Annotated in this window: 58 protein-coding genes (2 of these 58 only partly in view); 24 read left to right on the top strand and 34 right to left on the bottom strand. The window is 60.2% G+C overall.

Annotation, left to right across the window (positions count from 1 at the left end; genetic code table 11):
• The 8 genes in view from BM254_RS09430 to BM254_RS09395 are tightly spaced (at most 58 nt apart) and all read right to left on the bottom strand, a layout consistent with a single transcriptional unit that may run on beyond the window.
• Positions 1-789, bottom strand: partial view of a cytochrome D1 domain-containing protein gene (locus BM254_RS09430; RefSeq protein WP_425434488.1) — the 5' portion only. The gene continues 708 nt to the left of window position 1, outside the view; only the first 789 of its 1,497 coding nucleotides appear in the window; its start codon is at positions 787-789; its stop codon lies beyond the left edge, outside the window.
• Between the two features lie 58 nt (positions 790-847).
• Entirely contained in the window at positions 848-1,684 is an 837-nt protein-coding gene (gene cobA / locus BM254_RS09425) for a uroporphyrinogen-III C-methyltransferase (protein WP_092002157.1), read from the bottom strand.
• Positions 1,685-1,695: 11 nt separating this feature from the next.
• A complete protein-coding gene (gene nirJ / locus BM254_RS09420; RefSeq protein ID WP_092002155.1) occupies positions 1,696-2,892 on the bottom strand; it encodes a heme d1 biosynthesis radical SAM protein NirJ in 1,197 nt (398 codons plus the stop codon).
• Positions 2,880-3,428, bottom strand: coding sequence for a siroheme decarboxylase subunit beta (gene ahbB / locus BM254_RS09415; protein WP_092002151.1), 549 nt, complete (start codon positions 3,426-3,428; stop codon positions 2,880-2,882). Before ahbB (BM254_RS09415) ends, nirJ begins: the two co-directional genes overlap by 13 nt.
• A complete protein-coding gene (locus BM254_RS09410) occupies positions 3,403-3,894 on the bottom strand; it encodes an Lrp/AsnC family transcriptional regulator (RefSeq protein ID WP_092002147.1) in 492 nt (163 codons plus the stop codon). The genes ahbB (BM254_RS09415) and BM254_RS09410 overlap by 26 nt, the downstream gene beginning before the upstream one ends.
• A complete protein-coding gene (gene ahbB / locus BM254_RS09405; protein ID WP_245777417.1) occupies positions 3,878-4,360 on the bottom strand; it encodes a siroheme decarboxylase subunit beta in 483 nt (160 codons plus the stop codon). Before ahbB (BM254_RS09405) ends, BM254_RS09410 begins: the two co-directional genes overlap by 17 nt.
• A gap of 53 nt (positions 4,361-4,413) precedes the next feature.
• Positions 4,414-4,878, bottom strand: a complete 465-nt coding sequence (locus BM254_RS09400) for an AsnC family transcriptional regulator (RefSeq protein WP_092002144.1) — start codon at positions 4,876-4,878, stop codon at positions 4,414-4,416.
• Between the two features lie 27 nt (positions 4,879-4,905).
• Complete coding sequence (locus tag BM254_RS09395) at positions 4,906-6,633, bottom strand: nitrite reductase (protein WP_092002141.1); 1,728 nt, start codon at positions 6,631-6,633, stop codon at positions 4,906-4,908.
• 219 nt (positions 6,634-6,852) lie between these two features.
• Between BM254_RS09395 and BM254_RS09390 the strand changes: the two genes are divergently transcribed.
• Genes BM254_RS09390 through BM254_RS09375 form a run of 4 tightly spaced genes read left to right on the top strand, consistent with a single transcriptional unit; the run spans position 6,853 to position 9,604 of the window.
• On the top strand, positions 6,853-7,194 hold the full coding sequence (locus BM254_RS09390) for a c-type cytochrome (protein ID WP_092002138.1): 342 nt from the start codon (positions 6,853-6,855) through the stop codon (positions 7,192-7,194).
• Between the two features lie 24 nt (positions 7,195-7,218).
• On the top strand, positions 7,219-8,436 hold the full coding sequence (locus tag BM254_RS09385) for a cytochrome D1 domain-containing protein (RefSeq protein WP_175497234.1): 1,218 nt from the start codon (positions 7,219-7,221) through the stop codon (positions 8,434-8,436).
• Positions 8,437-8,466: 30 nt separating this feature from the next.
• On the top strand, positions 8,467-9,255 hold the full coding sequence (locus BM254_RS09380; RefSeq protein ID WP_092002134.1) for a CbbQ/NirQ/NorQ/GpvN family protein: 789 nt from the start codon (positions 8,467-8,469) through the stop codon (positions 9,253-9,255).
• Positions 9,221-9,604 carry a hypothetical protein gene (locus BM254_RS09375; protein WP_092002129.1) on the top strand — a complete coding sequence of 128 codons (384 nt, stop codon included), beginning with the start codon at positions 9,221-9,223 and terminating at the stop codon, positions 9,602-9,604. The genes BM254_RS09380 and BM254_RS09375 overlap by 35 nt, the downstream gene beginning before the upstream one ends.
• Before the next feature lie 157 nt (positions 9,605-9,761).
• On the opposite strand, the gene BM254_RS09370 is transcribed toward BM254_RS09375, so the two are convergent.
• The 6 genes from BM254_RS09370 to BM254_RS09345 form a co-directional block, all read right to left on the bottom strand.
• Positions 9,762-10,001 (bottom strand): cytochrome C oxidase subunit IV family protein, encoded by a 240-nt coding sequence (locus BM254_RS09370; protein WP_092002124.1) that lies wholly within the window; start codon positions 9,999-10,001, stop codon positions 9,762-9,764.
• A 12-nt stretch (positions 10,002-10,013) separates the two neighbouring features.
• Entirely contained in the window at positions 10,014-10,589 is a 576-nt protein-coding gene (locus BM254_RS09365; protein ID WP_092002121.1) for a cytochrome c oxidase subunit 3, read from the bottom strand.
• Positions 10,590-10,591: 2 nt separating this feature from the next.
• Positions 10,592-12,415 (bottom strand): nitric oxide reductase activation protein NorD, encoded by a 1,824-nt coding sequence (locus BM254_RS09360; RefSeq protein ID WP_092002118.1) that lies wholly within the window; start codon positions 12,413-12,415, stop codon positions 10,592-10,594.
• A 13-nt stretch (positions 12,416-12,428) separates the two neighbouring features.
• Positions 12,429-13,379, bottom strand: a complete 951-nt coding sequence (locus BM254_RS09355; RefSeq protein WP_092002116.1) for a 4Fe-4S binding protein — start codon at positions 13,377-13,379, stop codon at positions 12,429-12,431.
• Positions 13,380-13,440: 61 nt separating this feature from the next.
• The gene (locus BM254_RS09350; protein WP_092002112.1) at positions 13,441-14,856 is read right to left on the bottom strand and encodes a cbb3-type cytochrome c oxidase subunit I; all 1,416 of its coding nucleotides are present in this window, start codon (positions 14,854-14,856) and stop codon (positions 13,441-13,443) included.
• Positions 14,857-14,871: 15 nt separating this feature from the next.
• Positions 14,872-15,321 carry a c-type cytochrome gene (locus BM254_RS09345; protein WP_092002109.1) on the bottom strand — a complete coding sequence of 150 codons (450 nt, stop codon included), beginning with the start codon at positions 15,319-15,321 and terminating at the stop codon, positions 14,872-14,874.
• 187 nt (positions 15,322-15,508) lie between these two features.
• On the opposite strand from BM254_RS09345, the gene BM254_RS09340 reads away from it, so the two are divergent.
• Positions 15,509-16,426, top strand: a complete 918-nt coding sequence (locus tag BM254_RS09340; protein WP_092002106.1) for an AEC family transporter — start codon at positions 15,509-15,511, stop codon at positions 16,424-16,426.
• On the opposite strand, the gene BM254_RS09335 is transcribed toward BM254_RS09340, so the two are convergent.
• The 5 genes from BM254_RS09335 to BM254_RS09315 all read right to left on the bottom strand — a co-directional run bounded on the left by BM254_RS09335 (position 16,395) and on the right by BM254_RS09315 (position 20,541).
• Positions 16,395-17,069, bottom strand: a complete 675-nt coding sequence (locus BM254_RS09335; protein ID WP_092002102.1) for a cation diffusion facilitator family transporter — start codon at positions 17,067-17,069, stop codon at positions 16,395-16,397. The two genes, BM254_RS09340 and BM254_RS09335, sit on opposite strands and share 32 nt — an antisense overlap.
• Before the next feature lie 86 nt (positions 17,070-17,155).
• A complete protein-coding gene (locus tag BM254_RS09330; RefSeq protein ID WP_092002099.1) occupies positions 17,156-17,614 on the bottom strand; it encodes a Cd(II)/Pb(II)-responsive transcriptional regulator in 459 nt (152 codons plus the stop codon).
• Positions 17,615-17,626: 12 nt separating this feature from the next.
• On the bottom strand, positions 17,627-18,520 hold the full coding sequence (locus tag BM254_RS09325; protein ID WP_092002096.1) for a cation efflux transmembrane domain-containing protein: 894 nt from the start codon (positions 18,518-18,520) through the stop codon (positions 17,627-17,629).
• Positions 18,521-18,551: 31 nt separating this feature from the next.
• A complete protein-coding gene (locus tag BM254_RS09320) occupies positions 18,552-19,889 on the bottom strand; it encodes an ATP-binding protein (protein WP_092002093.1) in 1,338 nt (445 codons plus the stop codon).
• Entirely contained in the window at positions 19,876-20,541 is a 666-nt protein-coding gene (locus BM254_RS09315) for a response regulator (protein ID WP_092002090.1), read from the bottom strand. Before BM254_RS09315 ends, BM254_RS09320 begins: the two co-directional genes overlap by 14 nt.
• A 202-nt stretch (positions 20,542-20,743) precedes the next feature.
• Between BM254_RS09315 and BM254_RS09310 the strand changes: the two genes are divergently transcribed.
• The 8 genes from BM254_RS09310 to BM254_RS09275 all read left to right on the top strand — a co-directional run bounded on the left by BM254_RS09310 (position 20,744) and on the right by BM254_RS09275 (position 28,827).
• A complete protein-coding gene (locus BM254_RS09310; protein WP_092002087.1) occupies positions 20,744-21,301 on the top strand; it encodes a cupredoxin domain-containing protein in 558 nt (185 codons plus the stop codon).
• 76 nt (positions 21,302-21,377) lie between these two features.
• A complete protein-coding gene (locus BM254_RS09305) occupies positions 21,378-23,144 on the top strand; it encodes a copper resistance system multicopper oxidase (protein WP_092002084.1) in 1,767 nt (588 codons plus the stop codon).
• Positions 23,145-23,212: 68 nt separating this feature from the next.
• Positions 23,213-23,884, top strand: coding sequence for a copper resistance protein B (locus BM254_RS09300; RefSeq protein WP_425434487.1), 672 nt, complete (start codon positions 23,213-23,215; stop codon positions 23,882-23,884).
• Between the two features lie 176 nt (positions 23,885-24,060).
• Positions 24,061-24,417, top strand: coding sequence for a hypothetical protein (locus tag BM254_RS09295; protein WP_092002079.1), 357 nt, complete (start codon positions 24,061-24,063; stop codon positions 24,415-24,417).
• Between the two features lie 23 nt (positions 24,418-24,440).
• Positions 24,441-25,796, top strand: coding sequence for an APC family permease (locus BM254_RS09290; protein WP_092002076.1), 1,356 nt, complete (start codon positions 24,441-24,443; stop codon positions 25,794-25,796).
• A gap of 27 nt (positions 25,797-25,823) precedes the next feature.
• Entirely contained in the window at positions 25,824-26,066 is a 243-nt protein-coding gene (locus BM254_RS09285; protein WP_175497233.1) for a hypothetical protein, read from the top strand.
• Entirely contained in the window at positions 26,059-28,416 is a 2,358-nt protein-coding gene (locus BM254_RS09280; RefSeq protein ID WP_092002073.1) for a heavy metal translocating P-type ATPase, read from the top strand. Before BM254_RS09285 ends, BM254_RS09280 begins: the two co-directional genes overlap by 8 nt.
• A 24-nt stretch (positions 28,417-28,440) precedes the next feature.
• A complete protein-coding gene (locus BM254_RS09275; protein ID WP_092002070.1) occupies positions 28,441-28,827 on the top strand; it encodes a DUF302 domain-containing protein in 387 nt (128 codons plus the stop codon).
• A gap of 125 nt (positions 28,828-28,952) precedes the next feature.
• Here the strand turns inward: BM254_RS09275 and BM254_RS17770 are convergent, their stop codons facing one another.
• The 3 genes from BM254_RS17770 to BM254_RS09260 are packed head-to-tail and all read right to left on the bottom strand — an operon-like array spanning position 28,953 to position 30,824.
• Positions 28,953-29,648 carry a hypothetical protein gene (locus BM254_RS17770; protein ID WP_092002067.1) on the bottom strand — a complete coding sequence of 232 codons (696 nt, stop codon included), beginning with the start codon at positions 29,646-29,648 and terminating at the stop codon, positions 28,953-28,955.
• A gap of 15 nt (positions 29,649-29,663) precedes the next feature.
• A complete protein-coding gene (locus BM254_RS09265; protein WP_175497232.1) occupies positions 29,664-30,401 on the bottom strand; it encodes a HupE/UreJ family protein in 738 nt (245 codons plus the stop codon).
• A gap of 48 nt (positions 30,402-30,449) precedes the next feature.
• Positions 30,450-30,824 carry a hypothetical protein gene (locus tag BM254_RS09260; RefSeq protein ID WP_092002064.1) on the bottom strand — a complete coding sequence of 125 codons (375 nt, stop codon included), beginning with the start codon at positions 30,822-30,824 and terminating at the stop codon, positions 30,450-30,452.
• Positions 30,825-31,208: 384 nt separating this feature from the next.
• On the opposite strand from BM254_RS09260, the gene BM254_RS09255 reads away from it, so the two are divergent.
• The 3 genes from BM254_RS09255 to BM254_RS09245 all read left to right on the top strand — a co-directional run bounded on the left by BM254_RS09255 (position 31,209) and on the right by BM254_RS09245 (position 33,846).
• Entirely contained in the window at positions 31,209-31,703 is a 495-nt protein-coding gene (locus BM254_RS09255; protein WP_092002061.1) for a hypothetical protein, read from the top strand.
• An 87-nt stretch (positions 31,704-31,790) separates the two neighbouring features.
• Positions 31,791-33,410 (top strand): BCCT family transporter, encoded by a 1,620-nt coding sequence (locus tag BM254_RS09250; RefSeq protein WP_092002058.1) that lies wholly within the window; start codon positions 31,791-31,793, stop codon positions 33,408-33,410.
• Positions 33,382-33,846 carry a universal stress protein gene (locus BM254_RS09245; protein ID WP_092002055.1) on the top strand — a complete coding sequence of 155 codons (465 nt, stop codon included), beginning with the start codon at positions 33,382-33,384 and terminating at the stop codon, positions 33,844-33,846. Before BM254_RS09250 ends, BM254_RS09245 begins: the two co-directional genes overlap by 29 nt.
• Here BM254_RS09245 and BM254_RS09240 read toward each other — a convergent pair whose 3' ends face one another.
• The 5 genes from BM254_RS09240 to BM254_RS09220 form a co-directional block, all read right to left on the bottom strand.
• Complete coding sequence (locus BM254_RS09240; RefSeq protein WP_092002052.1) at positions 33,847-35,367, bottom strand: FAD-binding domain-containing protein; 1,521 nt, start codon at positions 35,365-35,367, stop codon at positions 33,847-33,849.
• Entirely contained in the window at positions 35,364-35,531 is a 168-nt protein-coding gene (locus BM254_RS09235; protein ID WP_092002049.1) for a DUF2256 domain-containing protein, read from the bottom strand. The genes BM254_RS09240 and BM254_RS09235 overlap by 4 nt, the downstream gene beginning before the upstream one ends.
• A gap of 45 nt (positions 35,532-35,576) precedes the next feature.
• Positions 35,577-36,485, bottom strand: coding sequence for a cation diffusion facilitator family transporter (locus tag BM254_RS09230; protein WP_092002046.1), 909 nt, complete (start codon positions 36,483-36,485; stop codon positions 35,577-35,579).
• 66 nt (positions 36,486-36,551) lie between these two features.
• Positions 36,552-37,151, bottom strand: a complete 600-nt coding sequence (locus BM254_RS09225; protein ID WP_092002043.1) for an SCO family protein — start codon at positions 37,149-37,151, stop codon at positions 36,552-36,554.
• Positions 37,148-37,987, bottom strand: a complete 840-nt coding sequence (locus BM254_RS09220; RefSeq protein WP_092002040.1) for a cytochrome c oxidase assembly protein — start codon at positions 37,985-37,987, stop codon at positions 37,148-37,150. Before BM254_RS09220 ends, BM254_RS09225 begins: the two co-directional genes overlap by 4 nt.
• 122 nt (positions 37,988-38,109) lie before the next feature.
• On the opposite strand from BM254_RS09220, the gene BM254_RS09215 reads away from it, so the two are divergent.
• Positions 38,110-39,798, top strand: a complete 1,689-nt coding sequence (locus BM254_RS09215; RefSeq protein ID WP_092002037.1) for an HAD family hydrolase — start codon at positions 38,110-38,112, stop codon at positions 39,796-39,798.
• A gap of 5 nt (positions 39,799-39,803) precedes the next feature.
• Here the strand turns inward: BM254_RS09215 and BM254_RS09210 are convergent, their stop codons facing one another.
• Both BM254_RS09210 and BM254_RS09205 read right to left on the bottom strand, forming a co-directional pair.
• A complete protein-coding gene (locus tag BM254_RS09210) occupies positions 39,804-41,066 on the bottom strand; it encodes a transporter substrate-binding domain-containing protein (RefSeq protein ID WP_092002034.1) in 1,263 nt (420 codons plus the stop codon).
• Positions 41,067-41,127: 61 nt separating this feature from the next.
• The gene (locus BM254_RS09205; RefSeq protein WP_092002031.1) at positions 41,128-42,660 is read right to left on the bottom strand and encodes a cryptochrome/photolyase family protein; all 1,533 of its coding nucleotides are present in this window, start codon (positions 42,658-42,660) and stop codon (positions 41,128-41,130) included.
• 283 nt (positions 42,661-42,943) lie between these two features.
• Between BM254_RS09205 and hemN the strand changes: the two genes are divergently transcribed.
• The 3 genes from hemN (at position 42,944) to BM254_RS09190 (ending at position 46,508) form a co-directional block, all read left to right on the top strand.
• Complete coding sequence (gene hemN, locus BM254_RS09200; protein ID WP_092002028.1) at positions 42,944-44,359, top strand: oxygen-independent coproporphyrinogen III oxidase; 1,416 nt, start codon at positions 42,944-42,946, stop codon at positions 44,357-44,359.
• A gap of 246 nt (positions 44,360-44,605) precedes the next feature.
• A complete protein-coding gene (ubiU, locus tag BM254_RS09195; RefSeq protein ID WP_092002025.1) occupies positions 44,606-45,601 on the top strand; it encodes a ubiquinone anaerobic biosynthesis protein UbiU in 996 nt (331 codons plus the stop codon).
• A 13-nt stretch (positions 45,602-45,614) separates the two neighbouring features.
• Positions 45,615-46,508: a U32 family peptidase gene (locus tag BM254_RS09190; protein WP_092002022.1), complete on the top strand. Its 894-nt coding sequence runs from the start codon at positions 45,615-45,617 to the stop codon at positions 46,506-46,508.
• 39 nt (positions 46,509-46,547) lie between these two features.
• Here BM254_RS09190 and BM254_RS09185 read toward each other — a convergent pair whose 3' ends face one another.
• From BM254_RS09185 to BM254_RS09175, 3 genes are read right to left on the bottom strand one after another with little or no spacing between them, the layout of a single operon-like run.
• Complete coding sequence (locus BM254_RS09185; RefSeq protein ID WP_092002019.1) at positions 46,548-49,640, bottom strand: efflux RND transporter permease subunit; 3,093 nt, start codon at positions 49,638-49,640, stop codon at positions 46,548-46,550.
• Positions 49,637-51,010 carry an efflux RND transporter periplasmic adaptor subunit gene (locus BM254_RS09180; protein ID WP_092002016.1) on the bottom strand — a complete coding sequence of 458 codons (1,374 nt, stop codon included), beginning with the start codon at positions 51,008-51,010 and terminating at the stop codon, positions 49,637-49,639. Before BM254_RS09180 ends, BM254_RS09185 begins: the two co-directional genes overlap by 4 nt.
• On the bottom strand, positions 50,994-51,632 hold the full coding sequence (locus tag BM254_RS09175; RefSeq protein ID WP_092002013.1) for a TetR/AcrR family transcriptional regulator: 639 nt from the start codon (positions 51,630-51,632) through the stop codon (positions 50,994-50,996). The genes BM254_RS09180 and BM254_RS09175 overlap by 17 nt, the downstream gene beginning before the upstream one ends.
• A gap of 246 nt (positions 51,633-51,878) precedes the next feature.
• Here BM254_RS09175 and BM254_RS09170 point away from each other — a divergent pair, with 246 nt between their 5' ends.
• Positions 51,879-52,877, top strand: a complete 999-nt coding sequence (locus tag BM254_RS09170; protein ID WP_092002011.1) for a YeiH family protein — start codon at positions 51,879-51,881, stop codon at positions 52,875-52,877.
• Positions 52,878-52,886: 9 nt separating this feature from the next.
• Here the strand turns inward: BM254_RS09170 and rnk are convergent, their stop codons facing one another.
• A complete protein-coding gene (gene rnk, locus BM254_RS09165) occupies positions 52,887-53,273 on the bottom strand; it encodes a nucleoside diphosphate kinase regulator (protein ID WP_092002008.1) in 387 nt (128 codons plus the stop codon).
• A 331-nt stretch (positions 53,274-53,604) separates the two neighbouring features.
• Here rnk and BM254_RS09160 point away from each other — a divergent pair, with 331 nt between their 5' ends.
• The 3 genes from BM254_RS09160 to BM254_RS09150 all read left to right on the top strand — a co-directional run bounded on the left by BM254_RS09160 (position 53,605) and on the right by BM254_RS09150 (position 54,797).
• Positions 53,605-53,988 (top strand): DUF488 domain-containing protein, encoded by a 384-nt coding sequence (locus BM254_RS09160; RefSeq protein WP_092002005.1) that lies wholly within the window; start codon positions 53,605-53,607, stop codon positions 53,986-53,988.
• 68 nt (positions 53,989-54,056) lie between these two features.
• The gene (locus BM254_RS09155) at positions 54,057-54,260 is read left to right on the top strand and encodes a YgaP family membrane protein (RefSeq protein ID WP_092002002.1); all 204 of its coding nucleotides are present in this window, start codon (positions 54,057-54,059) and stop codon (positions 54,258-54,260) included.
• A 222-nt stretch (positions 54,261-54,482) separates the two neighbouring features.
• Positions 54,483-54,797 carry a hexameric tyrosine-coordinated heme protein gene (locus BM254_RS09150; protein WP_245777407.1) on the top strand — a complete coding sequence of 105 codons (315 nt, stop codon included), beginning with the start codon at positions 54,483-54,485 and terminating at the stop codon, positions 54,795-54,797.
• 57 nt (positions 54,798-54,854) lie between these two features.
• Here the strand turns inward: BM254_RS09150 and BM254_RS09145 are convergent, their stop codons facing one another.
• Positions 54,855-55,775 carry the 3' portion of a cytochrome P450 gene (locus BM254_RS09145; RefSeq protein ID WP_092001999.1) on the bottom strand. The gene runs 240 nt beyond the window's last position, so only the last 921 of its 1,161 coding nucleotides appear in the window; its start codon lies off the right edge, out of view; the stop codon is at positions 54,855-54,857.

Raw genomic sequence — 55,775 nt, 5'->3', positions numbered from 1 at the left:
GACGGCGCTGACCCTTGAGCTGTCGCCGGTGCCATTTTCCACCGGGATGACATCCATGAGTCCCAGGTTGGTGGCGTCGAACAGCACCAGGGTGTGGGGCAGGTAGTTGGCGGCCATCACGTAGTTGCCATCGGCGGAGACAGCGATGTTGCGCATGTTGATGCCGGCGCGGACTTCCGCCACCACTTTCAGGTTGTACAGATCGTACTTGGTGATCCAGCCGTCCCGGGAGCCAAAGTAGACGTAACGGCCATCCGGGCTGTATTTCGGGCCGCCATGTAGGGCGTAGCGACTTTCAAAGCGGTGGATTGGTTCCATGGTGTCACCATCAAGCAGGGTGACGTGGTGATCGCCGATTTCCACCACCAGGAACAGGTTCATCATGTCCGCTTCGAACACCGGCTCATTGGGCAGGCTGCCTTTCGGGTGAGGTAACAGGTGGCTGTTGAGGATTTCCTGTTCGCCCCAGACCGGCGTGACTTCCGGAGGCTGGTAGATAAAGTTGGCCAATGCGGCGACCGATTCCTGGCTCAGGGTATCGCCAAAGGCAGGCATCTGGGTGGCTGGGCGGCCGTCGAGGATGGCCTTCTCGGCCTCGGTCTGGCGCAGGCGTGAGAGGTTTTCCGGTAACAGGGCCGGGCCCATCCCGCCCAGCCGGTCGGTTCCGTGGCAGCTGGCGCAGTGTTGCTGGTAAAGGGCTTCGGTCTGCGTGCCGGTATCTGCCTGCAGGGCCGGGGCCGCAAGCAGGCTGGCACCCAGCAGCAGGGCGGATTTCAGGGTCTGGCTGATCGGTAGTCTGTGTTGCGTCACCGGGGATGGCTCCATGGTCCGGGTTGTCGGGTGTCGTTCAGGCCGGGCGGGTCAGGGCGCTGTCCCAGCCTGCCTGGGCCGGCCGGGCCAGTTTGTCGGCCAGTTTGACCACCTCACCGACGATGATCAGCGTCGGTGGCTGGAAGTCTTCTCTTCGGATGGTGTCTTCCAGGTCCGCAAGGGTGGTCACCGTCATGTGCTGCAGGGGCGTTGTTCCCCGCTCCACCAGGGCTACCGGGCAGTCGGCCGCAAGACCGTGGGCCGTGAGTTCCCGGACAATGGTCGGGGCGTTGTGCAGGCCCATGTAGAACACGCGGGTCTGGCCCGGAGCTGCGAGTACGGCCCAGTTCAGTTCCAGGGAATGGTCGGCTTTGCGGTGGCCGGTAACGAACGTCACGCTCTGGGCATAGTCCCGGTGGGTGAGAGGGATTCCACAGTAGGAGGCACAGCCGGCAGCGGAGGTGATGCCGGGTACAACCAGGAAATCGATGTCGTTATCCACCAGCACCTCCGCCTCTTCGCCGCCACGGCCGAAGATGTACGGGTCGCCGCCCTTGAGCCTGACCACTCTGCGTTTCCGGGTGGCCAGTTTGACCAGCAGTTCGTTGGTCTCCTCCTGGGGCACGTAATGGCAGCCGCTGGCCTTGCCCACGTGGATTCGTTCGGCACCGGGATTGACGAATTCCATGATCTGGGGTGACACCAGACGGTCATAGACAATGGCGTCCGCCTGCTGGATGAGCATCAGGGCCCGCAGTGTCAGCAGTCCGGGATCGCCGGGGCCGGCGCCGACAATGGCGACTTCACCGGGGCGCAGCGGCTGCTCCGCGAGCTGGAATTCCACCAGGCATTTCTTCCTTGGATTGGGGGTCATGGCGCCACTCCTCACAGATTGTGTACCGGAATTTCTGTCACCGGGGCGGCCACACGTCTGGGCGCATCCACCACACCGATTTCCTCGTTGGTCAGGTAACAGCCGGGATCCTCTTCCCAGAAGTCCCTGGAAATGTTGTAGGCCCGCACCCGGGTGTTGCCGTTGCAGATGCCCAGGTATTTGCACCCGGCGCAGCGGCCCTTGACCGGTCTCGGGTGCTGGCGGAAACCCTGCATCAGGGGATCCCGGGCTTCGGACCAGATTGTCGAGAACGGGGTCTGCCGGACATTGCCGAGGTTGTAATCCCACCAGAACGTATCCGGGTGCACGACACCAAGGTTGTCGATATTGGAAATATTGACGCCGGAGGAATTGCCGCCCCAGTTGGTCAGGCGCTGCTCCAGGGCCGGTACCTGGTCCGGGTAATGCTCTTTGGCCCACTCGATCAGGAAGGGGCCGTCCGCGTCGTTGTTGCCGGTGACGTATTCCCGCTCGATGCCGCGCTTCAGCTCGTCGTGGCAGTGATTGAACAGCAGGGTCATGGCGTCCCGCGTCATGTCGTACCAGGCATCGCGTTTGCGGTTACGACCGCCCCGGCCGGAGTAATTCAGGTGCGACAGGTAGAACTTGTCGATGTGGTGCTCGTCCAGCATGTCGAGCATGGCCGGCAGTTCCGGGTAGTTGTCCTGAGTCAGGGTAAAGCGTAGACCCACCTTGATGCCTGCCTGTTTGCACTGGGCAACGGCGTGCATGGATTCCCGGAAGGCGCCTTTCTTCTGGCGGAAGGCGTCGTGGGTCTGCTCCAGGCCATCGATGCTGATGCCGACGTAGTCGTAGCCCACCTCGGCAATTTTGCCGATATTGTCTTCGGTGATCAGGGTCCCATTGGTGGACAGGCCCACATAGAAACCCATGGTCTTGGCCCGGTGGGAGATCTCGAAGATGTCCGGGCGCATCAGCGGTTCCCCGCCGGAGAGGATCAGTACCGGCACGCCGAAGGCCTTGAGATCGTCCATGGTGGCGTAGACTTCCTCGGTGCTCAGCTCGCCCTTGAAGTCGATGTCCGCCGAGATCGAATAGCAGTGTTTGCATGTGAGATTACAGCGGCGGATCAGGTTCCAGATCACCACCGGGCCAGAGGGCTTCGGAACCGGACGCACCGGGGTCGGCTCCATCAGGCTCTTGATGTAGCGGGTCATTCGGAACATGGGGCATCTCCCTGCTTTTTCAGTCGTAAGCCGGTTTTCTTGAGAATCGCCGAGCTGTACAGGATGGTGTGGCTGGAACAGGCTTCTCCCAGCAGGTCTCGGATCTGTCCTGCCTTGTCTTCCACTTCCTGCCGGCTGGTGCCGTGGACCATGGCAAACAGGTTGTAGGTCCACCAGGGCTGGTGCCTGGGGCGGCGGTAGCAGTGGCTGACAAAGGGCAGTTCGCCGACGCGCTGACCCATTTCCGGGACGGCTTCGTCACGGATGTCCCACACGGTCATGCCGTTGAAGCGGTAGCCAAGTTTGTAGTGATCGGGCACTGCGGCCACCCGCCGTAACACGCCGGCATCCTGCATGTGCTGGAACCGGGCCAGGACTTCCTCCGCCGGGATGCCCAGTTGCTCGCCCAGGGTGGCCCAGGGATCGGCGGTCAACGGCAGCCCCGCCTGGGTGGCCAGGATCAGTTGCCGGTCGGTGGCGCAGAGCTGGTAATGGGTGTCGGCGCTATGCTCAGACGGGAAAGTGGAGACGGACATGGAACTCCTCCTCCTTGGGCATGTTGTAGACCGGGTAGCCGGTGCGCGCCTCGATCTGTTCGATCACCCCGTCGATGCCTTCCCCGGTCTCGGTCGCCAGAACGAACCACATGTTCAGTTCATGTTCCCGGCGATAGTTATGAGCCACTTCGTCAAAGGCGTTGACCTGACTGGCGACCCGGTCGAAGTCCTCCTCGGCAATGCGCATCGCCGCGAGCGTCAGGCCGCCACCCATTTCACCGGCATTGAACATCGGGCCGAAACGGGTAAAGACACGCTCGTCGAGCAGTTTTTCAAGGGTGTCGAGCAGAGCCTGCTCGCTGATTGCGAGCTCTTCGGCCACCGCCAGGTAAGGATTGGCAACCAGGGGCAGACCGTGCTGGAGCCGGTTGATCACCGCTTTCTCCAGATCGGTGAACTCCGGGAGCCGGGCCTCCCGGCGCGGGCGCTCAATCGTGGCTGACATAACGGCCTCCCCGTTGGCGGTAGGCTTTGGTGCTGAACAGCACCGAGTGGGGAAAGTCCTGAAGGTGTTTGTCGGCGATGAGATGGTCGATCTGGGACAACACCCGGTTGCGATCGACGCCATGAATCATGCAGAACAGGTTGTAGGGCCAGTCCGGCAGGCGACGAGGGCGTTGATAGCACAGGGTTACGAAGGGTGCTCCGGCAACAGACTCACCAACGGATGTGACCCAGCGGTCCGGCACGTTCCAGACCACCATGGCGTTGGCGGTGTAGCCGAGGGTGCGGTGTTTCACCACCAGGCCGAGCCGTTTGATCAGGCCCTGGGCCTGCCACTGGTCCACGGCGGTCATGACTTCCTGTTCGGTCAGGCCGGTCTGCTCGGCGAGGGTCTGCCAGGGGCGAGCGGTCAGGGGCAAGCCTCTCTCCAGTTGCTGTCGGAGCCGCAGCAGGCCCCAGGCGCTGATGGGGCCCTGGCTGGCCACTTCCGGTACCACCGCCAGGTAATCAATGGAGGTGTTCACGGCAACGCCTCCCAATCGATGTCGAAGCCCAGATCGATGTGGTAACCCTCGACCATGGGCAAGCGCAGCATGGGCAGGCGCAGCTGGTGTTCCAGTTCGTCGAGCCGCTCATCCAGGGTGTCTTCGTCCGGTGCGGTCATGACAAACCAGAGGTTGTAGGTGTGTTCCCGGGCGTAGTTGTGGTTGACCCCCGGCGCACGATTGATACGGGCAGCCACCAGGTCCATCTGTTCTTCCGGCGCGGCCACCGCGGCAAGCAGGCTGGCGCCTGCCCGCCGGTGTTCGAATACCGGTCCGACCCGGCTGACGACCTGATCGGACTGGAGGGCCTGCAGGCGGTCGATCACCTCGCCCTCGGAGATGCCCAGTTGTCGGGACATCTCCAGGTAGGGGCGTTCACACACCGGGAGATCCCGCTGATACAGGTTGATCAGTTGCTTGTCAGTGCTATCCAGTCTCATTGGTCTGTCCTCCGGGCCGGAAACGGGTCAGTACACGTCGTGCTGGGTGTTGTAGACGTTGAACTTGCCGGTGGGGGTCACCAGCCGTTCGTCCTTGATCACCTTCTTCAGCTCGCGTGTCTTGTCATCGACAACCACCAGGGCAGAGGTCAGGTCCTGGGTGTTCCACACCGAGAACCAGACTTCGTCACCGGCGACGTTGTACTCCGGTTGAACGACCCGCTTGGGTCCTTCCCCGACATCGGCCCATTCGGCAATCGGCAGCACGTCATAACCGGCCTCCAGGTTGTTGATGTCGAACACGGCCACGCTCTGGCTCACCGGCTCGGCCGGGTTCAGGGCTGTGTCCACATAGAGGTTGTCGGACTTCGGATGGGTCTTGATGAACAGTGAGCCACCGCCCTGACCGTTCAGGCTGCGCACGACTTTCCAGGCTTTATCGGGATGGCCCTCGGGGTCGGTGCCGATCAGTTGGATGGTCGGGTCGCCCAGATGGCTGGTGGCCCACACCGGACCATGCTCGGGGTCTTCGAAGTTGGCGCCCCGGCCTGGATGGGGGATCTTGCCCACGTCCACCAGTGCCGCGAGGTTACGGTCCCGGGAATCCACCACCGCAATCTTGTCGGACTGGTTGGCGGCGGTCATGAAGTACCGCATGCTGCTGTCCCAGCCACCGTCGTGCAGGAACCGGGCGGCGTCGATGGTAGTGATGTTCATATTGTCCAGGTCTTCATAGTTCACCAGCATGATCTTGCCGGTTTCCTTGACGTTGACGATGAACTCGGGGTGCTCGTGGGAGGCAACGATGGCGGCAACCCGGGGCTCAGGGTGGTATTCCTGGGTGCCCACAGTCATGCCCCGGGTACCGACGATTTTCTTCGGCTCCAGGGTCTCGCCGTCCATGATCACGAACTGGGGTGGCCAGTAAGTGCCGGCAATGGCGAACTGGTCCTCATAGCCCTTGTACTTGGACGTTTCGACCGAACGCGCTTCCATGCCGACCTTGATCTTGGCGACCGTATCCGGTTCTTCCATCCACAGGTCCACCATGTTTACCAGCGCGTCCCGGCCGATCACGAACAGGTAGCGGCCGGAGGCGGACATCCGGGAGATGTGGACGGCATAGCCGGTATTGATGATGTGGGTGATCTCATGAGTATCGCCATCGATCAGGGCAATCTGGCCGGCATCCCGCAGGGTCACACTGAACAGGTTTTTCAGGTTCAGGTTGTTCATCTGTTTGGTGGGCCGATCCTCGGGCGGGACCACCACTTCCCAGGTAGCCTTCATGTCTTCCAGGCTGTACTCCGGCGGCTGCGGAGGCTCGTGCATGACGTACTTGGCCATCAGTTCCACTTCGTCTTCGGTCAGGTCGCCCGAGGTCAGCCAGTTGGGCATGCCCGCCGGGGAACCGTAGCTGATGAAGGCCTTGAGGTAGTCAATGCCCCGTTCCTGGGTGATGTCCGGGGTCAGCGGCTTGCCAGTGGCGCCCTTGCGGAGAACGCCGTGACACCCGGCGCAGCGCTGGAAATAGATTTCCTTGGCTTTCTCGAACTCGGCATCGGTCAGGTTCGGAGCTCCGGGGGAGCGGACTATCTTGGCCGAACCTGGCTCTACGGTGCTGGGCGTGCCTTCATAGGCTGTGGATGCTGGGTCATCGGGATGTTTCGTGGCATCGGTGGCAGCCAGTGCGCCGAACGACGCGACGGCCAACGCCAGAGCCAGGGGTTGGAAAGTTATGCGCGATACTCTCATCAGGTTCTCTCCTTGGATTAAAGAGTCCCTTTAGGTTTCGCCTCTTCGGTCTCATGAACATTGATCAATATCAGAAGTATATGATTTATAGCTTTGATACCCCTCAGTGGGTATTTCCAATGATCACTGGCAATAACAATCTCTTTTAACCAATATCAAGGATGAAACAATAGGGCGTTGCGACCATGATCCTGCAAATCTGAAAACGGGAGCGGAGCGATGGGCTGGCCTGGAGGCTGGAAGCGGAAACTGAGTGTTTTTGCGGTTTGTTCATTGCTGCTGACGCCGGTCACCGGCGCGGAACCCCGCACTCCGGCGGAACTGGCCAGCTTGGTGGTGCAGGATTGCGGATCCTGCCATGGCATGACGCTCAAGGGTGGACTTGGACCACCTCTGCGGCCGGATAATCTGGAACAGCTTCCGGCAGAAGCCATTGCAGCCATCATCCGGGAGGGTGTTCCGGACACCGCCATGCCGCCCTGGAAGCCTTTGCTGGCTCCTGAAGAAATTGACTGGATCAGCCGGCAACTTAAGGCCGGCGCCCTGGTTTCACCCCAATGACCCCACTTGGAGGTTCGCCAAGCAATGGATCGTCCCGGACACATTTTCCAACGCCTGTTACTGATCGCCCTCCTGATGGTGGGGCTCGCCGGCTGCCAGGTGTTCACTCCGGCCTCACCTTCGCAGGAGCTGATGGGCACTGGCGATCTCGGCCTGATCATCGAGCGTGCCACCGGTTCGGTACTGGTGATCAACACCTCTGGCCATAACGTACTCGGACGGGTTGAAGGGCTCGGGGATCTCTCCCACGCTTCGGTGGTGTACTCCCGGGACGGCCGCTACGGCTATGTGTTTGGTCGCGATGGCGGGCTGACCAAGGTGGATCTGTTGACCCGCACAGTCGCCGACCGCGTGATCCAGTCCGGCAACAGCATTGGTGGCGCTATTTCCCAGGATGGCCGGTTCGTGGCGGTGTCCAATTACGAACCGGGTGGCGTAAAGGTCTTTGACAGCGAGACTCTGGAACTGGTGATGGATATTCCGGCCACCTACACCGGCGCCGAGGGCAAGACAGTGCAGTCCAAGACCGTCGGGCTGGTGGATGCCCCGGGCAACCGGTTTGTGTTCAGCCTGTTTGATGCAGGCGAAATCTGGACCCTCGATATGTCCGCTCCCGAGCCCGCGGTTCGCAGGTTCGACGCCGGTGATGCCCCCTACGATGCACTGATTACCCCGGATGGCCGCCACTATATCGCCGGTCTCTTCGGCGAAGACGGCTTGTCCATGCTGGATCTGTGGAATCCGGAGCAGGGGGTAACCGAGATCCTGCCGGATTATGGCAAGGGCGAACAGAAACTGCCGGTGTACAAGATGCCCCACCTGGAAGGCTGGGCCATCGCCGATGGCCGGGCGTTTTTCCCGGCGGTCGGGCGCCACCAGGTGCTGGCGGCGAAGATGGATGACTGGTCACTGGTGGACCGGATTCCGGTGCAGGGACAGCCGGTGTTCGTGATGGCCAGCCCCGACAACCGGCAGATCTGGGTCAGTTTTGCCCACCCGAAGAATGACGTTGTCCAGGTGATCGACAGCCAGAGCCGGAAGATCATCCGGACCCTGGAACCCGGCGAGGCGGTACTGCACATGGAGTTCACGCCCCGGGGCGAAGAGGTGTGGGTGTCTGCCCGGGACAGCAACCGGGTGACGGTGTACAGCACCCGGACCCTGGAGCCGGTGGCGACGCTCGATGCGGAGAAGCCCAGTGGCATCTTCTTTACCACCCGGGCTCATGCTCTCGGGCTTTGAACCCACCATATTCTGAAGAAGGTATCTGTAATGACGTTCTACCAACCGGTTGGCAATGAGATCGAACTTTTCCAGGCCGCGGCCGACAATGGCCTGCCTGTGCTGATCAAGGGCCCCACCGGCTGCGGCAAGACCCGCTTTGTCCGCTACATGGCGGAACAGCTGGATCGGCCGGTGTACACGGTGGCCTGTCACGACGACCTGACAGCGGCGGACCTGGTGGGCCGGCATCTGATCGGCCCCGATGGCACCTACTGGCAGGATGGCCCGCTCACCCGGGCGGTACGTGAAGGAGGCATCTGCTACCTGGACGAGGTGGTGGAAGCCCGCAAGGACACCACGGTGGTACTCCACCCGCTGGCGGACGATCGCCGGGAGCTGCCCATCGAACGAACCGGCGAAGTACTGCAGGCGGCGCCCGGATTCATGTTGGTGGTGTCCTATAACCCGGGATACCAGAGCCTGCTCAAAGGCATGAAGCCCAGCACCCGGCAGCGCTTCGTGTCGCTGCGGTTCGACTATCCCTCGGAGGCAGCGGAGCAGACCATCGTGGCCGAGGAGGCCGGCTGCGACCGGGATCTGGCGAGGCAGCTGGTGAGCCTGGCATCGGCGCTGAGGAACCTGAAGGACCACGATCTGGAAGAGGCGGCGTCGACGCGCCTGCTGATTCACACGGCGATGATGATCAAGGCGGGATTGCCGCCATTGGATGCAGTGCGGGCCGGCATGATAGAACCGTTGTCGGACGATGAAGCCACGGTGGCAGCACTCATGGAGGTGGTGTATGCGGTATTCGGGCGGCCGGGAGAAAGTCGCTAGCGGGGCGGTTGTTCCCGTTATCTGGTATTTGCTGAATCTGCTGGCGATTCCGGTAATCGGGTTTGCCGGATTGGTTTGGCTGTATCTTCACGGCCAGGGTGACCATGCCCTGCGTCGGGCCCATACCCGGGCGGCGCTGGTCATGTCGGTGGTCGGGGCAGTGCTGATCAGCTCCGGCGTGGGCGTGGCCTGGCTGACCCTGGGCAATACCGGGCACTTCTGGACCTTTGCCCTGGTGTGGGCCATCGTGCTGCACACGGGGTTTGTGTTGTGGGGGATTTTGGCGCTGGCTCAGGCGATGGCTGACAAGAAGCCGCTGTTTCCGGAGAGATGGCTGCAGGCCCGCTAAGACGGGGTCAGAAGAAAGCGTTCTTCTGACCCCATGTTCAGCCCAGCTCCGGGGTCTGATGAAAGCCTTCATCTGACCCCATCTTCACGTCGGCCCCTCAGCTCCGGGGTCTGATGAAAACTTTCATCTGACCCCATGTTCACGGAAAATCCCACCCCTAGCTCGCCGCATGGAACCCGGCGATCACCGCCACCACCACCGGCGCCCAGGCCTGGGCGGCGAGGCGCCAGCCTCGTGGAGCTTTCCGCATTTCCATGAAGTGGTCCACCAGCAACATCGCCTTTACGACAATCAGGGCAAACACCAGCCAGGCCAGGAACTCGGGCCCCAGACCCGTTTGCAGGGCGATGACCGGCAGCGCAGTACAGATCATCAACGTCAGGTAGATTGTCAGCATGTCAGTTTCTCCTCACGCCAGTACATAAACCATCGGAAAAAGCACCAGCCATACCAGGTCCACCATGTGCCAGTAAGAAGCACCGGACTCCATCCCGTTCATGTCGGAACCGTCGTAATCGCCATTGCCAACTTTCACTGCCAGGACGACCAGGATGATCTGCCCCAGCACCACGTGCATGAAATGGAAGAAGGTCAGGAAGAAATAGAACATGAAGAAGGTGTCGGTGCCGAGGTTATAGCCCTGGCCATACAGGTCGGCGTATTCCCAGAGTTTGCCGATGGTATAGACGGTGGATACTGCGATCGCCAGCCAGAGTCGCAGCCGCGTACCCGGTTCCCCAAGACGGAGCCGGTGTACCGCGGTGGCCACCAGATAGCTGCCGGTGATCAGTGCCACGGTGTTGAGCAGACCGATCCACGGGTGCAGAACCTCCCGGCCGGCATGGAAGGTGGCCGGATCGAGGCTGCGGGCCACGGTGAAGCCGATGAACAGGATGCCGAACACCGCCAGTTCGGCAAAGATGAACATCCAGACGGCAATATCGCCGGGCAGGTGTCTGGCCCTGGTTGCAGGCAGCTCGTTCATAGTCATCGGGTCAGGTTGAGATAGAGTTTGGGTAGTTGCAGGGGCAGCTGGGCCGGGTCCCGGATCACCACGTAATGGTTGCTGCCGAACACATAGGGCAGGTATTCGCTGGCCTCGTCGTCGATGGTGACGCAGAACGGGGTCAGGCCGGCCTTGTGGGCTTCCTGCACCGCCATGCGGGTGTCTTCCACGCCGTAGCGGCCTTCGTACAGATCCAGGTCGTTGGGCTTGCCATCGGTGAGCAGCAGCAGGATCTTCTGGTGTTCGTGACGGGCCTGGAGCATACGGGTGGCCTGGCGGATGGCGGCCCCCATGCGGGTGTAGTAGCCCGGCTCCAGGGCCTGGATGCGGCCGCGGATAGTGCCGGTATAGGCCTCGTCGAAACCCTTGATGTGATGGAAACGTACATGGTCCCGGCGACGGGAGGAGAAAGCGAACAGGGCGAACGGGTCGCGGCTGGCCTGCAGGGCCTCACTGAGCAGTTGCAGGCCGTCCCGGGCCACGTCGATCACGCGCTGGTGGTTGTTGATGTAGGTTTCGGTGGACAGGGACACGTCCGCCAGCACCAGGCAGGCCAGGTCCCGCTGGCTTTGCTGGCAGCGAACGAACAGCTTCTGGTCGATGGCGCCCTGGCGCTGGCGGTTCTGGACCTCCCGCTCCAGGCAGGCATCCAGATCCAGTTCCTCGCCCTCCACTTGGCGCTTCTGCCACTGTTTCAGCGGTTTCAGGGCGCTGAATTGTCTCTGCAGGCGTTTCGCGGGACGTCTCAGCGGTTCGGGCAGATCTGCAGGCTGCGCATCCCGCGCCAGCATCGGCTGCAGGCAGCAGAATTTCTCCCGGTAGCTCTGGCTGCGCCAGTCCCACTCCGGCAGGTGAATGCCTGGGCCAAGGCGCAGGTCGTCATTTTCTTCCGAGGGCAGGTCCAGGTCGAACTTGATGGAGGAAGAGGTCTCGCGCCGGTCGTTGGACACGGAGATCATGTCCATGTCGTCGGCCACGGCCTCGGCGTCTTCCTCTTCGGTGTCGTCACCGGCCCGGTCGACCGGAATGAACTCGGTCCAGGAGAACAGGCTCTCCAGCCGGAAGATCATCAGGCCCTGGTCCCGGTCGAAGCCTTCAACCCGTTCGGCCTGCCGGCGCTTGCGTTTCTTCGACAGCCCGCCGGGGCTGGATTGGGTATTGTCGTCACCAATGACCTGGCCGTTGGCAGGGCGCTGATTCAATGAAGGGTAGAGCCACAGAATGACCGGCCAGGGGTCGGTGCCGGCACCCGGAATCCGGGTAACACTGCCGGGATGGATCAGGGCCTGGCGAATGGCGTCTTCCCTGGCGGCCTCGACCGGCGGCAGGTCATCCGGGTGCGGGCGCCACTGCAGCGAGTGGCTGACCAGACGCTGATAGATGCGCTCCAACCCCGGCCAACGTGCCAGAACGTCCTGGACCATGGCCTGGTTGCCGGTGAGCCAGTCGCTTGCCTCCGGTTCCGGCGAGGCGGCCAGCGCTGCCAGCCAGAGGTACAGGTCCCGGTTCAGGCTTGCTGACGGAAACAGGGCCACGCGCTCGGGCAGTCGCAGGTTCTGGTCATCACGCCAGGCTAGTTCGAACTTGCGATGGGTGCCGGCGAGCTTGTGCAGGAATCGCCGGCGCAACCGGAAATGCCGGGGTTCGGCCGTTACCAGGCTTAATGCCGGATCACCGCCCAGAGCCCGGAACAGGATGCCCAGGTTGCGGGCTTCGTCTTTCAGGTGGACGGCATGTTCGGGAAACTCGCCCAGCGCCTGGCGGGTGATGTATTCATGCCATTTGTAGCCAACCCATTCTTCCATTGCTTGCTCCTTGTCAGCCCCGACGCCCGGCTGGTTCGTTGTCCAGCTGGTGCACCGGGATCAGCACGGTCTGGCGGTTGGGCTCGCCCGGCTCCCAGTGCAGCAGGCTGCCCTCGGGATTGTCTTTCTGAACCTCCCGGCAGGCGCTCACGCATTGCAGGCACTGAGTACAGGTGAACTTGGCGCGCTTGTGGCTGCGGGTGGGCAGCCGCATAGGACAGGCTTCGTCGCAGGCCTTGGTGCAGTCCCGGCAGGCGGCGGCGCGGGCGGTATCGAAGGTCACCATTCGGCCCCGGCCATTGGTCATCCAGGCGATGCTCTGCACCACGCCGAAGGCGCAGCCGTACTTGCAGAACAGATGCCGGGCAAACAGGAAGTCCAGGGTGAAAACGGTACTGGCCACGGCCAGGAAGACCGAGGGGTAGAACGCCAGATTGCCGGTCACGAGATCGGTGTACAGAGGAATCGGCGGCAGCAAATACGAGAGCATTGCCAGTGCCCAGGAGAACCCGATCAGTCCGCACACCAGGGTCAGTCCAGCCCAGTGGATGACTTTGCCCCGGCGGCCTTTCTTCAGCGCCTCCCACAGGGTGGGGCGGCCGGTGATCCGGGTCATCAGGTGGTTGACCGTTTCCACCACGGAAAAGTGCGGGCACAGCCAGCCGCAGTAGATGCGTCCCCATTTCCACGCAATCCAGAGTACCAGAGGTACCAGTACGAGGATGGGAAGAATGAACCAGAACAGGATCTGCCCGGCCACATCCGCCGGTGCGCTCCGGGCGACCCAGTCCAGGTTCAGGTTAAAGGAAAGCGGAAACCCGAACAGGATAAAGTGGGTTTCGGTCAGGTCGTAACGGAACAGGTTGAGGACCGGCGCAAGCAGAAACAGTGCAAAGAAACTGGCCCGGGTAATGAGCCGGTTCCTCTGCAGTGTGTCTTTGGGATTGACGGCTTGTGCTTGCACGGTCGGTATCCGGGGTTTGGCGGGGCTGTCGGGCGGCCGGCAACCCCGCTCAGGGGTGGGTTTATGCGTCTTCGGTGGCAGGGCCACGGACTTCTTCGGCCGGGGATGCCTGTCCCTTGATGAAGAAGCTGCCGAAGTACACGATCAGCCCGCCCAGGAAGAAGCAGCCGGCCACGAAGCGCATCCAGTAGAACAATGCGATGTTGTCCTGGGTGGCCATGAACGACAGTGCCTCGCCGCTTTCCGGAATCCGCTGCAGCCAGATCTGCAGGATGCCGGCGCCGGTCAGGAACAGGGTGATGAACACCATGGAAATGGTCATCAGCCAGAAGCCCCACATCTCCAGTATCTGGGCGGTATTGCTGTTGCCGTAGGGGCGCCCGCGCATGATCGGCATGGCGTAGGAAATGATGGTCAGCACGATCATCACGTAGGCACCATAGAACGCCATGTGACCATGGGCGGCGGTGATCTGGCTGCCGTGGGTGTAGTAGTTCACCGGGGCCAGAGTGTGCAGGAAGCCCCAGACGCCCGCGCCCAGGAAGGCCATCACAGCAGTACCCATGGCCCAGAGCATGGCGGCCTTGTTGGGGTGATTGCGCCGGCGGCGGTTGATCATGTTGAAGGCGAACAGCACCATCATGAAGAACGGCAGCGGCTCCAGGGCGGAGAACACCGAACCCAGCCACAGCCAGTACTCGGGCGGGCCAATCCAGAAGAAGTGGTGACCGGTACCGATGATGCCGGTGATCAGGGCCATGGCGATGATCACGTACAGCCACTTCTCGATCACTTCCCGGTCCACGCCGGTGATCTTGATCAGTACATAGGCCAGGATGGCACCCATGATCAGTTCCCAGACGCCTTCCACCCACAGGTGCACCACGAACCACCAGAAGTATTTATCCAGGGTCAGGTTGCCGGGGTTGTAGAAGGAGAACAGCCAGAGCACGGCCAGGCCGACCAGGCCGGTGATCAGTACGATGTTGACCACAGTTTTCCGGCCTTTCAGGGCGGTCATCATGATATTGAACAGGAATCCGACCACCACGAGCGCTATTCCTATCTTGGTGATGGTGGGCTGTTCCAGGAACTCACGGCCCATGGTGGGCAGCAGCTTGTTCATGGTGACATCCGCCAGGGTGGCATAGTCCACGAACAGATAACCGAGGATGGTCAGAGTGCCGGCAGCTGCAAACACCCAGAACAGGATCCAGGCCAGCAACGGGCTGTACAGTTCCGTCTGGGCCTCTTCCGGCACCAGATAGTAGGTGGCGCCCATGAAGCCGAACAGCAGCCAGACAATCAGCAGGTTGGTGTGCACCATCCGCGCAACGTTGAAGGGGATTTCCGGGAACAGGAAGTCTCCCACCACGTACTGCAGACCCAGCACCAGGCCAAACACGATCTGGCCGGCGAACAGGATCAGGGCAAAGATGAAGTAGGGCATGGCGACCCGTTGGGATTCGTATTTCATGTCGTTTCTGCTCCCTCAGCCTTCAATGTTGGGTGGCCAGCCGTTATCGTCGATCTTGGACGTCCACTCCAGGAACGCCGCCAGATCCTCGATTTCCTGGTCGGTCAGATTGAACTGCGGCATCTGCCGGCGGCCCGGCACGTTGGTAGGCATGGCATTCATCCAGCCCTTCATGTAGGCCTTGAAGACCTCGGAGTCACTGGCGCCCCGGCGGTCGAACACGTTGGCCAGCTCCGGTGCAAAGTAGGCGCCTTCGCCCATCAGGGAATGACAGCCAACACAGTTGTTGTTTTCCCAGACATGTTTGCCCCGGACTACCTGCTCGGTAAGCTGGTCCCGGTTATCCCGTTCGGGCATGGCCCGTGATTGAGTGTCAAAAGTCAGGGCCAGGAACAGCAATACGAAGAAGGCACTGCCTCCCAGGTAGATGTTCCTGGCCATGCTTTTGGTAAAGCGCTCGGCCATCGGTCTCTCTCCTTGGTCGTTGTGGAATACCTGACTACACCACTAGGATATAAAGATGTATTTCAAATGCTGTTGATGATTGTCAAGCATTACTGAATTTCACACTATTGCGCCGGGGAGTTACCTCTGGAGGGGTAGGTGATAGACTTCGCGCGCTGAACCTGAAATCTGTTGTCCGGAGACCTCAATGGCCGCTGCGCTGGCGTTATTCCTGAAGCTGATCCCTTTGTATGTGACGGTTGCCCTTGGCTGGATTGCCGGTCGCTACCTGGAAGCCAGTGGTAAACATATCGCCGGGATCATGCTTTACATCGTCACGCCGTCGGTGGTGTTCTCCGGGGTAATGGCGGCGCCGTTGTCACCGGAGGTGGTGTTACTGCCGTTCCTGACCTTCAGCATCTGCTCGGTGCTGGGGCTTGTGCAGCTGAAACTGGCACGCAGGCTGATTACCGATGGCAGCGCCAGCATCATTCCCTTGTGTGTGGGTTCCGGAAATACCGGTTATTTCGGGATTCCGGTGGCTTTGCTGCTGTTCGGCGAGGAGGGTTTGGGCCTTTACATCGTGTGCATGCTGGGTACGACCCTGTTCGAGAACTCGGTGGGGTTCTACCTGGCGGCCAGGGGCCGGTATGAACTGAAAGATGCGCTCTGGCGAGTGGTGAAGCTGCCTTCCATCTATGCCTTTCTGGCGGCGGTGGCGCTCAACCTGTCCGGCTACCGGATCCCGGACATTTTCGTGCCGCTGTTCGACAACCTGCGGGGCGCCTACAGCATCCTGGGGATGATGATCATCGGCATGAGCATCACCTCGTTCCGGGGGCTGGCAGGCAATATCCGCTTCACCGGTCTGGCCTTCTTCGGCAAGTTCGTGGTCTGGCCGCTGGTGGCCATCCTGTTCTGGTGGCTGGATGCCAACGTCCTGGGCATCTACGATACTGCCGTGCACCAGGCTATGTTCCTGATCTCCATCACACCGATCGCCGCCAACACCGTGGTCATTGCGACCCTGCTGGATACGGCGCCAAGGCAGGCGGCGGGCACGGTGCTGCTGACCACCCTGTTCGCCCTGGCGTTCATCCCGGTGATGATTTCCCTGGCGTTCTAGACGAGCTGTTGGTGGCGGGTTCCACCGCGCAGGGCCGGGCCTCGGCGATGTCCTTGCGGGCATGGCGAACCACGCTGATGCCGGCAGTGACGGCGAGGCTGCCCATGATGGCTGCTACGACCAGGTCCGGCCAGGCGGTGCCGGTGCCGAAGACGCCCAGGGCGGCGCCCATGACCGCGATATTGCTGATGGCGTCGTTGCGGCTGCACAGCCACACCGAGCGCATGTCCGAGTCGCCCTCCCGGAAGCGGAACAGCATGACGGCGACACTGACATTAGCCGCCAGCGCCAGCAGACCCACGGCGCCCATGGTCAGCGGTTCCGGCGTGATTCCGCTCTGGGCCACCCAGATGGCCCGCGCCCAGACCACAAGGCCGAAGGTGGCCATGGTCAAGCCTTTAACCATGGCGGCCCGACCACGCCAGAGCATGCCCATGGACAGAACACTCAGGGAAAGGATGTAGTTGGCACTGTCGCCAAAGAAGTCGATGGCATCGGCCATCAATGAGACCGAGCCGGACTGGATACTGGCAATACCCTCCACCAGGAACATGGCGAGATTCACCCACAGGGCGATCCAGAGCGCCTTGCGGAACCCGGGGGCGGGGGATTTTGGTTCGGGAGCCGAGCAACTGCAGGCCATGGTGTCCTCCTGTTCTTCAGTTGCCTATAGTAAAAAGCCTGTAGCTGCTACAGGGTCAACTCCCGAAGGCGAGGGCCTCAGAATCGTCAGCTGTGGCCCTGGCCGTGGGTGCCCGGTACATGGTTGTGGTCACTGGCCATGTCCAGTTTGTCCAGTTCGGAGGTCAGCCCTCCGAGTATGCCGCACTCGCTCACCGTGCCCCCGTCACTGCAGGCGGCCTGCAACTTTTCCAGGGTCTGCTCCAGGCTCGCCAACTCCCTCAAACGGTCACGCACATGATCCAGGTGGCGGGCAAGCAGAGCATCTACACCACTGCAGTCGGCATCTGGGTTTTCCGCCAGACGGATCAGCTCCCGTATTTCATCCTGGGCCATATCGAGGTTGCGACAGCGTTTGATGAACAGCAGCCGGTCCAGGTGAGCCTGGCGGTAGCTGCGATAGCCGCTGGCGTCACGGACCGGTTCGGGCAGAAGGCCGATTTTTTCGTAGTACCGGATGGTCTCGACGGGAATGCCCGCCTGTTTGGCAATGGCTCCGATTCTCAAGGCTTCCCTCCTTCAGGATTTGAGCGCCAGAATGCGCCGCGCTCCGTTCAACACGATCAGGCCCACAATGGTGCCGACCACGAGGTCGGGATAGTTGGAACCGGTCCAGGCCACCAGGGCGCCGGCAACGATGACCCCGAGATTGATGACCACGTCGTTGGCGGAGAATATCCAGCTGGCTTTCATGTGGGCGCCACCATGCCGGTGCCGGGAGATCAGGATCAGACAGGTGCTGTTGGCCACCAGGGCAATCAGAGCCATCACCATCATCAGCGCCGATTCCGGCTCGCTGCCCAGCAGGAATCGCCGGCCCACTTCCAGCAGTACCCCGAGGGCCAGGATCAATTGCAGAACGCCGGCAACATGGGCCGCGCGCACCTGCATCCGGATGCTATGTGCAACGGCATACAGTGACAGGCCATATACGGCCGCATCGGCGAACATATCGAGGGAATCGGCAATCAGGGCGGTGGACTGGGCGACCACGCCGGTTGCAAGTTCCAGCACGAACATCACTGCGTTGATGGCGAGCAGGATCTTCAGGGTGCCGGATTCTTCGCCGGCACGAGTCGCCGCTGCTGTGGCAGCTTCGATGGCCTCCGGATCCGCCGCGCGTGTTTCCTGCAGGGTTGCCCCCAGTCCCAGGGGCAGCAGCCTGTCGGTCACAGGTTGGGCTTCGCCGTAGTGAAGCACCCGGAGTTGGCGGTTTTCCAGATCGAATGTCAGGCCACCTATCTGCGCACAGCCGTCCAGCGCCATGCGAATCATCCGCTCTTCTGACGGGCAGTCCATTTTTGGAATACGGTACAGGCTGACCCATTCGCCCGACGATTGGGGCGCCACCGGTGTTTGGCTTCCGGGATCGACTGACTTACAACCGCATTCACCTGTTCTGGCTTCATTCATAAACAGAATTGTTCCATGCGCTTTTCCGAGTTTACGTCCAGGGAATATCGACCAGGGCGCGAAGACCGCCCCGAGCCCCTGTGTCAAAGGTAAGTGTACCACCGTAACGTTCGGTGATTTCCCTGACGATGGCCAGGCCAAGGCCGTGGCCGGGAGTCTGTTCATCCAGCCGAAGCCCGCGGCCACCGAGAGAAGACAGGGATTCGGAGTGAACGCCGGGGCCGTCGTCCTCGACCCGCATTATCATTCGGCCGTCTTCCTCCAGTAATGAAAGCTCGACGGTCTTCTCCGACCACTTGCCGGCATTATCCAGCAGATTGCCGAGCACTTCGTTCAGATCGTGTTCCTCCAGCGGCCAACGCCGTTCCTCCATCAACTCGGAAGACAATTCGAAGGATTTTTCCGGATAGAGCCTGCCCAGCATCCAGAGAAGATCCCGTGCCTGCTTGACCGGGTAGGCGCTTTTCCCCGCCTGAGGGCCGGCAAACCGGCTCCGGCGCATTTCCGCTTCAAGCTGTTTGTCGATATCCCCGAGTCTGGTTGCCATTTCGTGTCTGATGGGGGCGTCCAGCGGGCGGCTGGTATCCTCCAGTATCTGCCGGGTTGCCGCGATGGGGGTTTTGACGCTGTGCGACAGGTTCGCCAGCGCGTCCCGGGAGCGTTCCAGTCGCTGGTCGAGGGAATCGAGCAATTGGTTGAGCTGTTGCACCAGGGGCTGGAACTCCTCCGGGGCCTGAACGGCAATACGGGAGATTTCGCCATCCTGAAGCCTCTTCAGGGCAGCCTTGAGGGTCACTACGGGCCGCATGGACAGGGTGATGCCCAGCCAGATCACCGCAACGAGCAGCACGATCAGAAGAATTGAGACGATGGCGGTCCACGCATGCAGCTCGGCCTGGCTCCGTTTCAGGGCGCCCAGATCTTCGGAGACAATCACCACAATGGGTGTGTCGCCAACCTGGAACGACTCCCTGTAGGCCAGGATGCTGGAGGGGCTGTCGCCACTCCCTCTGCTATCGACCTGAGTGGCACCGTCCGGCCCGGACTCGAGCAGGGGCATCAGCAGAGGCGTCCAGGATTCCGGGGAAATGAGGGTTCGGTCGGGGGACTGGATGGCAAAGGAATGGTGAAAGACTTCCTGGAAATAGTCGCCGGTCTGGAGCGTGTCGATGCGACCGCCGGATTCCCGGATCTGGTGTTCAAGGAACGCGACCTCGTCCTTCAGTCGGCTTTCAACGAATTCCCTTGCCATCCGGTCCAGTAATAGCCCGTGTACCAGCCAGGCCAGAGCCATCAGGCCGATGCCGGCCGGTAACAGCAGGACGAGCAGGGTGCCCTTCACGGACACCGGTTTCTTAAACAGTGTCATTGAACAGGTAACCCTGGCCCCGTCGCGTTGCGATGGTGTCCGGGCCCACCAGTTTCCTCAGGCGCCGGATGTAAGCCTCGATCACATTCTCGCTGGGGCTGTCGTTGAGGTTGTAAAGCTGCTCCATCAACTGTTCCTTGGAAAACACATGCCGGGGGCGGCTCATCAGGCAGCGGAGCAGGCGGAACTCGGTGCCGGTCAGGGTATGCTCGGTGCCATCGGCCAGTTTCAGGCTCTGGCGATTCTCATCCAGCTCGAACCGGCCCGCTTTCACCACCGAGTGAACCCTGCCTTCACTGCGGCGGACAATGGCGTTGAGGCGGGCGATCAGCTCTTCGGTCTGGAAGGGTTTGGCCAGGTAATCGTCCGCGCCGGCCTTCAGACCATTTACCCTGTCCTGCCAGCCTCCCCTGGCGGTCAGAATCAGGACCGGTAGGTTGATCTGGTTCGCCCGCCATTGTCTCAAAACATCCAGACCGCTGCCGTCGGGCAACCCAAGATCCAGAACCACCGCCCGGTAATCCTCCTGCTCTCCCAGCACGACAGCCTCCCGGGCCATGGCGGTGGTATCCACACTGAAGCCCGCTTTTTCAAGCTGGCGGGCCAGGCCATCGGCCAGCAAGCGGTCATCTTCAACAAGCAGTAGGCGCATGGTTCTGTTCCTTATCGGCGTCTTGTCGGCCGCGTCAGTGTCACTGACTTACCTGAATTCAGCCTGAACTCTAAATTGTTGGTCATTTTCAGAAAGGATTCAGGTTTGTGCGAGATGGTATCAATCGTTTCTTGGCATTGCTCAAGTTTCAGAGTGAGCCGACCCGCGTTCCAACGCACATTATTTCACAGGAGAAAATGGGATGAATGCATCAAAGCTTTTTGTTGCGGCTGCGGCCATGTCGATGACCGCAACCACATTTGCCGCAGGCAGTCATGGTGGTGGCCACGGAAGCAGCATTGGTGAGCCCGGAAATGCAGGCGATGTTTCCCGCACCATCCAGGTGGAAATGCACGACAACTATTACGAACCCGAAGCCATCGAGGTGGCCCGTGGCGAGACCGTGCGTTTCGTGATCGAGAACAAGGGCAGACTGGTACATGAGTTCAATATCGGCACCCCTGAAATGCATGAGGCCCATCAGGATGAAATGAAAATGATGGTCGAACACGGCGTAATTCAGGGGGATAAGCTCAATGAGGATATGATGAATATGGATATGGGTAACGGCCAAACCATGAAGCATGATGATCCCAACAGCATACTGCTCGAGCCGGGCCAGAAGAAGGAAATCATCTGGACCTTCAGCAGCAAGACCAACATGGAATTCGCCTGCAATATCCCTGGCCATTACCAGTCCGGAATGTACGGTGACGTGAACTTCGATTCCGCAGCCGACACCCAGGCCCGCGCAGACTGATCCCGCCCGAGGACGATAAGAAGGGAGCACCACTTTTCCGGTGCTCCCGTTGCAGTATTCCAGGAGTAACCAACACATGAAAAACGCCCTTATGGCAGGGGCCCTCGGGCTCCTTATGCCTGTGATGGCCGCTGCCGGTGAGTACAGCCTCACCGTGGACCGCGTGATGATCGACACCGGTGACTTTGTGAAAGAGGGCATCGGCTACAACGGAGCCTCTCCCGGACCGGTACTCAGGTTCAAGGAAGGGGAGAGCGTGACGATCAATGTCACCAATAATCTGGATGAGCCGACCTCCATTCACTGGCACGGACTGATCCTGCCGTTCGAGCAGGATGGTGTGCCGGGTATCAGCTTTGAGGGTATCCAGCCCGGTGAGACGTTCACGTACGAGTTTCCCATCGTGCAGAGCGGCACCTACTGGTTCCACAGCCATTCCGGTTTTCAGGAGCCCAACGGCGCCTATGGTGCAATCGTGATCGAACCCGAGGGGCGCGAGCCCTTCCGGTACGACCGGGACTATGTGGTCCAGCTCACCGACAAACACCCGCACGATGCCAACCGGGTCATGCGTAACCTGAAGATGATGCCGGATTACTACAACCGTCAGCAGCAGACGGTCGGGGATTTCTTTGCCGATATCTCTAAGCACGGTTTCATGACCGCCCTGCAGGACCGTCTGGCCTGGGGCGACATGCGCATGATGAAGGCCGATGTGGAAGACGTTCAGGGCTTTACCGGCCTGATCAATGGCAAGGGGCCCGAACAGAACTGGACCGGGCTGTTCGAACCGGGCGAGCGCATCCGCCTCCGATTCATCAATTCGTCTGCCATGGCGTACTTCGATATCCGGATTCCGGGCCTGGAGATGACCGTGGTGCAGGCTGACGGCAATAACGTGCAGCCGGTTAACGTGGACGAGTTCCGCATCGGTGTGGCAGAAACATACGATGTGATTGTCCGGCCAAAAACCGCCGAGGCGTACACCATCTTCGCCGAATCCATGGGGCGGTCGGGCTATGCCCGAGCCACACTGGCGCCCGAGGAAGGCATGGAAGGGCCCGTTCCCGGATTGCGGGAGGCGCCCTTGCTGACCATGGCGGATATGAGTGGCATGCATGGTATGGACCATGGTGATATGACCGGCGCTGATGCCTCCGCTGGAATGGATCACAGCGACATGAACCAGGGCGAAATGGACCCGGATGGTATGAAGGACGACTCCGGAATGGCCGCTGACGCCAGTGACTCGATGGCGGGAATGGACCATTCCGGCATGGATCACGGCGCCATGATCATGTCCGAGGGAGGTGCCAGCGATCCTTTCTATGCCGAGGGCAGTGGCCTGGTCCCGGTGGCAGCGAATGGTGGAAAGTTTCTCTCTTACGCCGATTTGCGGGCACAGAAGCCACTGTATGAGGAGCGCGAGCCCACACGTGAAATCGAGCTTCGTCTGACCGGCAATATGGAGCGTTACACCTGGAGTATCAACGGCGTCAAATACGAGGACGCAGAGCCGCTGAGGCTCCAGTACGGAGAGCGGGTCCGGTTCAAGTTCGTCAACGAAACCATGATGACCCACCCCATGCATCTGCACGGCATGTGGTCGATCCTGGATGTCGGGGCCGGGGAGTGGAACCCGGTCAAGCACGTCATCAGTGTTCAACCGGGCACGACGGTCTACATGGAAACCGAAGTGGATGCACCGGGCCAGTGGGCTTTCCACTGTCATCTTTCTTACCACGCCGCGTCGGGTATGTTCCGCAAGGTCGTGGTCGAGGGTGGTCCGGATCAGGGCAACACCGCCGGCGCTGAAGTTGCAAAGGACGGAGGTGACGCATGAAGACTCTGACCCTGTCTGCATTTGCCCTGGCGCTGACTTTGCCATCGCTACCGGCGTTGGGCAGCGATATGCCGCAGGACGACACCAGCCGCAAGGACGCACTGACCCTTTGGGGCGTTCAGTTCGAAGAGCTTGAGTACCGCTACAGCGACGATGACGAGGAATTGGGAGTCTGGAACGGCGATGCCTTCTACGGTACCGACGAACTCAAGTTCCGCTGGCAGTCCAAGGGTGAGTACGCGATCGAGGAAGAGGCTTACGAGAAGCTGGAAAACCAGTTGCTCCTGCAGACGCCGGTTTCCGACTTCTTTGACGCCAAGGCCGGTGTCCGCTTCGATACCCCGGAAGGCCCGGATCGTACCTATGGGGTGCTGGGGCTGACCGGCCTGGCTCCGCACTGGTTCGAGGTTGATGCCAGCCTGTATGTCAGTGACGAGGGCGATACCTCGGCGGAGTTTGATGCCGAGTATGAACTGCTGTTCACCAACCACCTGATCCTGTCCGCTGCGCTGGATGCCACCGTTGCCTTCAGTGAAGACCGGGAAATTGGTGTGGGCAAGGGGCTGGTTTCTACAGAAACCGGGCTCCGATTGAGCTATGACCTGATTGACCGCTCCTTCTCGCCCTACCTGGGCGTGGTCCACGAGCGCAAGTATGGCGACACTGCCGACCTTGCGAGAGCGGAGGGCGCAGGCACCGAGGACTGGTTCGCCGTTATCGGAGCCAGGGTCTCGTTCTGAACCCGCAGCTTACGCTCTCATTAAACGGGCCGGGGTTTCCCCTCGGCCTGTTTTTTGTTGCCCCGAGGATTGATGTGAGTCAACTGAAGGCAGTTGAGCTCCGTGATTTTCAGCCGCAATTCAGCTTCGGATGTTGTGATGGGAGTGAAAAGCAAACAGGTCGGGAGGTAACAGCCATGACCAAGGCTCACAAAGCAACCAGCCATGAGGCCTTCCTTCTACACAGGAAACTGACCGTTGAGGGTCTGGGAGAGAGCCAGTGGGAGGATTTCATTCACGAACTGAATCACCACCCCTGCGTGGACTTTGCCGAGCGCAAGCCAGGCAACCGGCTGATGGTCACCTATGATGGGACCCACTGGTCCACCGATGAATTGCTGGACCTGATTGCGGGCTATGGGGGGCTGCTTGCGAGTGGTTGGTGGACGCGGAGGAAACTGGCCTGGTACCGGTTTACCGATGACAACGTACGGGCCAATGCCAACCATGAACCGTTCTGTTGTTCAAAGATCCCTCCCATGAAGCGCAAATAGAATCGTGAATAACAGGAGACTGAATGGGCAGTGAACAGGACAGAACCTCCCACTATCAGGAGGGAAGTCTCACTCTTCCGGGGACCGTGATGCTGGGGACCGGCGTCATGATTGGCGCCGGTATTTTCGCACTGACTGGCCAGATGGCTCAGATGACAGGTGTGCTTTTCCCTCTGGCTTTCCTGGCGGCTGCCGTCATCGTGGCCTTCAGTGCTTACTCCTATATCAAGATCTCCAATGCCTGGCCATCTGCGGGAGGCATCGGTATGTATCTGCACAAGGCCTACGGGAACCACTTGCCGACCGCCTTCAACGCCTTGCTGATGTATTTCTCGATGGTGATCGCCCAGAGTTTTCTGGCCCGAACGTTTGGTTCCTATACCATGCAGCTGTTCGGTGGCGACGAGAGCGGGCGCATGGTACCCATTCTCGGCGTATCGCTGATCCTGGGGGCTTTTCTGATCAACCTGCTGGGTAACCAGATGATCCAGGGAGTGGCCTCCTTCATCGGCATTCTGAAAATCGGGGGGATACTGGTTTTCGGGCTGGTGGGTGTCTGGATCGCCGACAGCATTTCGGTTGATTTCTCGGCACCGGGAGAAGCGGGAACGGTTGGTAACTTCCTGGGGGGCACCGCGCTCGGGATACTGGCCTTCAAGGGCTTCACCACGATCACCAACAGTGGCTCCGAAGTGAAAGATCCGCACCGGAACGTAGGGCGCGCTATCGTTATCTCCATTGCAGCCTGTGTGGTGATCTACACCCTGGTTGGTTTTGCCGTTGCCAGCAATCTTTCACTGGCCGAAATCATTGAGACCCGGGACTACTCCCTTGCCGCAGCCGCACGCCCGGCACTGGGGGAGTATGGCGTCTGGTTCACGGTTGCCATCGCCATGATGGCCACGGCGGGTGGCATTCTGGCCAGTATCTTCGCTGTCTCGCGCATGTTGGCCATGCTGACCGAGATGAAGCTGGTGCCCCACAGTCATTTCGGCATGCCGGGAACCATCCAGAAGCACACGCTGGTCTACACTGTGGTTCTGGGGCTGGTCCTCACGGCGTTTTTTGATCTTTCCCGCATTGCGGCCCTGGGGATCGTCTTCTACCTGGTCATGGACATTGCCATTCACTGGGGCGTGCTTCGCTATCTGCGGGCAGATGTGAAGGCAAGCGCATGGGTGCCGGCGACGGCGATCATTCTGGATATGCTGGCGCTTGGTGGCTTTGTCTGGGTGAAACTGAACACCGACCCCTTTGTGATCGGTGTGGCCGTGACCGCGATGGTGGTGATCGCCATTGCCGAACAGGTCTTCCTGACAAGGTTCGCACGCACCGGCGAATCCGGGCACGAGAGCACTCAGGTGCATCATCACCATTAATACGTTATCGATCTGGAGATCAGTGCCATGATGGGAAATGGAGCGTTTGGTAATACCATGTTTTATAACACGATGTGGGCCGGGCACTGGCTGTGGATGCTGGTAATCGGCATTGTCGTTGTCATACCGGCCTGGCGCATTTGCCAGCGCACGGGATATCCGGGCTGGATGGGCATTCTGATCCTGATTCCAGTGGTTAATCTTTTCCTGCTTTACTTTATTGCGTTTTCTGAATGGCCCACGGATAAACAAGGGGGGCCGGATGCCTGAGCACCACCACGCTCACCATGCTCACCACGGTGAAGGAGAAAATGGAGAGCACCTCGCCAAGGACCCGGTTTGCGGAATGTCCGTAGACCCCCACACGGCTGAGCATCGAAGCCAGCACGGTGGAAAAACCTGGTACTTTTGCTCGTCACGCTGCCAGTCGAAATTTGACGAGGATCCCGAACACTACCTCGGCGGGCAACCGCAACAGGACGAGGCCGTGCCGCCGGGCACCATCTACACCTGCCCGATGCATCCCGAAATTCGCCAGCAGGGACCGGGAGACTGCCCGATCTGTGGTATGGCGCTGGAGCCTGAGCAGGTGAGCCTGGATGATGGGCCATCCGCAGAGCTTACGGACATGACCCGCCGGTTCTGGATCGGACTGGTTCTGACTCTGCCGGTGCTGGTGCTTGAAATGGGCGGGCACCTGACCGGGCTCGATCACATTGTCGCCCCTCAGCTATCCAACTGGATCCAGTTGGTACTGGCAACGCCGGTTGTTCTCTGGTGTGGCTGGCCGTTCTTTGTCCGGGGCTGGAAGTCCGTGGTCAGTCGTAACCTGAATATGTTCACGTTGATTGCCATTGGTACCGGCGTGGCGTTGATCTATAGCCTGGTGGCGACCCTTGCACCTCAGGTTTTCCCGGATGCGTTCAGACAGGAGGGCGGCTCGGTGGCCGTCTATTTCGAGGCGTCCGCTGTCATCGTAGTGCTGGTGTTGTTGGGGCAGGTGCTGGAACTCCGTGCCCGGGAAAAAACCTCGGGCGCCATCAAGGCCTTGTTGGATTTGGCGCCCGCGACGGCGAGGAAGCTGGACGAGAACGGCGGTGAGTCCGACGTCTCACTGGACCAGGTCAAGGTGGGTGACCGTTTGCGGGTGCGCCCAGGCGATAAGGTGCCGCTCGACGGAGAGGTGCTTGAGGGCAGCTCCAACGTGGACGAATCCATGGTCACCGGTGAGCCGCTGGCGGTCAGCAAGAAATCGGGCGATCAGGTGATCGGCGGCAGTATCAATGAGCAGGGCAGCTTTATCATGCGGGCGGACAAGGTTGGCCGAGACACCATGTTGTCCCAGATTGTGCAGATGGTGGCCAGCGCCCAGCGCAGCCGCGCGCCCATTCAGGGCCTGGCCGACAAGGTCGCGGGCTATTTTGTGCCGGCCGTGATCCTGGTCGCCATTATCGCCTTCATCGTCTGGTCCGTCTTCGGGCCCACGCCGCCCATGGCATTCGGGCTGATTGCTGCGGTGAGTGTGCTGATCATTGCCTGCCCCTGTGCCCTGGGTCTGGCCACGCCCATGTCGATCATGGTCGGCGTTGGCCGTGGCGCCCAAAGCGGCGTGCTGATTCGCGATGCTGAATCCCTGGAGCGCATGGAAAAGGTGGATACGGTTGTGGTGGACAAGACCGGCACCCTGACCGAAGGCAAGCCCCAGGTAACGCGACTGGTTGTCGGGGACGGGTTCAGCGAGGAAGAGCTCATGCGGTTTGCCGGCGGCCTGGAGAAGGGCAGTGAACACCCGCTGGCTCATGCCATTCTCGACAAAGCCAGGACCATGGACCTGACGCTGCCCGATGCTGAGGGTTTCGATTCCCCCAACGGCAAAGGCGTGACCGGGAAGATCGATGGCCAGCAGGTACTGATTGGCAACCGGCTGTTGATGGAATCCGAAGGCGTCGATACCTCGGATTTTGAGTCTGAAGCCGACGAGCTCAGAAGGGACGGGGCCACGGTGATTTTCGCAGCCGTTGACGGAAAGATTTGTGGGTTGCTTGCCATTGCCGATCCGGTGAAAGAAACCACCGAAGCGGCCATAACGGCACTCCAGAAGGATGGCATCCGGGTTGTCATGCTGACCGGCGATAACCGCACATCGGCTGAGGCCGTTGCCCGCAAACTGCACATTGACGAAGTGGAGGCGGAAGTCCTGCCGGAGGACAAGGGCAAGATCGTTCAGCGCCTGAAAGACGAAGGCCGTATTGTGGTTATGGCCGGCGATGGCGTAAACGACGCACCCGCACTGGCAACGGCGGATGTGGGTGTGGCCATGGGCACAGGTACGGATGTCGCGATCGAAAGCGCCGGTATTACACTGCTTCGGGGCGACCTGATGGGCATTGTGGAAGCCCGCCGGCTGTCTCTGGCGACCATGCGCAACATCCGGCAGAACCTGTTTTTTGCCTTTATCTACAACTCTGCCGGCGTGCCGATCGCCGCCGGGGTGTTGTATCCGTTTGCGGGCATCCTGCTGTCCCCGATTTTCGCAGCGGCGGCGATGTCGCTGTCTTCAGTCAGCGTGATTGTCAACGCGCTGCGTTTGCGAGTGGTCAGGCTCGGACCGGACCACTGAACTTTTCTCTCACAGGAGATAACCATGTCATACACGATCAACCGTCTCATCAAGAATGTCGATTTTGAGGATGTGGACCAGAGAGCGCGGCAGGCCCTGGGGGACCACGGCTTCGGCGTGCTGACCGAGATCGACGTCAAAGCCACCATGAAGAAAAAGCTCGATAAAGACATGTCTGCCTACCGGATTCTGGGGGCCTGTAATCCCGGTATGGCCTGGGAAGCCATTGGCGTGGAACCCCGCGTCGGTGCCATGCTGCCGTGCAACGTGATCCTCAGGGAAGTTCCGGACGGCGTGGAGGTCAGTGCCATTGATCCTGTGGCGTCCATGACGGCCATTGATAATGACGAACTCAAACAGGTTGCGGGGAAAGTCCGTGACATGCTGTCTGAGGTTGTCGAGGCGATCTGACCGATCGCCACGTGCCCCTCTCTCTCCGCTAAATTCGGAGTTTGAAAGAGTGATAAAATGTTTTAAGTGTGAAGTGGTGTTGCAGGCATGAAGCTGACTAATGGTCGAGCTTCATGCCTGGCCGATCACAGTATTTTCTTTAATTCCCCATATTCACCGCGGGTACGAAGCACCAGGGTAATGTCGTTATCGTTCCGGTTCCGGAAGAACCAACCGTGGTTACCAGTGAACGCAGCCACAAGCCTGCCTTCATCCTCAGGAACGCCTCGGCCCTTCTCGTAAGAAATTGACTGGCCACTGCCATCGCCGTGGGTGTCGTAATTGATCGGGCCACCTTCAGATACCCAGGAGAACCGGGCCGAAGCACCTTTTTCCATAGTGAGTTTGAATTCGGTTCCCTCACCCGGTGTCAGAACCACGCGCACTTCATCCTGCCATTGCGGTTCCACCGCTTCTGGTTCAAGCGTGGGCTTTGGCTCACTAGTCGTAACCTCTGGTTCTTGAGCAGAGGCCGCTTCCTCGATAGCCTCAGCCATGACGGGTTCTGCAACTTGCGGTGCCTCTTGATCCCCCGAAGACTTTACGGCAACCATCTGGGCAGCCTCGTCAGCAGCGGCCTCTTCGGCCAGCTGTTCCTTGATTTCGCCCATTTCAGTTAATCCCAGTAGTCGACCTGCGCCGGTCGGGTCCAGAGCGTACTCTGCAGGCATGACTACGGTGACCAGCAATACTAGCGCCACAATGGCAGCGATGATGGTTGATCGAATCAGTTTGCCGGCGCTGGGCAGTTCTTCACGGTTGGGTATATCGGTGTTGTACATAACGAATCTCCAGAATCAGGCGACAAAGTAACCGGTGAGCTGATAGCCAAAGAGCAGAAAGCCTGCACTCATCATGGCCACATTCGCGGTGTAGGCGTAACGGAAAAAGCCGTCGGTTTTGCGCCAGAAGTTGATGGCAATCAGGATCATGGTCAGGGCGATGAGCTGTCCGATTTCCACGCCTACGTTGAAAGCGAGAAGATTCGGAATTAGCCCGTCCGGCGAGATGTCGTACTCGAGGATCTTGGTGGACAACCCAAAGCCATGGAAAAAACCGAAAATGAGCGTGGCGGCCTTGGTGTTTGGCTGAAATCCAAACCAGCGTTGATAGGCGCCGATGTTATCCAGTGCCTTGTACACGATCGACAGGCCGATAATCGCATCGATGATGTAGCTGTTGATGCCGATATTGAAGTACACCCCCAGCAGCATCGTGGTGGAATGCCCCAGCGCAAACAGGCTCACGTAGATTGCGATATGTTGCATGCGATACAGGAAGAAAATGACACCCAGCAGAAACAGCAGGTGGTCATAACCGGTGACCATGTGTTTGGCACCGAGGTAGGTGAAAGCGATCAGGTTTATGCCGGTAATCTCCTGAATGTACCCCTTGTCGCCCTGGGCGACGGCATGGGCCAACGCATCAGCGCTGAGGCCGAGCAGGCCCAGTGTCAGGAGTATCCATAAAAAGCGAGCTCCCCCGGCGGCAACACGCGCCCAATGGCGAGGTTTGCCAAGCAAAGTTGACAGCATAATGACTCCGTAGAATGTGTTTTCGTTCAGCTGCTCAGGCAGCAGGACTCAGGCAACCGCGAAGGGTTTCGGCGGGCGGTCGAGCCGGTAACGAAAACTACGGGGATCCTCTCCGGCAAAAGGAACAGGGCGCCGAAGTGAAAGGCTCAGATTGAAGAACACCGGCATGGTGAGTCGGTCTGCGGACTCGTGGGAGTGGTTGCCGGAGTCATGGTGGGAATGGTGGTCTTGCTGATCTTGCAGGCTGTAGCTGTGATAATCGTGACTGTGAGAGTGATCTCCCGAAGGCAGAACGTCGGCTTCAGTCAGTTTCGAGACTCCATGGGATGAGGTTTCTCCCATGACCGAGAACGTCATGCCGATCAGGGCGATCAGCATGACAATAACCGGAATCCCTTTTTTACGGTGGATGGCCGTAATCATAAAACTCAGCTTGTGAACACAGGCCCTGTGCGTGCTTTCCCACGCAACAGAGTGTTGGAATGATGTGTGGAGAGAGAATACCATTCCCGTCCAGTTTTTCAGGAATTAAAACGAATAAATGTTCCCATGATCTGGCTTTCCCATACATTCTGCCGAGGTTTGGCTTCTGGGCGTCCCTCGCCATCAGAGCTGTCATCAGTATCGCCTGTTTTGTGGCTCTGGCGGCTGTGGTAAGGCGGTTTGGTATCCTCGTTGGCCTGGATTGTCAGGGAATTGATTGGGGTCAAAATCCGACTCGGTTTGCATCAGGAAATTCAGTTTGAATTCAGGTCTTGAGCGTTAAATGGGGGTGAGTGTTTTGAACCCGCGTGATGGAGAATGAAGATGGTTTCAATAAAGAAGTTTGCAGCATGCACCATTCTGGCGGCCGCTCCTTTCTGGGCGTTTGCTCATGGCGAGCAGGGTAACTGGCAGGGCCATGGTCCCGGCATGATGATGGACCAGGACCAGATGCAACAAATGCAGCAGAACTGGTCGCGCATGAACGGATTCATGCAGCAGATGCCCGGGGCCGGTTCACCCGAGGAGCGTCAGCGATTCCTCGAAAACCACTGGGAGGCCATGGAAGACCAGATGGAGTTGATGCACCGGGGCATGATGGGCCCGGGCATGATGGGAGGCGCCGGCGGGATGATGAGCGGTAACCAGGGGCAGGGCATGATGAACAATCAGCCTGGCCAGGGTAATCGCCAAGGCAATGCCGTTGGCATGTCACCCGATCAGCGTTTGCAGTTCATGGAGCAACGCATGGACCAGATGCAGTTGATGATGGAGCAGATGCTGCAGCATCAACGGCAGCTGAACAGCAACAGTAATTGAGGTAAATTGATCCCGGTCCCCCAATCGGCTTGACAGCTGTGCTAGGTTGAAAAGCATCTTTTTCGATTTTCGGATGCGGAGGCTTGCGTGCTGGAACGGCTGCAACGTCGATTGGGACTGCAGACAATACCGGGAGTATTTTTCACTTCTGCCGGGGTGGCCACGCTGTTTGTTGCCCTGGCGGTGCCCTTTGATCAGGCGGTGGCCGAGTATTTCGGCCTGCTGACCGGCTGGGTGGCCCGCAACCTTGGCTGGTTCTACATCCTTGCGGTCACCTCCCTGCTGGTGTTCCTGCTGGGCCTCGCGGTCAGCCGTTACGGCACCATCCGGCTTGGCGGCGACGACAGCCGGCCGGACTACTCGAACCTGACCTGGTTCACCATGCTGTTCGCGGCCGGTATCGGCACCATCCTGATGTTCTGGGGTGTGGCGGAACCGGTTTCCCACTTTGCCAATCCACCTTTCGAAGGAGTGCAGCCGGGTTCCGAGCGGGCCGCCAGTGATGCCATGACGGTGGCGCTGTACCACTTCGGGCTGCATACCTGGACCATCTTTGCCATGCCGGGCCTGGCGATCGGGTATTTTGCCTACCGGCACAACCTGCCCATGCGCATCAGTAGTCTTTTTTACCCCATCCTTGGTGAGAAGGCGTTTGGTCCCTGGGGCTGGGCAGTGGACGTGATCGCCGTGCTCGGTACCCTGTTTGGCGTGGCCACCTCGCTGGGGCTTGGGACGCTGCAGCTCAACAGCGGGCTGAATTACCTGTTTGGCGTGCCCTCCACGGGACTGGTGCAGGTTATCCTGATTGCCGTAATCGCCAGTATCGCCGCAACCTCCGTGGCCCTGGGTCTGGACAAGGGAGTGCGCCGGCTGTCCCAGCTCAACATCCTGCTGGCCTTGGTCCTGCTCGCGTTCGTACTTGCGGTTGGGCCAACCGTATTTATTGCCGAAGGCATGGTGCAGAGCGTGGGCGATTACTTCGATGCCTTGCCCTGGCTGGCTTTCTGGACCGAAACCTTCAAGGAGACCGACTGGCAACGTCAGTGGACCCTGTTCTATTGGGCCTGGACCATCTCCTGGGCGCCTTATGTCGGCATCTTCATCGCCCGGATCTCGCGGGGCCGGACCATCCGGGAATTTGTCGCCGGCGTCCTGTTTGCCCCCTCCGCTTTTACGCTGGTGTGGTTCGGGATCTTCGGCTTGTCTGCCATCCAGGTCGAGATGAACGGCGTGGTGGCGCTGGCGGACCAGGTGCAGCAGGACCCCTCCGTCGCCATTTTCGCGTTTCTCGAGGCCTTCCCGCTGGCGGAAGTGGCATCGGCGCTGAGTGTGGTGATTATCGTGATCTTCTTTACCACCTCCTCGGATTCCGCCTCCCTGGTCATTGATCTGCTGACCCGCCGGGACGATCAGCCCTCCCTGGTGCGCCAACGGATTTTCTGGGCGGCGGCGCAGGGTGTGATTGCCGCGACGCTGTTGCTGGCCGGCGGGCTGGATGCCCTGCAAAACGTCATTACCTCCCTGGGCCTGCCTTTCTGCATTTTGCTGATCTTCATGGCTGTATCACTGTTCCGGGCTCTGAGAGCGGATTACCGTGGTTACAGCGTGGAAGCCCTGGTACAGGGAAGAGCCTTCCCGGAAGTGGAGGCCACCGCCGAAACCAAACAGGAGAACGAGTATGTATCGGAAGCTGTTGATCGCCATTGATCCGGAAGACGACGGCGAGGGCAAGCGCGCCCTGGAGGCCGCGGTGGATCTGCTGGCCGAGGATGGTGAGCTGCACCTGGCCAGTGTCTATAGCCCGGGCGGTGGTGGCTTTTTTCCTCATGTGACGGAGGAAGCGCCGGAGGAGAAAGAGGCGGAGGTACGCGAGATGCTGGATCTGCTCGCCCGCAAATACCTGCCCCTGAATCGTAACGCCAGCTTTCATGTGGTGGCGGGCACCGCCGGTGACAAGCTGGTGGCCCTGGCCGGGCAGCTGTGCGCCGACCTGATGATCCTGGTCTCCCGCGGCAGCAGCGGCCACTGGCCCCTGCGCCGGGCCACCGTGGAGTATGTCTCGGTGAACGCGCCGTGCCCGGTGCTGGTGTTGCCGTCGCAGGAGAAAGCCGAGCCGGAGCCAAAGAACGAGGAAAGCGATTGATCAGTCAAACAGCGACAACTGGTCCGGCTGGCTCTGGTCCGAGGGCAGCTTCGGCCGTTTCTGGACCGGTCCCTTGCGACTGCCGTGGCGTTGCAGGACCCGTTCGGTTTCGGCCCGGCTCACGTGCTGTTTCCGGAACTCGCCGATCGCCTTGCGTGCGGCCCGCGCCGCCTGTTCGTGGTCGCACACCGGGCTGATGTAGGTATTGCCTCCGAACCGTTGCTTCTGTGTCGGGGTCATTAGCCAGGGGGTGTGGATCATTTCTGCCGGCACGCCGGCCAGCTCCGGCAGCCAGCGGCGAATGAATTCGCCGTCCGGGTCCAGTTTCTGGCTCTGGAGGACCGGGTTATAAATGCGCAGGGCGTTGATGCCGGTCAGGCCGGATTGCATCTGCGCCTGGGGATAGTGGATACCCGGCTCGAAATCCGTGAACTGCCGGGCCAGATGCAGGGCCGGCTCGCGCCAGTGCAGCCATAACTGGTAGCTGGCCACGGCCATCAGCATCGCCCGCATGCGGAAATTGATCCAGCCGGTGTGGTGCAGGGAACGCATGCAGGCGTCCACCAGCGGCCAGCCGGTCTGGCCTTCCTGCCAGCGTTGCAGGCGCTCGGAATTATTGGGCCCGTTTTTCAGTTTTTCCAGCTCCCGGTGCATGGCCCGGAATTCCAGTTCCGGCTCGTCTTCCAGTTTCTGGATGAAATGACAATGCCAGTGCAGCCGGGAACGGAAGCTGGTCAGGCTACGCTGCTTGCGGGGCAGGGTATTGCGATGCTGGCCGGTGGCCCTGGCTTGCTGATAGATCTCCCTCAGGCTGATGGTGCCGTAGGCAATATGCGGACTCAGCCGTGAGCAGGCCCGGACCGCGGTTACCGGGCTGGAGATGTTGTACTGGTAGCCCACACACCGGCGATCCAGGAACGATGCCAGTAGCTTCTCTCCCCGGACACTGCCGCCGGCCTGTCGATCCGGGCAGGCCTGGTTGCAGGCCGCCTCCGGGGGGTACCAGGAAGCGGGCGCATGGACTCGTTCCGGCAATGGCGGCAGCTGGGTCGGCGCTTCCTGGACTCCGGCTTTCATTACCCGGGACCATTCGTCGTCCCACCGGTCCCGATCCTGCAACCGGCGTACTACCCCGAACTGCTGCCACTCCCGGAACTCGACGTTATTGCTGTCACACCAGGCAATGACGGACCGGTCGCGCTCAAACGTCCATTTCCCGCCGGTTTCCTGGTGGCAAAAGACCCGGCTCACGCCAACGCTTTTACGCAGTCGCTCGAGTATTTCCGTGACCGTACCACTATGGACAATGAGCTCCGAGCCCAGCTTTCGCAGCTGCCGTTTCAGGTCACTTAGGGAGTCGTCGATAAAGCTCCATTGACGTGCCGAGGTATCCGGCAGTTGCCAGTAACCCGGCTCAATGACAAACAGCGGCAACACCGGCTCCCCCACGGCTGCCGCGGCCGCCAGAGGGCCGTGATCACGGGTTCTCAGGTCGCGTTTGAACCACACCACCGTGGTCATGATCGATGCCTCCCGGCGCGGCGACAGCGCTCGCTGCAATAACGCACGCTCTCCCAGTCCCGGGACCATTTCCGGCGCCAGGCGAACGGGCGCTGGCACACCGGGCAGGTTTTGGTTGGCAGGTTGGGTTTCTTGTGACTCACCAGTTGTTTCCGGTTGGGCATTTCGCCTCTATTACGCCGGTAAGGCACACGGGGATCAGCCTTTGCTCAGCAATAGGCCATGTTGGGACACATACTGGCGACCCGCTCCCACTGGATGGTGACATGCTGGATATTGAATTCGTCTTCCAGCATTTCGGTGGCCTGCTCGAGCACCGCGTCATCATCGTGCGGCTCCGGCTTTACCAGATGCACGGTGAGAGCGTTTTCAGTCGTGCTCAGGCCCCAGATGTGCAGGTGATGAACCGACTCGACGCCGGGTAGTCGGATCAGGCTGTCGTAGACCTTTTCAGGGTCAATGTTGCGGGGTACCGCATCCATTGCCAGGTTCAGGGAGTCCTTTAGCAACTGCCAGGTGCCGATGAAGATGACGGCGGCAATCACCAGGCTGACAACCGGATCAATCCAGTTTGCTCCGGTGTACATGATGATCAGACCGGCAAGTACCACACCGACGGAAACGGCGGTGTCTGCCGCCATGTGCAGGAAGGCGCCCCGGATATTGAGGTCGCCCTCCTGGCCTTTCATGAACAGCATCATGGTAATGCCGTTGATCAGCACCCCGATCCCGGCGACAACAATCACGGTCATGCCCGCCACCTCCGCCGGCTCACTGAAACGACGGATGGCTTCCCAGGCAATGCCGCCGACTGCCGCAATCAGGAACAGGGCGTTGAACAATGCGGCAAGAATGGTGGATTTCTTCAGGCCGTAGGTGTTCCGGTTGGTGGCTTTGCGGGTGGCCAGCCAGCTTGCTGCCCAGGCCATCACCAGCCCCAGGACATCGCTCAGGTTGTGGCCGGCGTCCGCGAGCAGGGCCAGTGAGCCGGAAAGCATGCCGTAGATGGCCTCAATGACAACAAAGGAAATATTGAGCCCGATGGCCAGCGCGAAGGAACGGCTATGGGTATCGAAATGACTCGCGTGGCTGTGCCCGTGGTCATGGTGGCTGTGCATGCCTTTTCTCCCGGTCTGAAGATCTGGCGGGGAGTTAAAAGCCTGTAGTAACTACAGGGTCAAGTTTCAGCTGCGGGACTCCGAGGCAAGGTGCGCAAGGTCCTCACTGACCTGCTGTGTTGTAAGGCCCGGACGCAGCAGCAGCCGGGCCTTCCCGGAGCGATCGAAGACGTAGACCGCGCTGCTGTGGGAAACGTTGTAATTGCCATCGGCATCCGGCTCGTCATAGCCGAACGTGGTCCGGTAGCGTTTGGTGAGTTCCCGCAGTTCCGGCTCCGCGGCAGTCAGGCCCACCACGTGATCGCCGAAGAAACTGGCATAGCTGCCAAGGCGTTCCGGCGTGTCCCGCTGAGGATCGACACTGACGAACAGTGTTGTGACGTCGTCCCGGTAGTCCGGTGGTAACTGGTTCACGGCCTTGCGCAGATCGGTCAGAGTGGTGGGGCAGACATCCGGGCAGGAGGTGAAACCGAAGTAGAGCAGTCGGATGTTGCCGGCGGAATCCTTCGGCGTGACGGTCTGGCCGCCGGTGCCGACAAGTTCGAATTCGAGTTCCGGCATCAGGCCGGAGATGTCCTTGGCATGCCACTGCTCCTCGCCTCCAAAGCAGCCTGTCAGTGCCAGAACCGAAACGGTCAGGATCAGGGGCAACAGCCGGTTTGTCATGAATTCTCTCCCGCCAGTCTTGATGGCTTCACAATTCTGCCGTCCTCGTGCATGGCCCGTCGCAGGATGAGCAGGATACCGATGACGCTCATCATCGCCGGCGGAATCCAGGTGAGCAGGCCCCCCAGCAACTGGTCGGTTTCCGGCGCCATGGGCCAGGCCCGGCCACAGACTTCGTAGACGTCATACACCATGCCCCGTGAGAACACGATCCAGGCACCGAGGATCATCTGGGGAATGGCCACTGCCGCCAGAATCAGGATGCGCTTGCCATACCCCAGTGCGTTGGTCAGAACCGGCGAGCGGGGATCGAACATCAGCCACCAGAACAGCAGGCCGTCCAGCAGCATGCTCCAGTTCATGGTCCAGTACAGCTGGCGCGAGAGCATGGCGTCAAAGTGGATCGGCGGCCACAGCCAGAAATAGATCAGGCCGACAAACAAAACGGCGGCAATCACCGGCTGTTGCAGGATTCGGTATACCCAGCCCACCGGCCGCAGCCAGGAGCGAAGGGTGGGGCTCATTTGCTCGTGCCAGAAACGGAAAATCGGCAGCGGGTTGGACAGGGCGATCAGAAACGGTCCCAGGTGGTGCAGTATCAGGTGCTGGCCCCGGTGGACGAAGAACATGTACTGGGAATAGTAATCGAAGCGGGTCTGCATGACCCCGTAGCACAACAGTACCCCGACCACGAAGGCAACGATACGCACGGAACCGGGGCGTTGCTCGGGTTCCATGTGCAGCAGGGCATAGCCATAGCCTGCCAGTACCAGCGCGAAACTGAGTATGGTCAGGGGTGAGAAATCGTAAGGGGCCAGGAAGCCAATATCGGGCATGGAAACCACTCTGTGTGCAATCGCAGCCAACCGGGTTTATCTTTTTTGTTATTCAACAATGAGTTTTAACCCCTGCGGTCCGGATTGCAAGGGTAAAAACCGTTCCAGAGCGGAGACTCCAGATGGCGCGATTCAACGAGGCGATACCGGCCCCTTCGGTGCTGATTTTCGATTGGCACGGCACCCTCGTGGATACCCATGATGCCATGTTCAGTGCCATGGAGGAGATGTTGCCGCAACTGGAGGAGCTGGGGCTGGTGGACCGGTTGTTACCGGAGGACCAGTGCCGGACGGCGGACGACGCCCGGCTGGTGCGCTACATCCGGATTTTCCGGCGCCTGCATCCCCGGATTCTGGCCGAGCGCCGGGTTTCCCGCACAGACATCTTCAATGCCATCTTTGGCGAGGACAAGGAAGCCAAGCTGATCGCCCACAAGGCCTACAACACCGCGTACCGAAAGTATTTTGGCCAGGTGAGGCCGTTCCAGCCGGGCGCCTATGAATACCTGTCGGCATTGAGGGCCATGGGCATCCGGCTGGCGGTATCCACCAACCGCAACCGGGAGTTCCTGGACAAGGAGCTGAAAACGGTGGACGAAGGCCGCTGGCAGCACCTGTTTGACGCCACGGTATGTGCCGACGATGTCACCGAATACAAACCGGACCCCCAGGTGATCCTCAAAGCCCTGGAAAAGCTGGAGCTGCCGGCGGACAGCCGGGCCTGGTACGTGGGTGACAGCTACGTGGACATGCTCACCGCCCACAAGGCCGGGGTCTCTGGCGTGTTTTACAACGGCGCCTGCTGGGAGCAGGATCGCATCGACAGCTGGTTCACCAAACGGGATGCCCCGGCGGCGATCCTGGACAGTTTCGAGGACCTGCTCAATCTGCTGGCCTTGCTGGAACGCCAGGAGCCGGATGCCTTTGCCCAGGCTCCCGCCGAGGTCCGGCCCAGGCCTTTCCCGTCACCGGAGCGCCCGGAGCCCAGAATCGAGCCGGACTGGCACCCGGCGGTGGTCCGGCTGATTCGTCCGGCGGTGATCCTGTTCGACTGGCACGCCACCCTGGTCGATACCCTCGACGCCATGTACCACGCGGTGGATGACATGCTGCCGGATTTCCACAAGCTCGAACTCATGGACCGGATGGTGGCCCCGGAGGACAGCAAGACCCTTGAGGATGCCCGGCTGGTGTCCTACGTGCGTGAATTCGCCAAGCTGCACCCGAAGGTGAAGGCGGACCGGAAGATCTCCCGGACGGATATTTTCGAGGTGCTGTTCGGCGAAGATCAGGAAGCCAAGCAAATCGCCCACAAGGCTTTCAACCACCATTACCGGAACCACTATGGCACCGTTAAGGCCTTTGAGTCGAGGGTCCGGGATGTGCTCGAGGGGCTGAGGAAACTGAACATCCAGGTCGGGGTGATCACCAACCGGGACCGGGAGTTCTTCGAACACGAGCTGGATGCGGTGGAGGGCACCGGCTGGTCCCATCTGTTTGATGTGGATGTGTGTGGTGACGATACCCCGTTGCGCAAACCCCATCCGGACCAGTTGCTGCTGGCGGTCCAGAAGCTGGACTACCCGCCGGACCCGAGTGTCTGGTATGTCGGAGACAGCACCACTGATGTGATCGCCGCCAAGCGGGCAGGGATGACCTCGGTGTTTTTCAACGGCGCCCAGTGGGACCAGCCCTGGCTGAACAAGATCTTTCCGGGCACCCACAAACATCCGGACAAGCCGGATGTGGTGGTTAACGACTTTTCCGAGTTCTGGGCGCTGGTGCTGGCTTGCGAGGTGGGGCCGCCATGATAGTGTCAGAGGCTGCGGGCCCGGAGGGCTTTTTCCGCATCCAGTCCCAGGACCACGACGCCGAATGGTTTGCCGCCCGTGACCGGAGCAACCGGCGCGCTGACCATGATCTGGAAACGTGCGGTGGAGGCATCGTACCGGATTGGTGAAATATAGAGCTTGCCGGCTCCGCGAGCGCCTTCCGTGAGCCGGGTGAACTTCGGTTCGTCACCCTGCCAGAAGTCCGATGATAGCCTGCTCATGGCTGCGATCGTCCCGGACCGGTTGATCACAAGGACTTCGGTGACAACATCTGTTCTTTCCGTTTTCCAGGCGCGAAGCGCTTCCGAGGCGGGAAGTGCAAGGATTTCCCGGGCCAGCGATGTTGGATCGTCGAGCGCCCGGGCGCGCCATTGTCGATCGATATTACGGATTTCACCCAGCTTCTCAATTGCCGGACCATCGGCAATGGCCTGCTGCAGGTTCACCCGGTCAGCCAGGTCCTCGACCAGATTGCCTGCGATGTGGAGGGCATGATCGTACTCGGCCGAGGATAACGTGATGGCGCCATTCTGGCAGTCTGGCAGGGCCCGGTTGAAGGCGGTCAGAAATCCGGGATGCCGGGCGACAAAGTCCTGGCTCATGTACAGGTACAGAGGGGCATAGCGCACGAACTGCATGTGCATGGTTTCCAGGTATTCCCCGGTCGGGCCGTCCAGCTCTTCCATCAGGCGGCGGTCCATCAGGGCTGCATCGATTCGCCGCCTGTTCAGCAACGCCAAAAGCTGTTCCGGGGTGGTGACGGTGAGAACATCGTTCAGCCCCTCGGACTCCAGCCAGGCCAGCTCATTACTGCCATCCACCACGCCGATGCGTCCCTGTTCAGGATTTGGCTGCGTTTCGGTGCTGAAAAAATACCATTTCTCAAGGGCGACCGGGTCGCTCCGGCGGGCCGCCGTGTCCAGGTCAGTGGAAGCGTCGATGGCAAAGTAGCCGTCTATCATGTTGCGCCTGAGTTCATGCAGCGCCCGGTTCTGTGGCGTAAGGCGAATCCGGACAGACCACCCGGCCTGGCGGGCGGCGCAGGTCACCGTGTCCACGGTTTCACCGGCAACAGAGACTCTCTGGTCGAGAACCTGTGCTTGCGACTGGTAAGGGGGAGCCTCGTAGGTATAGAGTTCCAGGACTCGTGGTTCCGCCACGGTTATGGAAGGCGCCAATACTGGCAATAGCCGCAGCAGCAGCCTGGCAATCATGATGGCCGTCTCGTCCCTGTTGTTGACAATCATGGCGTTAGACTAGCAGGCTCTTCGGGCTTTTGCCGCACAACTTTCAGGCATAACCTTGTAGCTAGATCTTCTCCAGGTTCGCCAGCAAGTGCTCGGCGCGCCGGAGCAGCGCCTCCCGCCGCTCCGGTTTCTGCTTGTCCCAGTTGCGGTACATCATGCCCATTCGGGGATTGCCCGCGAAGTCATCCCGGTGCCGGTCGATGAAATGCCAGTACAGGGCATTGAACGGGCAGGCATCGTCCTCGGTAGCCTTGTTCACCTTGTAATGGCAGTTGGCGCAGTGATCGGACATGCGCTGGATATACTTGCCGCTGGCGGCGTAGGGCTTCGACCCTAGATAGCCGCCGTCGGCATGCATCACCATGCCCAGCACATTGGGCAGTTCCACCCAGTCGTAGGCGTCAGCATACACCGCCAGGTACCAGTCGCAGATCTCCTCCGGTCTGATCCCGGCCAGCAGGGCGAAATTGCCGGTAACCATCAGCCGCTGGATATGGTGGGCGTAAGCGTTGCGTCGGGTGGCGTCGATGGCCTTGTGCATGCAGCGCATCTTCGTCTCCCCGCTCCAGTAGAACCAGGGCAGGGCGCGGGTGTTGCCCAGCCGGTTCTCCTCGGCATACTCCGGCATGTTCAGCCAGTAGATGCCCCGGACAAATTCCCGCCAGCCCAGGAGCTGCCGGATAAAGCCCTCCACCGCATTGATTGGCGCGCGCCCGGCATACCAGGCCAGAGCCGCCGCCTCGCAAACAGTCAGCGGGTCCAACAGCCCGCAGTTGATGTAGGGCGACAGGATGGAATGGAACAGCCAGTCCTCAGTGTCTGAGATGGCATCCTGGAAATCGCCGAAACAGGGCAGGGCAAAGTCGATGAAGTGTTCCAGGGCCGCCTGGGCATCTTCGGATGTCACGGCGAAATGGAAGTCGTCCGTGGTGCCGAAATGGTCGGAGAAGTGCTCTTCGACCAGGGCGATGACTTCGCCGGTGATCTCGTCCGGCTCAACCCGGAAGGGCGCGGGTGCCGGCGGCTTGCCGGTCCATTTCTTGCGATTGTCGGCATCGAAGTTCCACTGACCGCCTTCCGGTTCTCCCTCCGGTGTCATCAATAACCCGGTTTTCTTGCGCATTTCCCGGTAAAAGAACTCCATTCGAAGCTTTTTGCGGCCCTTAGCCCAATCGGCGAATTCCTCTTTGCTGGCAATGAACCGGGTATCCGGCCGGATCTCCACCGGCACACCGAGGCGCTCATGCCACTGGCTGATCTGCTCATGCAGGCGCCACTCGCCGCACTCGGTGGTGATCACCTTGTCCGCGTTCAGCTGCCGAACCTGATCCGCCACCACCGCCTCCAGGCTCTGGCGCGGGTTGTCCGGATGGTAGCGCTGGTAATGTACCTGCCAGCCGTCCTCCCGCAGACGGTCGGCAAAATGGCGCATGGCACTGAACAGCAGCACGAGCTTTTTCTTGTGGTGGTTGGTGTAGCTGGCCTCGTCATGGACTTCCGCCATGACAATGACATCCTCACCGGGATCGGCTCCGTCGAGGGCGCTGAGGTCGGGGGAGAGCTGATCGCCCAGAATGAGAATGACGTTGGCCATGAACGGACTCCGGCAGTTGCGGGTTACACCAAAGAGGTAGCCAGAATACGCCAAGGGCGCAAGGGTGGTTCAGCGCGGGGGATGCTAGACTGAATGTCATGATCAGCTGACCCGAATCAAACCCTGCAGGGCCGGAGTCAGCGATAATGCTGTTGAAAAAGGGGTCAGATGAAAGCCTTCATCTGACCCCGACCTGGACTTTGACTCCGAACCTGATTTTGAACCGGGGGTCTGATGAACGCTTTCATCTGACCCCGTTTTCACCGACCAACTTGAGTTACCTATGGCCTCCAACACCGCCACCGCGACCAAGAACGACCTCCCCGCCTTCATCTGGGACGACGCCCTGATCCGGCGTTACGACCTCAGCGGACCCCGCTACACCTCCTATCCGACGGCGGTGGAATTCACCCCGAACTACCGGGTCGAGGACATGGTCAAGGCGGCTGGTCGCAGCAAGGCCGCGGGTGGCCCGATCTCGCTGTACACCCACCTGCCGTTCTGCGCGCACCTGTGCTACTACTGCGCCTGCAACAAGGTGATCACCAAGAAGCGCGACAAGGCCATGCCTTACGTGGAGCGGGTGCTGAAAGAGGCCGCCATCCAGTCGAAACTGTTCGGCGCCGACCGTCCGGTCCAGCAGCTGCACTGGGGCGGTGGCACGCCCACCTTCCTGCCGAAGGATGTAATGCAGCACCTGATGGCAGGGTACGGTGAACTGTTCAACCTGCAGACCGGCGACGACCGGGATTACAGTGTGGAGATTGATCCCCGGGAAGTGGACCAGGACACCCTGCCAACCCTGTGGGACCTGGGCTTCAACCGCATCAGCCTGGGCGTTCAGGATGTGAATCCCGAGGTGCAGAAGGCGGTCAACCGCATCCAGCCCCGGGATATGACCGAGGCGGTGCTGAACGAGGCGCGCAGGATTGGTTTCCGCTCCATCAACCTGGACCTGATCTACGGCCTGCCATACCAGACCCCGGAGAGCTTCGCCGAGACCCTGGAAGCGGTTATCGAGATGTCTCCGGACCGCCTGTCGGTGTTCAGCTACGCGCACCTGCCGGACCGGTTCTATCCCCAGACCCGGATCCAGGAGGAAACTCTGCCAAGCCCGCAGCAGAAGCTGACCATCCTGCATAACACCATCAACCGCCTTCTGGAGGCCGGTTACGAGTACATCGGCATGGATCACTTCGCCAAGCCGGATGACAGCCTGGCAGTGGCCCAGCGGGAAGGCCGTCTGCACCGGAATTTCCAGGGTTATACCACCCACTCGGACTGCGATCTGGTATCACTCGGTGTCTCCGCCATCGGCCAGACCGACGACGCCTACTTCCAGAACAACCACGACCTGCCGGCCTGGGAAGCGGCCATCGACGCCGGCCAGCTGGCGATCACCCGTGGTGTGGGCCTGAGCCGCGACGACCGCATCCGCCGCTGGGTCATCGGCCAGCTGATCTGCCAGTTCCGCCTGGACCGTCAGCAGTTCGCCGACGCCTGGGGCGAGGACTTCGACCGCTACTTCGCCGACGAACTCAACCGCCTGCGCCCGATGATCAAGGACGAACTGGTGGCCGACGAGGGCCAGGTGCTCCAGGTCCAGCCGGCCGGCCGGTTGCTGATTCGCGCTATATGCCAGATCTTTGACCTGTACCGGAAGGAAGGGGCCAGCCAGCGGTTTTCGCGGATTATCTGAGCGCCGGGCAGGGGGTCTGAGTTGGGGGGGGCAGATTCCAGGACGGGGTCAGAAGAAGACTTTCTTCTGACCCCATTTTCACCCTCGAGTCAGCGCCAAACTCCGAGCCAGACGCCAAGACGGGGTCAGATGAACGCTTTCATCTGACCCCAACTTCACTCCTCCCCCAACCCCGCTGACAAAGGTCAAGGCACCCCATCCTCCCACCCGCTACCCTCTAACCACCCAATTCCAGCGGAGAAACCCATGGAACTCGTGTGCCCGGCCGGCAGTCTGCCGGCCCTGAAAACCGCCGTGGATAATGGTGCCGACGCGGTCTACATCGGCTTCCGCGACAGCACCAACGCCCGCCAGTTCGCGGGCCTGAACTTCAACGACAAACGCGCCGCCGAGGGCATCGATTACGCCCATTCCAGAGGCCGCCGCGTGTTCTGCGCTATCAACACCTACCCGCAACCCGATGGCTGGGAACAGTGGAAGGCTGCGGTCGACCGCGCGGCGGGCCTGGGGGTGGATGCCATCATCCTCGCCGACATGGGCCTGCTCGATTATGCCGCCAGCCGCTACCCGGACATCCCCCGGCACCTGTCGGTACAGGGTTCGGCCACCAGCTATGAGGCCCTGTCCTTCTACAAGGACAACTTCGATATCCGCCGGGCGGTGCTGCCCCGGGTGCTGTCTCTGGACCAGGTGCGCGGTGTGGCCAAACACAGCCCCGTGGAGCTGGAAGTGTTCGCCTTCGGCAGCCTGTGCATCATGGCCGAAGGGCGCTGCTACCTGTCCTCCTATCTGACGGATGAATCCCCCAACACCCGCGGTGCCTGTTCACCCGCCAAGGCCGTGCGCTGGCAGGAAACGCCCCAGGGTCTGGAGTCGCGCCTGAACGACGTGCTGATCGACCGTTACGGCCAGGGTGAATCCGCCGGCTACCCGACCCTGTGCAAGGGCCGGTTCGAGGTGGAAGGCAGCGTCTATCACGCCATTGAGGAGCCGGTCAGCCTGAACACGCTGGACCTGCTGCCGGAGCTTCAGGAGCTGGGCATCAGCGCCGTCAAGATCGAGGGCCGTCAGCGCAGCCCGGCCTATATTGCCGATGTCGCCCGCACCTGGCGCCAGGCACTGGATAACCTGGATAGAACGCCGGGCATGTTCACCGTGGAGAATGACTGGCGCAACACCCTGTCCGGTCTTTCTGAAGGCGGCCTGACCACCCTGGGCGCCTATCACCGCAAGTGGAAATAAGGTTCTGCCAATCATGATGAAACTTTCTCTCGGACCCATCCTCTGGTTCTGGTCCAAGCAGGCTGTGTTCGATTTCTACGCCAAGGCCGCCGAATGGCCGGTGGATACCATCTACCTGGGTGAGGCGGTCTGCTCCCGGCGCCGTGAACTGAAGCCGGACGACTGGTTTGATCTGGCCCGGGACCTGAAAGCCTGCGGCAAGGAGGTGGTGATCTCCACCCAGACCCTGATCGAGTCGGAAGCCGACCTGCGTCGCCTGCGCCGGATCTGCGATCAGAACGAGTTTCTGGTCGAAGCCAATGACCAGAGTGCGGTGCAGGTCGCCAGTCGTCACCACATTCCGTTTATCACCGGCCCCTCCATGAACATCTACAACGTCGCCACCCTCAAGGTGCTGGCAAAGCAGGGACTGAAAGGCTGGAACCTGCCGGTGGAGCTGGGCAAGGAGACGCTGGAACAGCTGATCACCGGCCTGAAACAGGAAGGCCTGGATCTGCCCGCTGAAGTGTTTTCCTGGGGCTTCCTGCCCCTGGCCTGGTCGTCCCGCTGTTTCACCGCCCGTCACTACAACCTTCCCAAGGACAACTGTGAGTTCCGCTGCCTGCAGCATCCGGATGGCATGGAGTTACGTTCCCGGGAATCCCAGGAGCTGTTCCGCCTGAACGGCATTTCCACTCTGTCGGGCTCCCGCTACGACCTGATGCGTGAACTGCCGGAGATGGAGCGCCTGGGCGTGAGCACGGTGCGCCTGAGCCCGGAACATCAGGGCATGGAGGAAGTGGTACAACGGTTTGATCAGGTACGCCGGGGCGAAGTGCCGGCCACCGACCCGCTGCAGCTGGTGGAGGCACCACCCTGTAACGGGTACTGGTATGGCAAGCCGGGGATGGATCTGGTGGCCTCCTGAATCGAAATTCAGCCGGGTAACAAGCCCGGCTGTTTGCTTTCAGGTGTCAGCGTTTTGTGCCCAGCCTATATCGTCCAGGATGGCATAGAGCGCCGGCAACGCCAGCAGTATCAGAACAGTGGACACAAGCAGGCCAAACACCACCGATATCACCAGCGGAATCACCGCCATCGCCTGGGTGCTGGTTTCCGCCAGCAGTGGCAGCAGGCCGGCTACAGTGGTACTGGTGGTAATCAGGATGGCCCGGAAGCGTGCGCGGCTGGCGGCACCTGCGGCTTCTCCGGCGCTCATGCCCTGTTCCCGGTAGCTTTTGATAAACTGCACCAAAAGAATGGCGTTGTTCACCACAATCCCTGCTAGTGAGGCGGCACCGATCAGTGAGGGCATGGACAGGTTGTAGCCCATGATGAGGTGGCCCCAGACGGCACCCATAAAGGCCACCGGGATGGCCAGCATTACAATGATCGGCTCCAGGTAACTGCGGAACTGGAACGACAGAATCAGGAAAATCCCCAGCAGACCAATCAACAGTCCCCGGGCGATGGACTGGCCGGTTTCCCGGGAGCGGGCCGTCTGGCCCTCTACCTGTAGGCTGATCTCTGGCCATTGTTCCTGAATCTTCGGGAACACCTGGGTCTGCAGATCGGCCACGATGGCATCGGCGTTGGTTATCCGGCCGTTCACATCCGCTGACACGGTGACGGTTCGCAGGCCGTCAATCCGGGTAACCTGCGCCCACTGACGTTCGTCGATGATGGTGGCCACTTCCCGCAGCGGCACCATCTGGCCTTTGCCGGTGATTATCACGGTATCTTCCAGGAACTGGCGGGTGTTGCGTTCGGCGCTGGTCTGGCGCACCAGGATTTCGATGTGCTGGTCACCGATCTGCACCGTATCCACGATATCTCCGAGCAGCCCGGTACGAATCTGGCTGGCCACATCGGCGGCCGTCAGACCCAGAGACAGGGCGCGGTCGCTCAGGCTGAGGATGCGCTGGGGCTTGCCGGGGCGAAGATCATCCAGCACGTTGAAAGTGCCGTCATAACTGGCGACTTCCTCGCTCAGATACCGCGCCGCGGACTTCAGCTCATCCAGGTCACTGCCCTGCAGGCGGACTTCAATGGGAATGCCGGCGGGCCCAAATCCGGGCTCCTGAATGTTCAGGGCAATCAGCCCCGGGATCTCGCCGATTTCCTGGTACCAGCGGTCGGTGAGGGTGGCCAGATCCACAGTACGAAGCTCGGCAGTCAGCAAATCGGCCATCACGGTGGCCACATGGGCACCTTTCTCGCCGGCTCCGGCGTGCTGATTGAAGCGGGTCTGGATATTTTGCACCAGGGCTTGCTGGTCGGGCTGTTCCGGCGCGTACTCCTCGTTGAGCCTGAGCATGGCAGCAGTGATGCGGTCAGTAATGGCCTGAGTCTGATGTAGGGGCGTACCCTGGGGCATCAGCACCCGGGCTTCGAGTACATCGCCGTCGATTTCCGGCATGGCTTCCATGCGGACATGGCCGCCGGCCATCAGCCCCACCGAGCCAAGGAGTATCAGCAGCATGCCCGCCAGTACGCCGTAACGAAAACGGATGGCAGTGTCGGCCAGCTGCCCCACTTTCTCCCGGGCTTTTTCAAAGCCGTTGTCGAAGACGGTGCGAAAACGGGACGGGGCTTTCTCGCGCTTGTTGCCCAGGCCACTCTTGAGGTGGTGGGGCAGTATCCAGAAGGCTTCTATCAACGAGGCGGCCAGGGCGGCAATCAGCACCACCGGCAGCACTTCCAGCACGGCTCCCAGCTCCCCGGTCAGGAACGCCAGCGGGATGAATACGGAAACCGTGGTCAGGAAGGAGGACAGCACCCCCGGCAGGATTTCCTGGGTGCCCTTGGCAGCAGCTTCCAGCGGGCTGCTACCTTCGGCGGCCCGCTGGGCAATGTTGTCGGTGACCACCACGGAGTCGTCCATGACAATCCCGATGGCCATGAGCAGGGCCACCAGAGTAATCATGTTCAGGGACAGGCCGGTGAGGGCCATCACCACAAAGGCACCGGCAAAGGCGGCGGGCAGGCCAAACAGGGCCCAGAAGGCAAGGCGGGGGCGGAAGAACAGGGCCATCACCAGACCCACCAGCAGCAGGCCGGTGATGCCGTTGCCCACCAGCATTTGCAGGCGGTCCTTCACAATCGATGTCATGTTCTGGGTGATTTCCAGCTCGACATTGCTGCCGCGGCGGGCTTTCTCCTCGTCGATAAAGGCTTCCAGGGAATCCATCACCCGCAGGGCATCGTCATGGCGGTTCTTGTGGATCTCCAGAACGATGGCGCGCTGGCCGTTGAAGTCCACCCGTTCCTCTTCCCGTTCGTGGGCCTCGGTGATGGTGGCAATGTCGCCCAGCGTCAGCACAGCGCCGGCTTCTCCGCCGATAACCGGCAGCGCGGCCAGGGCCTGCAGGGAACGCCGTTCATCCACAAACCGCAGCTGGATGTCCTGGCTGTCGGTCTCGATAGTGCCCAGGGGCATGTCCAGGTTCTGGCTGTTGATGGCCCCGGCGATGTCGCGCACGCCCAGGCCATACTGGCGCAGAAGGTCCCGGGACACTTCGATGTGCCACTGGCGCTGGGACAGGCCCACGGGAATCACATCGGCCACTCCGTCCATGGCGAACAGGCGGTCTTCCAGCTGGCTGGTGTAGGCTTCCAGGTGAGAGAAGCTCATGGGCCCGTACACGGCGATGGCCGCCACCAGACTGGTGCGGTAAAGCTCCCGGATGACCGGGTCTTCGGCCTCTTCGGGCAGGTCAGTCAGGGCTTCGATCTCGGTGCGGATATCATCCAGAAACCGGCCCATATCGCCCTGGGGTGCCATGCTGGCAATGGTCTGGGCCTGATTGTCCCGGGCGGTGCAGGAGATCTCCTGCATGTAATCCACCCGCTGCAGCGCTTCCCCCAGGCGCTGACAGATGGCCTCTTCAACATCCGCTGCGGTGGCACCCCGGTATTCCAGAGTGATGCTGACTTCCGGCGGCAGATAGTCCGGAAAGGTTTCCCGGGTGAGGTTCGGTGCGGCGAACAGGCCCACTGCCAGAATTAGTATAAGCAGCAAGTTACCCGCCGTGGGATGGCCCGCGAACCAGCGGATCATGGCTGCTCTCCTGCGGCCATTTTCTGCAGCCATTGTGCTGTGGATTCATCGGATTTCGGGTTCAGCAGGGTGCCTTCGATGGCGGGAACAAGGTCGTCCAGAATCAGACGGTCCCCCGGATTCAGGCCTTCACTGATAACCGCCAGATCCCTCTGCTGCCAGCCGACCGTAACTTCCCTGCGCTGCAGGCGATTGTCTTCATCCGCCAGGTACACCACGCCCTGGTGGACCGCGCTGGCCGGGATCACGATAACCGGATTGGGGGTAGGGGCAGCAATGTTGGCCTGCACGAACATGTTGCGCACCAGCGGTGGCCGGGCCGGCGGATTGGCGTTTCGGTAAGGTTCTTCCACCGAAATCACCGCCTGAACAGTGCGTGTGGCCGGGTCAAGACTGCTGGTGACCCGGGTGAGTTCCCCGGACCATTGGGCTTCCGGTACGTTGGTGGGTGTTACCCGGACCTGCAGCTCGCCCAGGGGTAACAGGTCATGGAAGTCGGTGAGGTTGTTGGTCGTACCCGGTGTGGGTTCCGGCAGGCTGTCATCCGACAGTTGCGACAGCACCCGGCGTAGCTCCGCCACTTCCAGCTGCACAGTGGCCTCGGCGAGGGTAATGTCGTCGGCAATAAAGAGGGTCTGACCGGGGCTGACGTGCTGACCGGTGTCGATTTCGGCCTGATGTACCCGCAGATCCCAGGGTGCTTCAAAACGGGTGTCTTCCAGGTCTTCTCGGGCACTGGCCAGGGCCGATTCCGTGCGTGCCTTTCGGGCTTCCAGGGTATCCCGCCTGACCGGAATCAGGTTGAGCTGGTTTCTCAGACTCTGCACCGCCTGTTGCTGCTGCAGTGTGGCCCGCTGTTGCTCGTCGTAGCGGGTTTGGGACAGGGCGCCCCGCTCCACCAGGGTTTCTGCCCGGTCCAGTTCCCGCCTGGCCAGTGTCAGCCGGCGCTCTTCAAGCTTCAGCAACTCCCCGGTGTTGCGCTCTTCCTGTTCCAGTTGACGTAGCTCGGCTTCAATACCGGCCAGGTCCGCTTTGGCGGAGGCTTCGGCCAGTTCATAGCGGGTGGGGTCGATCTCAAGCAGGCGGGTACCCTCGGCGATCAGGTTGCCGCTCTCCAGATCCGGGTGTTTCCAGATAACCCGCCCGCCAACATTGGCCACCGCGTTCCAGGTCTGGGCCGGCAGCACCTGGCCATAGCCCCTGGCTTCAGTGCGGAATTCCCGGGGCGTAACTTCCATTATCCGCACCGGGGTCGCGGCTGCCTGCGCCGCCGCCCGTTCCGGCGGCTGTTTCAGCTTGACCATGATCACCACGAAGGCAATGCCGGCGATCAGGGCCAGAGCCAGAGTCAGTTTATTTTTCCGGGTCATCGGGCATCTCCTGGAAGCTGGCGCTGTAAAGTTTGAAAATTCGGGGAGCCGCTTGCTCAAGGGTAGCAATCTCGCCACTGACCATACCCTGAACCACCAGTCCCTGAATGGCCCCGAGGTACAGCACCGCCGCTGCTTCGGTATCCATGCCGGGAGCTATTCGCCCCTGTTGTATGCCGAGATCCAGCAGTCCGACCACCTTCCTGCGGTAGCGGGCGAGGGTCTGGCGGATGATTGTTTTGGCGGCGCCATTGCCAGGCTTTTGCAACTCACCCAGCATCAGGCGGGGAATGCCCGGATGCCGGGCGATAAACCCCACATGGGCCAGGAACATGGCTTTCAGGGCCTGATCGGCGAGCTCATGCCGGTCTGCTTCCCGGAAGACCTGACTCGTCAGCTGTTCCGATACCCAGCTAGCCACTGACTCCCACAGCTGGTTCTTGTTGGGGAAATGTTTGAACAGGGCGCCCTGCGACAACCCTACTTCACCGGCAATCCGGGCCGTGGTGAGGGTGGCCGGGTCCTGGTCGGCACAAAGCTGGACGACCGCCTCGATGGTGGCTGACTGGCGCAGTTCGGTGCTCTGGTAGGTGCGTTTGGAGCCTTTTGATTTTGCTGACATGGTAATGCCAAAAGAAAGTGAGTAATTGCTTTATTCTGGGAGCACGCAACGGTTTTTGCAAGAATCCTGACGTGTGTTCCTGAGGTCGTTTCCCGGTTCTTTCGGGAAAACGTCTACAGGGCATTCCCGGGAGTATATTTGATCGCTATATCGATATATCAGGATAAAGATAGGCATAAAAGCAATTTAATAAATAAAGGGGCAATGAAATAGAATAACGATAGATCGAAAAGTTTGGAGTTGATGATGTTCAAGGGGTTGATGTTATGCAGTGCGTTGACGGCGGCCGGTTATGGCCTGGCCGCTCTGCCGGCGGTCCAGGCGACCGGGCTGGGGCCACTGGTATTCGCGCTTCTGCTCGGGTTGGTTCTGGGTAATACGATAGCAGGCAAGCGCATTACCGACGTTGCAAAAGGCCTCGGGTTTGCGTCGCGGTGGCTGCTCCGGACCGGTATTGTCCTGTTCGGTTTCTCGCTTACCGTCCAGCAGTTGACGGCCCTGGGCGCCAGAGTCGTGATACTCGATGCCCTGGTTGTCGTCACAGTTACTGTCGTCGGTTACTGGCTTGGAACCCGATGGCTGAAGCTCGACCGGGACACAGCCATACTGACAAGCGCCGGCAGTGCCATTTGCGGAGCAGCGGCGGTACTGGCCACCGAGAGTGCAATACGGTCCAAACCGGCCGCTGCTTCCATGGCCGTGGCGACAGTGGTGTTGTTCGGGACGATTGCCATGTTCACCTATCCGGCACTTTATCCCCTGCTGGGCTGGGATGAGGGTCTGTACGGCGTTTACATCGGTTCAACAGTCCATGAGGTGGCCCAGGTGGTTGCTGCAGGCGGCGCAGTCGGCACCGACGCACTGACCAATGCCGTGATTGTCAAACTGGTGCGGGTTATGTTGCTGGTGCCCTTTCTTCTGGTGGTAGGGCAGCTTTGGGCCAGGCGCCGCAAGAACAGCACAGATGACCAACCCGGGAACAACCAGCTGGTCATTCCCTGGTTCGCTTTCGGTTTTCTGGCGATCGTGGGCCTGAACAGTGTCCTCGCCATACCGCAGATGGTCCAGGAGGGACTGGTGACAAGCGGCCAGCTGGCCATGACCATGGCCATGGCAGCACTCGGCTACCAGACCCGGCTCGAAGCATTGCGCAGCCTTGGTGTGAAGCCCTTTGTGCTGGCCCTCTGCCTGTTTGCGATGCTGATGGTCGGGGGCGGAGTGGTCACCCCGCTGATACTCGGATGACCGGGCGTTTCAGTCGGGTCGCGTGACTTGCACCACTTTCAGGTGCAGCGGGTTCCGGCCCTTCACCGGCCATTCAATGCTGTCTCCGACACTCAGGCCGATCATTGCAGCCCCGGCGGGCGCCAGGATGGAGATCTTGTCGGGGCTGCCATCCGCCTGGTGCGGATAGACCAGCTCGAGCTTGTGTTGCTTTCCGCTATCCTGATCCTCGAAAAGAACTACCGAATTCATCACTACAACGGTTTCCGGTATTTCGGACAAAGGTCGCAAGTCGGCACGGCTGAGTTCTTCTTCCAGTCCGTCGGCAACGCCGGTGGGATCGGTGGTTTTCTCAAGCAGCGTGGCAAGGCGATTGTAATCCTCTTCGGCAACAGTGATAGCGGGCAAATCGGACATAGTGACCTCCAGGAAAAAGGAATTAACCGAGATAGTTTGGGTGCTTGTGCTGAGCCGTGCGTGCGTGCAGACCCAGCGTCAGGAAAGTAACGCTGTGGTGTGGCCGGATCTGCCATGAGGGGCATTCCGGAAAACAGTCAGAGAGGGAAAGGTTTGCAAATCAGCTGGCTCGGGTGATATTTGCAGGATTTCATCTGAATCTAGCTGTTCCTCCCGCAAAGAGCAAACGGGGTGCTGCAAGGAATCATGTTTACAGCGGTCAAGTGTCGACCTTGACCTGAGATTCCGGCAGTGGCTACCTGTGAGGTGGACAAGCACAGGAGTTCAACTCATGGATATCCGCCTGAAAAGAGCCTATGAGGCTCCCGCCCGCTCAGACGGCCCGCGCGTACTTGTTGACCGTATCTGGCCGCGGGGCGTTGCGAAAGAGGACGCCGACATCACCCACTGGCTGAAAGGGCTGGCACCGTCCACCGAGCTGCGCAAGTGGTTCGGACATGATCCGGCGAAGTGGCCGGAATTCCGTGAGAGGTATCTGGAAGAGCTGAAATCAGGTGATGCCGTTGAGGATCTTTCTGCACTCAAGAGCTTACTTGAAGAACATGACCGCATCACGCTGGTATTTGCGGCGAAAGACACCGAACACAATAACGCTGTAGCCCTTCGGGAGTTTATTCAGGCTGGGCTTTTCGGTTCCTTCGGTCGGGAAAAGTGACGCATATCATTGCGTCAACAGGCTGCCGGGTATAAAGGTATACCTATATGTTCTCAAGGAGGTGTGCCATGACAGTCAACGAAGGCCTTCGCCTGATGGCCGGTGTGTTTACGCTCATATCCATTTTGCTCGCCCATTATGTGAGCCCTTACTGGCTTCTGTTTACCGGGTTTATTGCCCTTAACCTGATCCAGTCGGCCTTTACCAAATGGTGCCCGGCGATGGTGATCCTGAAGAAAATGGGGTTGAAAGAAGAAAAGCCGGTTAGCTAAGTGGTGTGACAGGAATTGCCTACGCTGCTTGGTGGTATTGTCACTGAACAGCAGGAGTGCCGGCTTGGGCCCGTCGGACATGACTTTAGGGAATCAGGCTTTGCACCTTCGGTTGGAGGAGTTTGCCCATAAAGATTCATTGAAAATATAGCTATTATGGTCCATTACTGTTAGTACCTCTCTGATTGAGGTAACCAGCTGATGAGAAGTAAGGAGACCTGAATGATGAATGTAAAACGAAACCTCCTCGCTGTTTGCGCTGCGCTGGCCTTGAGTACACCAATGGCAGGCCATGCAGAGGATCAGGATAAGGGCGACGTCTGGTTGCCCAGTCTTGTTACGGAAACTCCACAGGAAGGTTTTGAATTGGCCATCAAGTTGTCCCGCATGGGCGTAAAAAGCACACAATCCGACAAGGAAGTGCTGTTCCGGGAGCGTGAAAAGTACGCCCAGAACGGTGAAGCATTGATTCATGCCTCTGAGGTGATTGCAGTTCACTTCCAGACAGTGGCCGCTGCCAACAACTACTGGAAGTGATGATTGCCATGGCGGCCGTTTAGGCCGCCATGGCAATAGTGGCAGCCAGGGACACAATCATTTGGTGACGATCATCGGCAAGTAATTGAATCCCCCGGTGGGGAACACAGCTCGCTCAGGCTGTTCAGCTGGCGCCGGTTTCAGGGTGTCGACAGCGGAAAGAAATTCTTCCATCAGAACCCTGAGTTCCATTCTCGCCAGAGGCGCGCCCGGACAGACGTGAATTCCCGCGCCATAGAGCAGATTCTGGTCACGATTCTTTCGGGGACAAAACGCATCCGGATCGCCGAAGACCTCTTCGTCCCGGTTTGCGGAGGCCCACAGAAGGGTGATTTTTTCTCCCGCCGGAATCGTTCGCCCACCAATTTCTACCTCCCGTGTTGTGACCCGGCGGTTGGACATCAGCGGCGCATCCATGCGGAGTATTTCATCAATAGCGTCGGGTAACGCATCGGGATCGTTCGTGAGACTCTGTCTGAGATCTGGATGTCTTGATAAGTAATTCAGGAGAATTGATACGCTGGAGCTGATGGTACCCAGCTCGCCGACTGTCCAGTTTCGCAGGAGACTGGTGAGTTCCTTATCGGTCATTAGCTGACCATTTACAGCCTCTTCCATCAGGGAGGTGGTGACATCCCGGGGAGCATTGGCGCCGGCTTTGCGGCGGAATTCCAGCAGATCATGAATGTAACCGTCGAATTCTCGGGCTACCTCAGCCATGGCATCCCGGTCACCGGCGAGGGTTGCTCGGTGGTTTTTCAGCACCCAATCCCGGAGTGGTTCATGGAGGGATGCGGGCCATCCCATGAAGGCGCACTGGATCTGCAGTGCGAAAGCCCGGCTGAACTGTTCGACAACATCAAACGGTTGGCCGTCAGGCAGGTTACCGACCAGATTACGGGCTATGCGACGGCAGGTTGGCTCAAACTTTTCCATTGCCTGGTGTGAAAAGTAAGGCTCGACCACCTGGCGATAGGG

The sequence above is a fragment of the Marinobacter pelagius genome, assembly GCF_900114925.1.
GTDB classification, from domain to species: domain Bacteria; phylum Pseudomonadota; class Gammaproteobacteria; order Pseudomonadales; family Oleiphilaceae; genus Marinobacter; species Marinobacter pelagius.
Note: the sequence above shows the minus strand (reverse complement) of the source record. Positions and strands in the feature narration are given on the sequence as shown.

Coding starts and splice junctions, on each gene's coding strand:
- cobA (WP_092002157.1), bottom strand. CDS start 1,684: ATGACCCCCAATCCAAGGAAGAAATGCCTGGTGGAATTCCAGCTCGCG.
- nirJ (WP_092002155.1), bottom strand. CDS start 2,892: ATGTTCCGAATGACCCGCTACATCAAGAGCCTGATGGAGCCGACCCCG.
- ahbB (WP_092002151.1), bottom strand. CDS start 3,428: ATGTCCGTCTCCACTTTCCCGTCTGAGCATAGCGCCGACACCCATTAC.
- BM254_RS09410 (WP_092002147.1), bottom strand. CDS start 3,894: ATGTCAGCCACGATTGAGCGCCCGCGCCGGGAGGCCCGGCTCCCGGAG.
- BM254_RS09400 (WP_092002144.1), bottom strand. CDS start 4,878: ATGAGACTGGATAGCACTGACAAGCAACTGATCAACCTGTATCAGCGG.
- BM254_RS09395 (WP_092002141.1), bottom strand. CDS start 6,633: ATGAGAGTATCGCGCATAACTTTCCAACCCCTGGCTCTGGCGTTGGCC.
- BM254_RS09390 (WP_092002138.1), top strand. CDS start 6,853: ATGGGCTGGCCTGGAGGCTGGAAGCGGAAACTGAGTGTTTTTGCGGTT.
- BM254_RS09385 (WP_175497234.1), top strand. CDS start 7,219: ATGGATCGTCCCGGACACATTTTCCAACGCCTGTTACTGATCGCCCTC.
- BM254_RS09380 (WP_092002134.1), top strand. CDS start 8,467: ATGACGTTCTACCAACCGGTTGGCAATGAGATCGAACTTTTCCAGGCC.
- BM254_RS09375 (WP_092002129.1), top strand. CDS start 9,221: ATGCGGTATTCGGGCGGCCGGGAGAAAGTCGCTAGCGGGGCGGTTGTT.
- BM254_RS09370 (WP_092002124.1), bottom strand. CDS start 10,001: ATGCTGACAATCTACCTGACGTTGATGATCTGTACTGCGCTGCCGGTC.
- BM254_RS09365 (WP_092002121.1), bottom strand. CDS start 10,589: ATGAACGAGCTGCCTGCAACCAGGGCCAGACACCTGCCCGGCGATATT.
- BM254_RS09360 (WP_092002118.1), bottom strand. CDS start 12,415: ATGGAAGAATGGGTTGGCTACAAATGGCATGAATACATCACCCGCCAG.
- BM254_RS09350 (WP_092002112.1), bottom strand. CDS start 14,856: ATGAAATACGAATCCCAACGGGTCGCCATGCCCTACTTCATCTTTGCC.
- BM254_RS09345 (WP_092002109.1), bottom strand. CDS start 15,321: ATGGCCGAGCGCTTTACCAAAAGCATGGCCAGGAACATCTACCTGGGA.
- BM254_RS09340 (WP_092002106.1), top strand. CDS start 15,509: ATGGCCGCTGCGCTGGCGTTATTCCTGAAGCTGATCCCTTTGTATGTG.
- BM254_RS09335 (WP_092002102.1), bottom strand. CDS start 17,069: ATGGCCTGCAGTTGCTCGGCTCCCGAACCAAAATCCCCCGCCCCCGGG.
- BM254_RS09325 (WP_092002096.1), bottom strand. CDS start 18,520: ATGAATGAAGCCAGAACAGGTGAATGCGGTTGTAAGTCAGTCGATCCC.
- BM254_RS09320 (WP_092002093.1), bottom strand. CDS start 19,889: ATGACACTGTTTAAGAAACCGGTGTCCGTGAAGGGCACCCTGCTCGTC.
- BM254_RS09315 (WP_092002090.1), bottom strand. CDS start 20,541: ATGCGCCTACTGCTTGTTGAAGATGACCGCTTGCTGGCCGATGGCCTG.
- BM254_RS09310 (WP_092002087.1), top strand. CDS start 20,744: ATGAATGCATCAAAGCTTTTTGTTGCGGCTGCGGCCATGTCGATGACC.
- BM254_RS09305 (WP_092002084.1), top strand. CDS start 21,378: ATGAAAAACGCCCTTATGGCAGGGGCCCTCGGGCTCCTTATGCCTGTG.
- BM254_RS09300 (WP_425434487.1), top strand. CDS start 23,213: ATGCCGCAGGACGACACCAGCCGCAAGGACGCACTGACCCTTTGGGGC.
- BM254_RS09295 (WP_092002079.1), top strand. CDS start 24,061: ATGACCAAGGCTCACAAAGCAACCAGCCATGAGGCCTTCCTTCTACAC.
- BM254_RS09290 (WP_092002076.1), top strand. CDS start 24,441: ATGGGCAGTGAACAGGACAGAACCTCCCACTATCAGGAGGGAAGTCTC.
- BM254_RS09285 (WP_175497233.1), top strand. CDS start 25,824: ATGATGGGAAATGGAGCGTTTGGTAATACCATGTTTTATAACACGATG.
- BM254_RS09280 (WP_092002073.1), top strand. CDS start 26,059: ATGCCTGAGCACCACCACGCTCACCATGCTCACCACGGTGAAGGAGAA.
- BM254_RS09275 (WP_092002070.1), top strand. CDS start 28,441: ATGTCATACACGATCAACCGTCTCATCAAGAATGTCGATTTTGAGGAT.
- BM254_RS17770 (WP_092002067.1), bottom strand. CDS start 29,648: ATGTACAACACCGATATACCCAACCGTGAAGAACTGCCCAGCGCCGGC.
- BM254_RS09265 (WP_175497232.1), bottom strand. CDS start 30,401: ATGCTGTCAACTTTGCTTGGCAAACCTCGCCATTGGGCGCGTGTTGCC.
- BM254_RS09260 (WP_092002064.1), bottom strand. CDS start 30,824: ATGATTACGGCCATCCACCGTAAAAAAGGGATTCCGGTTATTGTCATG.
- BM254_RS09255 (WP_092002061.1), top strand. CDS start 31,209: ATGGTTTCAATAAAGAAGTTTGCAGCATGCACCATTCTGGCGGCCGCT.
- BM254_RS09245 (WP_092002055.1), top strand. CDS start 33,382: ATGTATCGGAAGCTGTTGATCGCCATTGATCCGGAAGACGACGGCGAG.
- BM254_RS09240 (WP_092002052.1), bottom strand. CDS start 35,367: ATGACCACGGTGGTGTGGTTCAAACGCGACCTGAGAACCCGTGATCAC.
- BM254_RS09235 (WP_092002049.1), bottom strand. CDS start 35,531: ATGCCCAACCGGAAACAACTGGTGAGTCACAAGAAACCCAACCTGCCA.
- BM254_RS09230 (WP_092002046.1), bottom strand. CDS start 36,485: ATGCACAGCCACCATGACCACGGGCACAGCCACGCGAGTCATTTCGAT.
- BM254_RS09225 (WP_092002043.1), bottom strand. CDS start 37,151: ATGACAAACCGGCTGTTGCCCCTGATCCTGACCGTTTCGGTTCTGGCA.
- BM254_RS09220 (WP_092002040.1), bottom strand. CDS start 37,987: ATGCCCGATATTGGCTTCCTGGCCCCTTACGATTTCTCACCCCTGACC.
- BM254_RS09215 (WP_092002037.1), top strand. CDS start 38,110: ATGGCGCGATTCAACGAGGCGATACCGGCCCCTTCGGTGCTGATTTTC.
- BM254_RS09210 (WP_092002034.1), bottom strand. CDS start 41,066: ATGATTGTCAACAACAGGGACGAGACGGCCATCATGATTGCCAGGCTG.
- BM254_RS09205 (WP_092002031.1), bottom strand. CDS start 42,660: ATGGCCAACGTCATTCTCATTCTGGGCGATCAGCTCTCCCCCGACCTC.
- hemN (WP_092002028.1), top strand. CDS start 42,944: ATGGCCTCCAACACCGCCACCGCGACCAAGAACGACCTCCCCGCCTTC.
- ubiU (WP_092002025.1), top strand. CDS start 44,606: ATGGAACTCGTGTGCCCGGCCGGCAGTCTGCCGGCCCTGAAAACCGCC.
- BM254_RS09190 (WP_092002022.1), top strand. CDS start 45,615: ATGATGAAACTTTCTCTCGGACCCATCCTCTGGTTCTGGTCCAAGCAG.
- BM254_RS09185 (WP_092002019.1), bottom strand. CDS start 49,640: ATGATCCGCTGGTTCGCGGGCCATCCCACGGCGGGTAACTTGCTGCTT.
- BM254_RS09180 (WP_092002016.1), bottom strand. CDS start 51,010: ATGACCCGGAAAAATAAACTGACTCTGGCTCTGGCCCTGATCGCCGGC.
- BM254_RS09175 (WP_092002013.1), bottom strand. CDS start 51,632: ATGTCAGCAAAATCAAAAGGCTCCAAACGCACCTACCAGAGCACCGAA.
- BM254_RS09170 (WP_092002011.1), top strand. CDS start 51,879: ATGTTCAAGGGGTTGATGTTATGCAGTGCGTTGACGGCGGCCGGTTAT.
- rnk (WP_092002008.1), bottom strand. CDS start 53,273: ATGTCCGATTTGCCCGCTATCACTGTTGCCGAAGAGGATTACAATCGC.
- BM254_RS09160 (WP_092002005.1), top strand. CDS start 53,605: ATGGATATCCGCCTGAAAAGAGCCTATGAGGCTCCCGCCCGCTCAGAC.
- BM254_RS09155 (WP_092002002.1), top strand. CDS start 54,057: ATGACAGTCAACGAAGGCCTTCGCCTGATGGCCGGTGTGTTTACGCTC.
- BM254_RS09150 (WP_245777407.1), top strand. CDS start 54,483: ATGATGAATGTAAAACGAAACCTCCTCGCTGTTTGCGCTGCGCTGGCC.